The sequence below is a fragment of the Streptomyces sp. NPDC058326 genome, from assembly GCF_042879855.1.
Classification (GTDB): domain Bacteria; phylum Actinomycetota; class Actinomycetes; order Streptomycetales; family Streptomycetaceae; genus Streptomyces.
The window spans coordinates 56640-114310 of sequence record NZ_JBHVZO010000001.1; the positions used below are offsets into that span (position 1 = coordinate 56640).

Here is a 57671-nt window from a genome sequence, read left to right on the forward strand (position 1 = left end):
AGAATGCTCCCCGGCAACCCTCGACCCCGACCCCGAGGAGTACGACCGGTGAGTGCGCTCTTCCCGGCCCTTGCGACCCCTTCCGCCCGGCCCGCGCTGCGTTTCGGCGCGGACACCCTGACGTACGAGGAACTGGCGCGGGCCGCCGGCGCCCTGGCGGCCCGGATCCGGGGCGCGGGGCGGGTCGCCGTCTGGGCGACGCCGAGCGCGCACACCGCCGTCGCGGTGGTCGGTGCCCTGCTCGCGGGCGTGCCCGCCGTACCGCTCAACCCGCGGACGGGCGAGCGGGAGCTGGCGCACATCGTCGGTGACAGCGCGCCCGGGGCGGTCCTCGCGGGACCGGAGGACGAACTGCCCGCCGGGCTCGCGGGCCTCCCCCGGATCGACGTACCGCTCACGGGGCCCGCCGGGTCCCTTCCCCCGGGCCCCGAGGACGCCGAGTCCCCCGGCCTCATCGTCTACACCTCCGGCACCACAGGACCGCCCAAGGGCGTCGTCCTCTCCCGGCGGGCGATCGCCGCGTCCCTCGACGCGCTCGCCGACGCCTGGTCGTGGACGGCGGACGACGTTCTCGTGCACGCGCTGCCGCTGTTCCACGTCCACGGTCTGATCCTCGGGGTCCTGGGGCCGCTGCGGCGGGGCGGCGGGGTCCGGCATCTGGGCGCGTTCTCGGTGGAGGGCGTGGCGCGGGAGCTGGGCGCCGGGGGCGGCACCATGCTGTTCGGCGTACCGACCATGTACCACCGGCTCGCGGACGCGCTCGCCCACGATCCGGCGCTCGTCGCGGCGATGGCGGGGGCGCGGCTCCTCGTCTCGGGTTCGGCGGCGCTGCCGGTCCACGACCACGAGCGGATCACGGCGGCGACGGGCCGTGCGGTGGTGGAGCGGTACGGGATGACCGAGACCCTCATGAACACCAGCGTGCGGCCGGGCGCCGGGGCGCGCCCCGGGACCGTCGGGACGCCGCTCGCGGGCGTCCGTCTGCGGCTGGTGGACGAGGACGGTGCCGTCCTGAAGGAGCTCGACGGGGAGACCGTCGGTGAGGTGCAGGTCCATGGGCCGAACCTGTTCTCCGGCTACCTCGGCCGGCCCGAGGCTACGGCGGAGGCCTTCGACGGCGACTGGTTCCGCACCGGGGACGTGGCGGTCCGCGAGGCCGACGGAACGATCCGCCTGGTGGGCCGCAAGGCCACCGACCTCATCAAGAGCGGCGGCTACAAGATCGGGGCGGGCGAGATAGAGAACGTCCTCCTCGACCACCCCGGGGTGCGCGAGGCGGCCGTCACCGGCGAGCCCGACCCGGACCTGGGCGAGCGGATCGTGGCCTGGGTGGTGCCGGCGGACGCGTCGGCGCCCCCGGCGGCGGCGGAGCTCGCCGATCACGTGGCGCGCCTCCTCGCCCCGCACAAGCGGCCCCGGGCGGTGCGCTACCTGGACGCGCTGCCCCGCAACGACATGGGCAAGGTCCTGAAGAAGGCGCTCCCTGGAGCGAGTTGACGGCGGAAGGGCTGGACCCCCTCCTCGGGGGAAGGGGTCCGGCCCTGAGCGGGTCGGGCGTTACTTCACGCCGACCGCGCGGATCAGCTCCTGCTCGACCGAGCCACCCCGGTCGTCGCTCGCGCCGGCGCGCAGCGAGACGGAGTCCGCGCCGGACGGGATCCGCAGCGCGCCGTTCCAGGCGGCGCCGTGCCGCGCCTTCGTGAGGGCGACCTTCGTCCAGGTGGCGCCCTCGTCGTACGAGACCTCCAGGGTGCCGGTCCTGATGGTGCCGGTGCCGGTCGCGCCTTCGACGTACTCGGCGAAGATGCCGACGGGCAGCCTGCTTCCGGCCCGGACGTCACCGTTCAGATCGGTGTCCACGTCGAAGCCGAGGTTGAGCATCGGCAGGTAGGTGGTCCGGTCGGACGGGGTCTCGGCGGAGCGGAAGGTCCACTCGCTGCGGCCCTTGCTCCCCAGCCGCCAGCGGTCCGCGTCAAGCGCGGTCTCGGTGACGACCTTGTACGTGGCCTCCTCCGCCGGGGCGTCCCAGGCGTAGGCGCCGGAGCTCATCTTCCGGTCGACGCGGACCCCGTCGACGTACACCTCGGTGTACTGGGTCATCGAGTCGTCGCCCCAGACGTTGCCGAAGCCGGTGTGGTCGGTGCCGGAGTCGCCCCAGCCCGGGGTGTTGAACCGAAGGTCGTTGCCGGTGCGCTGCTGGCCCCAGCCGAGGCCGGTGCCCAGCCAGGGGTGCCAGACGGGACCGAACCAGTCGAGGTCGGCCCGGCTGCCGCCCCGGTACGAGGGTGTGCCGGACCGCTGCTCCAGGGAGTCGCCGAGGTCGACGGACTCGTGCCAGCGCTGGCCGGTGCCGGTGGAGACGTACTCCGTGCGCTCGGTCGGGAAGGCGATCCACTCCTTGAAGCCGAAGCCGACCGGGAAGGTGTCGGTGATCGAGTAGCGGAACTCGCCGCCCAGTTCCTTCCGCTTGGTCGGCATGCGGAACGTCGAGCTGATCGTGGCCAGTTCCGCTCTGCCGGGGCGGAAGACCAGGTCGGTGCCGATGGCGCCGGGGTGCCCCTCGGAGAGGTCGTACGTGAACGGGGTGAAGCGGGTGCCGGTCAGGTCGACGCGCGCGCCGCGCGCCGCGCCGGCCGCCAGCCGGTGCGCGTCGGCGGTGTTGACGGTGGCGACGGGGAGCGGCCGGTCCTCGTAGTCGGCGGTGCCGAACCACTTCATCAGACGGCCGGCCTTGTCGTCGGTGACGAACAGGGCCTTGGCACCGGCGTCCTGGGCGGTCTGGGCGAGCGCGGTCGGGTCGGCACCATCGGTCAGCCGGACGAGGACGGCCTTGCCGGTGACGTTCTCGCCCGTGTACTCGGCGGGGGTGCCGGTGCCCGCGTCGACGAGGCCGAGGCGGTGGCGGCCCTCCAGGAAGCCGGTGCCGGCCTGCGGGGTGGCGCCGGAGAGCAGGGCTCCGTCGACCCGAGCGTCGAGCACGGGCTTGCCGAGACGCCAGACGGTCCGGTACTCGAAGGTGCCGGTGGCGGGCTCGCGGGTGGGCGCCGCGAAGACCGAGTCGTACAGCGGCGGGACCTGCACGGCTCCGCCGTAGGAGGCGCCGTTGGCCTCCCGGTCGAACTCCATGAGGAGCTGCCGGGTCTCGGTGCGCCGCTCGACCTCGGCGCGGATCTCGCGGAGCCGCCGGCCGTCGAGGGTGATCTCGCGGTCGCGGTCGAGGGTGATCTCCGGCTCGGTGAGGAAGCCGAGACCGAGGGAGTCGGCGCCGTGGGAGCCGCGCACGTCGAGGAAGGTGTCGACGGTGTACGTGCCGGGCCTGAGGCGCAGTTCGAGGGTGCCGGACTCGCCGACCGTGGCCGGGAAGGGGTCCTCTCCCCGTGTGAGCTTCTGGACGCCGAGGAAGGCGGGGGTGGGGGCGCCGTCGCGGTCCTTGACGTGGACGGTGAGGGTGTAGCGCTCCTCCTCCTTCACCAGGCCGAGCGCGGTGTGTGCGACGGGTGTGCCGCCGGCGGTCGCGGTGACCCGGCCGGAGGACCGGCCGACGGGGGCCTTGGCGCCGTCGCCGGTGACGGTGGTGCTCGCCGAGCCGTGGGCGGGGACGGTGAGGGTGGTGTCGGCGAGGACGGCGACGCCGGCGGGCATGCCCTCCACGGCGAGGTTCAGCTCGACCGGCGTGCCGGAGGAGTTGGTGTAGGTGACGGTCTTCGTGACCGGCTTGTTCGTCTCGTACGGCCAGGCGGTGAAGCCGAGGTCGGCGGAGCCGGTCGCGGTGACGTTCGCGGAGATCGCGGCGGCCACGTCGACCCGTCCGGAGCCGAGCGCGTACGAGGAGGCGCCGAGCGTCTTCGACGTCGACATCAGCGCGTCCTTGAGCTGGGCGCCGGTCCAGTCGGGGTGCTTCTCGGCGAGCAGGGCGGCGACACCGGCGATGTGCGGGGTCGCCATCGACGTCCCGCTCATGGAGGTGTAGAGACCGCTGCCGGGGGCGAGCTGGGAGCGGGCCGCGAGGATGCCGACGCCGGGGGCCGACAGGTCGGGCTTGAGGGCCTGATCACCGTGTCGGGGACCCTGGCTCGTGAAGTAGGCGGCCTGGTCGGCGGAGTCGACGGCGCCGACGGTGAGCGCGGAGTCGGCGGCGCCGGGCGAGCCGATGGAGCCGGGTGCGCCGGAGTTTCCGGCGGCGATGACGAAGAGGGCGCCGGTCTCGGCGGAGAGGGCGTTGACGGCCTGGGCCATCGGGTCGGTGCCGTCGCTCGGCTCGCGGGAACCGAGGCTCATCGAGACGACCTTCGCGTCGATGTCCTTGGCGGCCCATTCCATGCCGGCGATGATCTGCGACTCCGTACCGGAGCCCTCGTCGCTGAGGACCTTTCCGACGGCGAGGGCCGCCCCGGGGGCGACGCCCTTCTCCTTGCCCTCGGAGCCCGCGCCGCTGCCGCCGACGGTGGAGGCGACGTGCGTGCCGTGGCCGTCGCGGTCGGCGACCTCCTGGCCCTCGATGAACGACTTGGACTCGGTGACCCGGCCCGCGAGGTCGGGGTGGCCGAGGTCGGCGCCGGTGTCGAGGACGGCGACCTTGACGCCCTTGCCGGTGAGCCCGGCCTCCCAGGCCTTCGGGGTGCCGATCTGGGCGTTGGACTCGGCCATGGCGGCCTCGACGCGGCCGTCGAGCCAGACCTTGGCGGGGGCCGCCGTGGCGCGGGCCTTCGGGGCGGCGGTGAATCCGCGCCAGAAGGCGGCGGGATCGGTGGCCGTGACGGCGGCGCCCCCGATGCTCGGCAGCGCGCGGACGGTCTCGGCGCCGCGCGGGGCGGCGGCGGACCTGGCGTTCCTGGCGCCTCCGTACGTGACGATCAGCGGCACCTCGCCGGTGATGCCCTGCTCGACGAGGCCGGTGACGTCGAAGAGGCGCGGGTCGAGCGTGCCGGAGGCGAGGTAGGGGCGGGCCTCGTCGGGGACGACGGTGACCCTGCCGTCGACGATCCGGCTGCGTATCGCGCCGGTGGCGCCCTCGGCCCGGTCGACGGTGACGGTCCGCTGTCCACCGCCGAGCTCGGTGAGGGTCACGCGGTCGCCCGTCACGAGGGTGACCGTGGCACTCGTCGCCGACGGCTTCCTGAAGGTGTCCGGTACGGCGGGGGTGGTGGCCCCGGCGGCGGCGGTCTGCCCGGCCGAGAGCATCACGAGGGAGACGCCCGCGGCGAGCAGCGCGGCTCTCCCTCTGTCGAAGGGTGTGGTCCTCGACGTCATCGTTCGAACTCCTCGCGGACCCGGGGTCGGGGGTGTTCCGGGTGCCGCGAGGAGTCTTGGCCCTGGGGGCCGGAGTTGACTCCGGTTGCTCCTGGCGGTTATGTGCCGTGGCGGCCAACCGCCAGAACAGGACGTGCCGTTCGGGGTGAATTGATCACGGAGTCGGGTCGAGCGCGTCGTACCGGCGGAAACCGCGTGCGTAGAGGGCGAGGGCACCGACCGCGAGGACGCAGGCGATCCCGCCGCCCGTGACGGCGACCGCCGGCGAGGTCAGGCCGGCGACCGAGCCCGCGAGGAAGTCCCCGAGCCGGGGCCCGCCCGCGACGACCACGATGAAAACGCCCTGGAGCCTGCCGCGCATCTCGTCGGGCGCGGCGACCTGCATCATCGTGTTCCGGAAGATCATCGAGACGGTGTCGGAGTACCCGGCGAGGGCCAGCAGGAGCAGCCCGAGCCAGAGGTTCCGGGTGAGTCCGAAGACGGCGATGGCGGTGCCCCAGCAGGCCACGGCCATCAGGATCGCCTGCCCGTGGTGGCGGATACGGCCCTGCCAGCCGGAGAGGACCCCGCCGAGAAGCGCCCCGAAAGCGGGCGCGGCGACGAGGAGTCCGGCGGTCTTCGCGTCACCGCCGTACCAGAGCACGGCGATCGCCGGGAACAGGGCGCGGGGGTGGGCGAGGATCATGGCGCAGAAGTCCGAGAGGAACGTCATGCGCAGGTTGGGGCGGGTGGCGAGGAAACGCAGCCCGTCGAGTACGGAGGCCCTCTTTCCGCCCTCCTTCCGCTCCGGGAGCATCGACGGCAGCCGCCACATGGCGTACAGGCTCGCGGAGAAGGCGAGGGCGTCGATCAGGTACGCGGTCTGGTAGCCGGCGAGTCCGACGATCAGTCCGCCGAGACTGGGTCCGACGAGCGTGCCGAAGGTCATGACCATCGAGTTGAGCGCGTTCGCGGCGCGGAGCTGCTCGGGCGGCAGCAGCCGGGGGATCATCGAGGTACGGGCGGGCGAGTTGAGCGCGGCGCACACGGCCTGGAGGGCGACGATCGCGTACAGGAACCAGACGCGGTGGAAGCCGGCGAACGCGGCGGCGGCGAGCGCGATCGACAGGACGGCGGAGCCGCAGGCGCTGACGAGACCCAGCTTGCGGCGGTCGACGGTGTCGGCGACGGCGCCGCCGTACAGACCGAAGACCACGAGCGGGACGAGCGAGAACAGCCCGACGAGCCCGACGGAGAAGGGCGAGCGGGTGATGTCGTACACCTGGAGGGAGACGGCGAGGGCCGTCATGCCCTGCCCGACCCACGAGACGGTGCTCCCGAACCAGAGACGGCGGTAGTGCGCGGACGTCCGCAGCGGGGTCAGATCCGCGAAGACCCTGCGGCGTTCCCGCTTCTCGCGCTCCTCCTCGGTGGCGGTCACGCGACGTCGTACCGGAGCTCGGGGCGGTCCCAGTGGATGTGCCCGGCGGCCCGGACGGTTCCGGTGCGGACGGCGCCGGTACGCAGGTAGAACTCCTCGGCGGGCGGGTGTGAGACGACCCGCACGGCCCGGAGCCCGGCGGCCCTGGCCTGGCCGGTCATGTGCGCGATGAGCAGCCGGCCGATGCCGAGACCCTGGGCGCTGTCGGCGACGAAGGCGAGATCGAGCTCGGCCTCGTCGACGAGGAGCGCGTAGAACCCGAGCACGCGCTCGCTCTCGTCGACGGCGACGAAGACGCGATGGTGCTCGATGTAGGCGCCGCCGACCTGGTACCCGTCGACCATGGCGGCGTAGTCCCCCTGGTAGGCGCGGGAGTTCCGGACGAGCCGGGTGAGCCGCTTGGAGTCGTCGGCGGTGGCACGCCGGATGGTGATGTCGGGCATGGGGTGAGTATAGGAGTGGGGGCGGATAGTGCTCCTTACGGTTAGGGGCGGGGGTGAGGGAGGACGGGCACGCCGTCAGGCACCCGTCCTCCGCCAGACCCGTCCGCCGTCAGGCACCCGCCGTCAGGCACCCGTCCTCCGCCAGGCACCCACCCGCTGTCAGGCACCCGCCCGGCGGCAGGTGGGCGTTGGACGGTCGGGGCGAAGGGCACACACCCTCACGTCGGGGTGGGCGCCGCCGGGCGGCTCGCGGCCGCCACCGCCGCCTCCGGGGTCAGGGTCGTGCCGTGGGTGAACGCCGTCGTGAAGCCGGTCGCTCCCAGGGCCGTGCGGGCCGTCTCCTCCGCGCGGTCGACGTCCGCGCGTTCCGCCGGCGGCAGCGGCGCGCCCGTCGAGGCGCGCAGCGCGGCCGCCGCGCCCAGGAGGAGCGCGGCGCCCCCGGCACGCCCCGCCGGGGCGTGTGCCGAGGCCAGGCCCTCCAGAGCGAGTGCGACCGCCCGGGGGTCGCCGGAGGCCAGCGCGGTGCCGTACCCCTCCTCCTGGAGCTTCAGCGCTCCCGCCACATCGCCGCGCGCGAGCGCCGAGAAGCCCAGCTCCGCCAGGATCAGCGCGTTGGCGCTGTCGAGACCGACCGCCCGGTGCCAGTCGAGGACCTCCCGCAGGTGCCGTTCGGCCTCCTCGACGAGGCCCTCGCGCCGGGCGCCCAGGCCGAGCCCCAGGACCGCGTTGATCTCGCCCGCGCGGAACCCGACCTCCACGGCCCGGTCCCGTGCCGCCGCGTGGTAGGTCCGCGCCTCGGCGAGGTCGCCCCTGAGCAGGGCCGTACGCCCGATCCCGGCCAGCAGGTCGGGCACCTCGGTCGTCAGGCCGAAGCCCTCGGCCGCCGCGAGGCCCGCCCGCTTGAGCCGGTCGGCCCGTTCGTACGCGCCGTGGATCTCGGCAACCGTCGCCAGCGGGTACACCGACCAGAGCCGGCAGCACGCGTCCCCCAGCTCGGCGAAGAGCGCGTCCGACCGGGCGGCGTCGGCCTCCGCGCCCGTCACGTCGCCGGCGAGCAGCCGCTGCACCGAGCGGTCCGCGAGCGCCGCCGCCTCGCCCCAGCGGTCCCCCTGGGCCCGGAAGCCGTCGAGCGCCTGCCGGGTGAGGTCCCGGCCCTCGCTCTGGCTGCCGGTTCCGCAGAGCGCGTGGGCGAGGAACCAGCGGGGCCAGGGGTGGCCGTCGGGACGGCCGGTCGCGGCTGTCGTCGCCGCGTCGTACGTGGTGAGGGCCTCCGCGATCCGGCGGCGCCGGTCCGTTCCGTCACCACCCATGATCGCGAGGCCCGTGCGCCAGACCTCCACGCGGGCGCGCAGGACGGCGAGTCCGGGCGCCGTGGCCTCGTCCGGGTCCGGCGGCGCCCCCGTCGCCATCACCGTCGCCGCCGCCGTCGCCGAGCGCAGCGCCTCGCCGAGGCGGCCGCGCATGATCCAGTACCAGGCGAGCGCGTCGACGAGGCGGAGTGCCACCTCGGCGTTCCGTCCCGCGGCGGGCGCGGCGAGGGCCCGGTCGAGAGCCGCCCGCAGGTTCGGGGTGTCGGCGTCGAGGCGGGCGAGGGCGCGGCGCTGGTGGGGGCCGCGCAGGGCGGGCCCGGCCTCCTCGGCGAGGCGCAGGTAGTGGGCGAGGTGGCGTTCGCGTACGGTCTCCGTCTCGCCGGCGTCCCGCAGCCGTTCGAGGCAGTACGCGGCCACGGACTCCAGGAGCCGGTAGCGCGGCCCGTCAGGACCGTCGACGGCCACGACGAGCGAACGGTCCACGAGCCGCGCGAGCAGCCCGAACACGTCCCCGGCGACGACACCCCCGTCGGCCCCGTCCCCACCGCCCCCGTTCCCGGCGGCTCCTCCCGCCGCTTCCCGGTCCGCGTCCGCGCAGACCTCCTCCGCCGCCGTGAGCGAGCAGCCCTCCGCGTGGACCGCGAGGCGTCGCAGCACCGTCCGCTCGGGTTCGCCGAGGAGTTCCCAGCTCCAGTCGATGACCGCGCGCAGGGTCTGCTGCCGGGCGGGGGCGCCGCGCAGGCCCGCGTCGAGCAGCCGGAACCGGTCGTCGAGCCGTTCCAGGAGGCCGTGGACGCCGAGGGCGCGGACGCGGGTCGCCGCCAGTTCCAGGGCGAGCGGGATGCCGTCGAGACGGCGGCAGATGGCCCTGATCACCTCCTGGGCGGCGGGGTCGAGGGCGGCGCCCGATCCGAACCCGGGTGCGGACGCCGCCGCCCGTGCCGTGAACAGCTCGACCGCGCCCGCTCCGTCGAGCGGCTCCACCGCCCAGAGCGTCTCACCCGCGAGCGCGAGGGGTTCCTGGCTGGTCGTCAGGACGACGAGCCCGGGTGAGGTGCGCAGCAGCAGTTCGGTGAGGGAGGCCGCTTCGTCGACGACGTGTTCGCAGTTGTCGAGGACGAGCAGGGTGCGCCTGCCGCGCAGGACCTCGGCGAGCCGCTCCCCCGTGCCGAGCGGCCGCTCGCCCTCGGGCCGCAGCCCCCACACGCCGTCGTCGCGGAGTTGGAGCGCGGTGGCGACGACCTCGGCGAGCTCTCCGCGCGCGCCCGCGAACTCGACCAGCCACACTCCGTCCGCGAACTCCTCCCGGAGCCGCCCGGCCGCCTCGACGGCCAGCCGTGTCTTCCCGACGCCGCCGGGCCCGGTGAGGGTGACGAGCCGTCGTTCGGTGAGGAGCTTCCGTACCTCGGCGACGGCCGCGTCCCGGCCGACGATCCCGGTGAACGGCGTGGGCAGATTGCCCCGCACAGGGTCGCCGACCGCCACCGGCCGGGGCTCCGGGACGGTGGGCCGGGGCGCCGAGAGGGCCGGGTCCTGGCGGAGCATCGCGGCGTGCAGCGCGGCCAGTTCGGGGCTGGGGTCGAGCCCCAGTTCGTCGGCGAGGCGGGCGCGCAGCTCCTCGTACCCCGCGAGTGCCTCGCTCTGCCGTCCGGCGCGGTACAGGGCGCGCAGCTGGACGGCCCGCAGGCGTTCACGCAGGGGGTGGAGGATGACCAGCTCCGCCAACTCACCCAGTAGTGCGCCGTGTTCACCGGCTTCGAGCCGCACCTCGGCCAGCGTCTCGCATACGGCGAGCCGCTCCTCCTCCAGGCGCTCCGCCGCGCCCCGTACGAACGGCTCCTCGCCGAAGTCGGCGAAGGCCGGGCCCCGCCACAGTCCGAGCGCCTCGCCGAGCAGTTCGGCCCTGGCCCGCGGGTCGGCCGTGTCCCGGGCCTGTGCGGCGAGGCGCCCGAACAGATGGGCGTCGAGGGCCCCTTCGGGTACGTCGAGGAGGTAGCCGGGTGCCCGGGTGACGACGAGTTCGCGTCCGCCGGGCTCGGCCTCCTCCAGGGCGCGGCGCAGCTGGGAGACCTTGGCCTGGAGGGCGCGGAGCGGGTTGCCGGGCGGTTCGTCGCCCCAGAGGGAGTCGACGAGGCGGTAGGCGGCGACCGGCCGTCCCGCGTCGACGAGGAGCGCGGCGAGCAGGGCCCGCACCTTGAGCTCGGGGACCCGGACGGGCGTGCCGTCCTCGGTCCGTACGGCTGTCTCCCCCAGCACCGCGAATCGCATACGGCCACCGTAACCCGGCTCGAACAGGACCCGGACCGGACCCGAACAGGAGCCGAGCCGGACCCGAACAGCCGCCCGCCAGAGTCGTTCCCGTCAGCAGGAAACAACGCGGCGGACACCCGCCGCGGACACCGAGGAGCAGGAACATGAGCAGCGGCACCCTCACCGGCAAGACCGCCCTCGTCACCGGCGGCAGCCGTGGCATCGGCCGGGCGATCGCCCTCCGTCTGGCGGCGGACGGCGCTCGGGTCGGCGTCCACTACGCGAGCAACGAGTCCGCGGCGAAGGAGACCGTCGCCGCGGTCGAGGCGGCCGGCGGCTCCGCCTTCGCCCTCCGCACCGAGCTGGGCGTCCCCGGCGACGCCGACGCGCTCTGGGCGGCCTTCGACGCGGCGGCCGGGGGTGACCGGGGCGTCGACATCCTGGTCAACAACGCCGGGATCGCCGGGCCCGGCCTGATCCACGAGGTGGAGGAGGCCGATTACGACCGGGTGTTCGCGGTCAACGCCAAGGCGCCGTTCTTCATCATCCAGAAGGGCCTCGACCGGCTGCGCGACGGCGGCAGGATCATCAACGTCTCCTCCGGGGTCACCAAGGTCGCCTTCCCCGGCATGACCTCGTACGCCGCCTCCAAGGGCGCCGTCGAGGTGCTGACCCTCACGCTCGCCCAGACGCTCGGCTCGCGGGGCATCACGGTCAACGCGGTCTCGCCGGGCACCATCGAGACCGACATCCACCCGTGGATGGCCGACCCGGCCGCCAAGGCGCACGCCGCCGGGTTCTCGGTCTTCGACCGGGTCGGACAGCCGGGTGACGTGGCCGATGTCGTCGGCTTCCTCGCCTCCGACGCCGCCCGCTGGGTCACCGGCCAGAACATCGACGCGAGCGGCGGCTCCGGCCTCGGCCTCTGACGGCCCCGGTGCCGGCCACCCATGGGCGGGCCCGCGACCATCCCGGGCCCGCCCCTCCCCCCGAACGCGCCCACGCCCCTCCTCGCCCACGCGAAGGAACTCCCGGTCATGGCAGCTCACACCCTCCTCGTCCTCGCCCACCCCCGTACCGACTCCCTCACCGCCCAGGTCGCCGCCCGGCTGCACGCCCGCCTCAAGGACGAGGGCGGCACCGTCGACGTACTCGACCTGTACGCCGAGGGGTTCGACCCGGCGCTCCGCCCGGAGGACGAGCCGGACTGGGAGAACCGCGAGAAGGTCTACTCCCCCGAGGTCCGCGCCCACATGGACCGCGTCCTGGCCGCCGACGACATCGTGGTCGTCTTCCCCGTGTGGTGGTTCACCCCGCCGGCCATTCTCAAGGGCTGGATCGACCGGGTCTGGAACTACGGCTTCGCCTACGGCCGGAGCCGCCCCCGGCTGGCGGGGAAGCGGCTGCTCTGGCTGGCCCTGATGGGCGGTACGCCCGAGGAGATCGCGCGGCTCGGCATGACCGACGCCCTCGGTCTGATGCTGGTGACCGGCATCTCCGAGTTCTGCGGACTCCCGGACGCCTCCCTCCGCGTCCTGCACGGCACCGAACTCTCGGGAGTGCCCGTCGAGTTGCGCGTCGGCCGGGTCGCCGAACTGCTCGACGAGGCCGAGCGGACCCTGACGGAGGAACTTCTCGGCGCGACCCCCACGACCGCCGCAACGGCAACCACCGAGAACACCGAGAACGAGGAGCCGGCCCGATGACCACGACCCTCGCGGAGAACACCGCGACACCGCCCCGGGCCGGAGCCCGCCAGTGGATCGGTCTCGCCGTGCTCCTGCTCCCCGTCACCCTGATGACCGCCGACCTGGGGGTGCTGTGGCTTGCCACCCCGTACCTCTCGGCCGATCTGCGGCCCAGCGGTGCCCAGTTGCTCTGGATCACCGACATCTACGGCTTTCTCACCGCCGCCACCCTCGTGGTCATGGGCACGCTCGGCGACCGCCTCGGCCGCCGCAGGCTCCTGATGGCCGGCTCGGCCGGCTTCCTGCTCGCCTCGCTCCTCGCCGCGTACGCGGCGAACGCAGGGACGCTGATCGCGGCCCGCGCCCTCCTCGGCATCGCGGGGGCGGCGGTCCTGCCGTCCACGCTCGCCCTGATCAGCCATATGTTCGCGGACGCCCGGCAGCGGGCCACGGCCATCGCGATGTGGGTGACCGCCCTCTCCGTGGGGCTCGCGATCGGACCGGTGATCGGCGGGGTGCTGCTTGCTTCCTGGTGGTGGGGTTCGGTCTTCCTGATGGGCCTGCCGGTCATGCTGATCGCGCTGGTCACTGCGCCGCTGCTGCTCCCCGAGTACCGCGACCCGAGTCCCGGGCGTCTCGACCCGGCGAGTGTGCTGCTCTTCCTCCTGGCGGTCCTGCCGCTGGTGTACGGCGTGAAGTCGCTGGCCGCGCACGGCCCGACGGCCGAGGCGGGGATCGCTTTCGCCCTGGGGCTGACCTTCACGACCCTCTTCGTCCGGCGCCAGAACCGCCTGGAGTCCCCCCTCCTCGACCTGCGGCTCTTCAAGAACCGGGCCTTCACGGGCGCGCTGCTGACCCTGCTCCTGGGGATGACCGCGCTCAACGGCGTCGAGTACCTGGTTCCGCAGTACCTCCAGGCGGTGGCGGGGCTCCCGCCGCTCGATGCGGGGCTCTGGCTGCTGCCGGGGGCGGCCGGTCTGATCGCCGGTTCACAGCTGACGCCGTTCGCGGCACGCCGGGCGCGTCCGGCGCATGTGCTCGCCGGCGGGCTCCTCGTCTCCCTCGCCGGGTACGCGGTGATCGCGCTGGCGGAGGGGGTGACCGCGGCCGCCCTCGGCCTTGCGGTGATCATGTTCGGCGCGGCGCCGATCAGCGTGCTCGGTACGGCCCTCGCGGTCGGCTCGGCCCCGCCGGAGAAGGCGGGCGCGGCGGCGGCGACCGGTCAGACGGCGTACGACCTGGGGCTCGCCCTGGGGATCGCGGTCACCGGAAGCGTGGCGGTCGCCGTCTACCGGGGCGGTGTGCCGGCGGACGCTCCGGCAGCGGCCCACGAGAGCGTGGGGGCGGCGCTCGCCCTGCCGGACGAGGGGCTGCGGGAGCAGGCACGGGAGGCGTTCACGACGGCGCTGCACTCGGCGTCGGCGCTGAGCGCGGTGTTCGCCCTGGTGACGGCGGTCGTGGTCCTCACCCTGCTCCGGAAGGTCCCGCGCGCCTGAGGGACCGCCCTCCCCGAGGGGGATCGGAGGGCGGGGAGGTCGCTGGGGGGTGTCCTGCCGATCAGGCGGGACACCCCCCGGGTGTATTGACCCGCAGCGGGTGTCTTGCCCGATCGGGCAGGACACCCGCTAGAGCGTGTCTCTTTGGTCGTTGCCGGGTCTCCGCACGAGGCAGGACGCGGCTGGGCCTGTGGGCGGCGGTGTCTCACACAAGCAATTCTCTGCTGGGCAGGGGCGGTCCGCGCCCGCCGCACGGAACGAAACCGTCCGTCCCCTCGCTGTTGGACCGTTGGGCTACTCTCCTTCGTCGTGGACCAGTTGACCGCCGAAGACCCGCCGCGCATAGGCCCCTACCGCCTCATCGCCCGCTTAGGTGCCGGCGGCATGGGCCGGGTCTATCTCGCCCGCTCCGAAGGCGGGCGCACTGTCGCGGTCAAGGTCGTGCAGACCGAGTTCGCCCAGCACGCCGAATTCCGCTTGCGGTTCGCCCGCGAGGTCACCGCCGCGAAGCGGGTCGGTGGAGCCTGGACCGCGGCCGTGCTCGACGCGGACACGGACGCGGAGACGCCCTGGGTCGCGACCCAGTACATTCCCGGACCCGATCTGCACGCCGTCGTGGCCGAGCGGCACGGGCCGTTGCCCGAGCAGTCGGTGCGGGTCCTGGCCAACCGGCTCGCGCTCGCCCTGCAGGCCATCCACGGGGCGGGCCTCGTCCACCGCGACCTCAAGCCGTCCAATGTCCTGGTCACCGTGGACGGGCCCCGGGTCATCGATTTCGGTATCGCCCGGGCGCTGGACAGCATCAGCGGGGACAGCCTGCAGACCCGCACGGGCATGGTGATCGGTTCGCCCGGCTTCATGTCCCCGGAGCAGGTACGTGGGCTCCACGTCACCACCGCCTCCGATGTGTTCTGCCTGGGTTCGGTCCTCGCCTACGCCGCCACGGGGCGCCAGCCCTTCGGGGCGACCGGCAACGGGCTGCACGCCCAGCTGTTCCGGGTCGCCGAGGAGGAGCCCGACCTGGACGGGCTGCCGGAGACGCTCCTCGGACTCGTACGGGAATGCCTGCAGAAAGACCCGGCACAACGCCCCACGCCGGAGCAGATCGCCGCCCGCACCGCCACAGAAGGCGTCGACGAATGGCTTCCGGGCGCGCTGCTCGGCCAACTGGGGCGGCACGCGGCACAGTTGCTGGACTTCGATCCGCTGCGGCCGCACACGGCCCTCGTGCCGGGTCAGGCTCCCACTCCGCCGGCGCCCGCCCGGCCCGTACCCACCCCCCGGCCCGTGACCACCCCCCGGCCCGTGACCACCTCCCGGCCCGTGCCCGCTCCCGCCGCACCTCAGCCCGTGCCCCCGCCCGCCGCGGCCCCGTCGGACGCGCTCGCGCAGGCGCCCACGGTGGGACCGGGATACGACGAAACGGCACGCTCGCGTGTGTCGGCGCAGCCCCCGGAACAGCGGCGTCGCCCGGCCGTCGTGGCGGGGACGGCAGCCGTCGTGGTGCTCGTCACCGTCGGTGGCCTGCTCGCGCTCCGCCCGTGGCAGGGCGGGGCGGGGGAACCACCGTCGCTGAGTGCTCCGAAGGCGTTGCAGGGAAGCTGGGAGGCGCGCCTGAGCAAGGGCGACCTGCACAGGGAGGGGGCGCTCGCACGCCTGCTCGTCGATGGGACGGGCACCGCCCAGTACTCCCTGCTCAACGAGGAGCGGCTGTGCGTCTGGGAAAGCACCGTCACCGCCTCCAGGAGTGACGCGATCGCGCTCGGCTCGAGCCGGCTCAAGAGGGTGAGCCCCCGGTCGGAGGCGGAACGTTGCGAAGACACCACCGAGGACTACAGCTCCTCCCGCCCGGACGGTACCGGGGCGTTCGTCGCCTCATGGAACGGTGCGTTCAAGTGGGAGGACGACCCGGGCTTCTACGACCACCACAACGACGGACAGACCTCCTACGCACCTGCCATGTTCGAGAAGGTGCCGCCCGCCACGGGCGCCCTGCCGGAGAAGTTCCGGGGCTCGTGGGGCGGCCGGGCGGCGGACGGCACCTACCGCATCGAAGTCACGATGGGTCAGGGCGCGGCGAAACGCGACATTCGTCTCGTGTCCATCAGCGCGGTGGGCGAGAGGTGCGCGTACAAGGCGGAGGTGTTCTCCCAGGATCCGACCCGGCTCCGCACCGCGCCCGCGGAGCTCGCCGACAACAAGCAGCCGTCGGGCTGCTCCAGAAGCACCGCCTCCCTGACATTCTGGGCGAGCGAGGACAAGGGAAGACGGAAGCTGTCCTCCGGTCCCCTCCTCGGCGTCGACACACCCTCCGCCGAGGCCGGCCACTGGGTAGCGGAGCTGACCCCCGCAGGCACCTAGGGCCTGTCTGACAATTCCCGCCGGGTCCGGCCCGCCCGGCACGCACGCTCGCCGCACGGCCGAAACGCCCAAGTAGCTCCGCTACGAGGGCGTCCCGGCCGCACGCCGATCGCACGCACCGAACGACCCGGCCTGATCCGGCGCGAATTGTCAGACACCCCCTAGGGGCTGTCCTGGACGCAGGAGGCGAGGTCGTCCGGGTCGACGCCGTCGAGCCGGGCGGCCAGCACGGCTAGCCGTTCCCGCAGCTCGCGGAGCTCCTCCAGGTCGAGGCCGGTCGCGGCGGCGATCCGGCGCGGGACGGCGTGGGCCCTGGCCTTCAGCCCTGCCCCCTCGGGGGTGGGCCGCACGGTGACGGACCTCTCGTCCTCGGGGCTGCGCCGCCGCTCGACGTATCCGGCCGCCTCCAGGCGCTTGAGCAGCGGCGAGAGGGTGCCGGAGTCGAGCCGGAGGCGTTCGCCGATGCCCTTCACGGGCAGCTCGCCGTGTTCCCAGAGGACGAGCATGACGAGGTACTGGGGGTAGGTGAGCCCCAGCTCCTTGAGGGCCTCGCGGTAGACGCCGTTGAACGCACGGGTCGCTGCGTGCAGCGAGAAGCAGATCTGGTGGTCGAGCCGGAGGAAGTCCTCGTCCGGGACCGTGTCGAGCGTCTCCATGGCTCCAGGATACGCGAGGACAGCTCACACGCGATTGAGTTGTGCACAACTGAATAGTGCGCTATCAATAAAGGGCCACCGCATCACAGCGCACCCCGAGGACAGGAACGGAAGAGAACATGGACGCGATCTACACCGCCGTCGCCACCGCCAACGGCCGCGAGGGCCGCGCCGTCAGCTCCGACGGCCACATCGACCTCCCCCTCGCCCACCCCCAGGCCCTCGGCGGCAACGGTCGGGGCACCAACCCCGAGCAGCTCTTCGCCGCCGGGTACGCGGCCTGCTTCGCCAGCGCGATGGGTGTGGTCGCCCGCCAGGAGAAGATCGACATCTCCGAGGCCTCGGTCACCGCCGAGGTCTCCATCGGCAAGGACGCCACGGACGGCGGCTTCGGCCTCGCGGTCGTCATGCGCGCCGAGTTCCCCGACCACCTCCAGGGCGACGCGGGCCGCGCCCTCCTGGAGAAGACCCACGCCTTCTGCCCGTACTCGAAGGCGACCCGCGGCAACATCAAGGTCGACCTCGTCGTCGAGTGAACGAGCAGTAGGTCACGTGGTCGAGCAGCCGCTCGACCGACCTCCTCCGTGTGAAAGCCCCGGTGCGCCCGCGCGCACCGGGGCTTTCACACAGCGGCACGAGGGATTCGTCCGCCGTACCGCGGGCAGCCATGGGACGGCCGCCGGGCGGCGATCCGCGGGCGCTCTTCTTGGGGCGCTCGCCGGGGAGCAGCCCGGCCGCAGCACGCGCACCCCCACCCGTGCCCGTACTCACCGGAGGAGAACACCCCCCATGGCCGACCTCGACCGTCGCCGCTTCCTGCAACTGGCGGGCGGCACCGCCGCGTTCGCGATGCTCTCCGAGAGCATCGCGCGTGCCGCCGCCATACCGGCGCAAGGCACCACCGGCACGATCCAGGACATCGAGCACATCGTCGTCCTGATGCAGGAGAATCGTTCCTTCGACCACTACTTCGGGGCGATGAAGGGCGTACGGGGCTTCGGCGACCCGCGCCCCGTCACCCTCCCCAGCGGCAAGTCGGTCTGGAACCAGGCGAACGGCGGGAAGGTCACCCTGCCGTTCCGCCCGCCGAGCGACGACCTCGGCATGGAGTTCCTCCAGGGCCTGAACCACGACTGGGCGGGCGGGCAGAAGGCCTTCAACAAGGGCAGGTACGACCAGTGGATACCCGCGAAGACGCCCGCCACGATGGCGTACCTCACCCGTGAGGACATCCCGTTCCACTACGCGCTCGCCGACGCCTTCACGGTCTGCGACGCGTACCACTGCTCGTTCATCGGCTCGACCGACCCGAACCGCTACTACCTGTGGTCCGGGCACACCGGCAACGACGGCACGGGCGGCGGCCCCGTCCTCAACAACGCCGAGGCGGGATACGGCTGGAAGACGTACCCCGAGCGCCTCGAAGCGGCCGGGATCTCCTGGCGGGTCTACCAGGACGTCGGCGACGGGCTGGACGCGGCGGGCCACTGGGGCTGGATCAACGACGCCTACCGCGGCAACTACGGCGACAACTCCCTCCTCTACTTCAACACCTACCGCAACGCACAACCCGGCGACCCGCTCTTCGACAAGGCCCGGACGGGCACGGACGCGTCGAAGGGCGAAAGCTACCTCGCCGACCTCCGCGCCGACGTCCAGGCCGACAGGCTGCCCCAGATCTCCTGGATCGCGGCCCCGGAGGCATTCACCGAGCACTCCAACTGGCCGTCCAACTACGGCGCCTGGTACCTCTCCCAGGCCCTGGACGCGCTGACGTCGAACCCGGACGTGTGGGCCCGTACGGCCCTGTTCATCACGTACGACGAGAACGACGGCTTCTTCGACCACGTCGTCCCGCCGTACGTCCCGGCCTCGTCGGCGCAGGGCCTCTCCACGACACCGACGGCGCTCGACCACTTCCCGGGGAAGACCGGATACGTGGCCGGCCCGTACGGCCTCGGCCCGCGCGTCCCGATGATCGTCGTCTCGCCCTGGTCCACCGGCGGCTACACCTGCTCCGAGACCTTCGACCATACCTCCGTCATCCGCTTCATGGAACAGCGCTTCGGGGTGCGCGAGCCCCAGATCTCACCCTGGCGGCGAGCCGTCTGCGGCGACCTGACCTCGGCCTTCGACTTCACGAGCACGAACACCCGCCCGGCCCCCCTGCCGCCGACGGACGGCTACTACCCGCCGGACCGCAGCCGCCACCCCGACTTCCTCGCCACCGCCCCGGCGTCCGGCACGATGCCCCGCCAGGAACGGGGCGGCAAGCCCACCCGGCCGCTGAAGTACGCCCCGTACGTGGACGGCGCCGCCGACACGGCGGCGGGCATCTATCGCCTGACCTTCAGCGGCGGCCCCTCGGCGGGCGCCCACTTCTACGTGACGTCGGCGAACCGCACGGACGCCCCGTGGACGTACACGACCGCGGCGAACACATCCCTCTCGGACACCTGGAACACCACGTACTCCAAGGGCCTCACCGACCTCACGGTCCACGGCCCGAACGGCTTCGTCCGTCGCTTCCGCTCCCCCGGCAAGACGGCCGTCCCGGAAGTCAAGGCCCGCCACAACCCCACCACGGCAACCCTGGACCTCACCTTCACCAACGCGGGCCCCACCACCCAGCTCACCCTGCGGAACGCCTACGCGAACACCACGCGGACGGTGACGGTCCCCCAGGGCGCGACGGTCCCCCTCACAGTGGACGTCTCCGCGGCCCACCACTGGTACGACCTCACGATCACCTCCCCCACGTCCCCCGACTACCTCCGCCACCTCGCGGGCCACATCGAAACAGCCCTCCCGAGCCACTCGGACCCGGCGATCCTGACGTACTGACCCTCCCGCGGAGCACACGGCCGGGGGCGCATGGGCACCAGCCCATGCGCCCCCGGTCCCGTCGAACGGCGGTCAGGACCCGCCGTGAGGTCGGCGACCGCGCCCGTCAGCCGACGCATCCCGGGCAGGCACAGGGGGATGGTGGACCGAATGACCCGCTTCGGGCTTCGCGTGCCCGAGGGCCTCTTGGCGGGAGCGAGCGCGTCGGACCGCCATCAGGAGAGGCTGCCCTGGCCGGCCTCTCCTGCGAAGACCAGCTGGGTGAGTGCGGGGCTGTAGTCGGCGGTGACCGTCACCCGGTACAGGCCGCCGGCCGGGACTCTGAGTGCGGCGCGGAGCCTGTTGCCACTGTCGGCCTCCAGCGATGCCCTGGTGAGGTGGTCGGTGTCGACGGACGAGACGGTGCAGCGGACTCCGGCGGGGTCGTCGGTGCCCGTCACGTACAGGTGCCACGGCTCGCCGGGGGTGACGTAGTCGGGGACGCTCAGGCCCAGGCCGCCGTCCGCCTGGTCGGGGCCGAGGTGGTCGTCCTCGAGCAGGAAGTCGGCGACGGTGCGGAGTGCTTCCTTGCCGCTCGCGAGAGCTCCGTGCTGCGCGTGGAGGGGGACGACTCGGCGGATCAGTGACGCGGATCCCCGGTGGACGGTGCCGTCGCCCCAGCCGGGGAAGCGCGTGGGGCGGCCGTGCTCGTCCCGTTTGAGTTCGCCGTCGGTGTCGGCGCGGAATCCGTATTCGGAGCCGCGGACGACGCCGGCGTCCAGCCGCAGGGATTGAACGGTGGCCTGGCGGATGCCGACGACGGGCCTGAGGTGGGATGGCGGCCGGCGGTCGTAGAGGGTGTCGAAGAAGGCCTGGGAGGCCTGGAAGAGTTCCTTGTCGCCGCCGAGGTCGCCGACGTCCACGGGTGAGAGCCGGCGGACGTCGGCGCCGTCCTCGAGGCACAGGAAGCGGGGCAACAGGTCGTGGACGCCCGGCATCGTGGCGGCGGCCCGGGACAGGCGGGTGTGCGGCAGCGGGAGGGGCCCGCCCTGCCGGGCGTTGAGGATGGCCGTGGCGACGACCGATCCCTGGAAAGGCGTGCCCAGGGTCATCACACCGCGGGTGTCGTCCGTCAGGTCGCTGTCGCCGCCGAGGGTGAGGGCCGCGTAGGTGACGAGGCCGCCCATGGAGTGGGCGATGAAGACGAGCCGGGCTTCTCGCTGGTCGACGGCGTTGCGCCGGGCCGCGGCGTGAGCCGGGTGGGCCCGCCATCGGGTGAGGTGCTCGCGAGCGGCGGTGGCGAGTTCCCCGGCGTGCGCGGCGACGGCCAGGCGCCAGTCGTACGGGAAGGTCATGATGGCGTCGCGGTGGGCGACGTGGTCCTCGATGGTCCGTACGAGCTGGTGGTAGGGCTCGATGCCCCGCAGGAAGGGGCTCCAGGCAGGCACCCGCAGCAGGCTGCGGGCCTTGACGCGACCCCGTTCCCCTTCCCGCTCCTGCGCCGTGAGCCCGAGCGACGTCAGTCCCGTGGGCGTGAGCCAGGCCCTGGTGAGCCAACCGGCGTTGGCCAACCCCCAGATGACCTCGTCCTGTGCGGTGTCGTAGAGCTCGCTGCCCATGATGCCGGGCACGACAACGACGGCGTCGTGAGTGACGGCAGGTGCCACCGGCGGCTCGCCGCGAGATGACAGAGAAGGGGTGTACCCCTGCGTCGGCTGGTTCATGCCTGCGACACTAGTGAGATGAATCATGCGGGGGGACCTGTTGCGGGAAAGTCCGCGTCAGCCGGGGCCGACAGCGCCGCCGATCCATCGGAATTACGGACTCTCCTCACGCTCGCCGTTCGCGATTACGAGGACGATGACGAGGGCGGTCTGGACGAGGAGTTCGCGGAGGGCATCGACGAACAGCTGAGCGTCGTGGCCCGGTGGTGGGGACTGGACGGGGCACGCCCGGGCTTCCGTCAGGTACCGGCCCCGGAGCTGCGCTCGCGGGACGACGTCGAGGCCTTCCTGCGGACCGAGGAAGTGCGGGAGAAACAGGGCCTGGCGCTCGTCATGTTCATCACCGGCCATGGCATCAGCGGCTCGTCCGACGTTCACTTCCTCAAGCTCCCGCGGTCGGACGACAAGCGGCCGCTGGCAACCGCCGTAAGGACGAGCGACATCGTCGGTGCGGTGCTCGACTCCCACGTGAAGAACGTGCTGGTGATCGTCAACACCTGCTACGCGGGCGGCCTGCGCTCGGAGCTCGACGCCCTGTACAAGAACATCCGCCGTGACCGCCGCGAAGGCTGCCGTCTGGACGTGATCGCGACGTGCGGCCACGACCAGACCGTACAGGTGCGCAGGTTCCCGACCTTGTTGAGCGACCTGCACCGGCGGCTCCGGACGAATGCCGGCATCACCACGCCCCACCTCGCGGTGGCCGACTTCATCGCCGAGTACGAGAAGGGACTGCGGAACGAGGAGGACCGGCAGCGGTTCCGGTTGCACCATCTCATCGACGGCAGCGGGCCCACTTTCCAGAGCCCGTGCCTTCCCAACCCGGGGTACGTCGATCCTCACGCCGCCGGTTCGACGCTGAAGGAACTGGTCGCGGCCGAGCACTGGCTCGACCGGGCCACGGGACGTGCCCAGGAGGCCGACACCGGCTGGTACTTCCGCGGAAGGGAGACGCTCAACCGTCGGGTCGCGGCCTTCCTCGGACCGACACGGGACCGCGGCGTCCTTCTCGTCACCGGGGCTGTGGGCAGCGGCAAGTCGGCGGTCGTGGCACGGGCCGTCGTGCTCAGCGATGCCTCGTTCCGCCAGGATCCGCTCTACAAGGAAGCGTTCGAACTCGCCGCCGTGGACACGGTTCCTCCCGAAGGATCCGTCACCGCCGCCGTTCTGGCGCACCGTCGAACCGCCGCCCAGGTCGCCGCCGACATCCTGCGGGCTCTCGGCACCGAACCGGAGCCGACGACGCGGCCGGCGGACGACGCCTCGGTCCGCTGGTCACAGCAGCTCGTCGAGGTCGTACGTACCTCCGGCAAGCCCGTCACCATCGTCATCGACGGCCTCGACGAGTCCGTCGAATGCGCCCGAGTCCTCCACGACGTTCTCCAGCCCCTCGCCGCGTTCTGCTCTCCTCGTCTCCCTGGGCAGCGCCAGGCGGAGGAACCGTCGCGTGACCATCCTGATCCGGCCGTACGTCTCGTCCTGGGAGTACGTTCCAGCCGGCCGCTGCCCGGCGCCGCCGGTGACGTCACCGAGGACGAGGAGTACGGGCTGCTGAAGGCTCTCAGAGGCCTTTTCCCGGGAGCCGAGGTGGAGCGGACGGACGGTGACGACACCCGGAGCGACATCGAGGAGTACCTGACCGCACTGATCGGCGCGGGCGGCCGGGACGACGTGGCGCGCGAGGTCGCCGCCCGGATCGCGCCGATGATCACTCCTTCGTTCATCGACGCACGCCTCGCCGGTGAACAACTGCGGGCGTCGCCCGACCCCGCGGCCATGGCAAGCGACACCGCGTGGCAGGGCCGGCTGAAGCAGGGCATCCGTGGCCTGCTGCAGAGAGACCTGGAGATGGTCGAGGAGGAGGGACTTCCTGCCGAGGTGGCCCTGGCCCTGCTGCGGGCGGCAGCCTTCGCTCAGGGCGCCGGGGTCCCCTGGTCCAACATCTGGCCCAACATCGCGGGGGTGTTCCTCCGGCGAAGCCTTCCTCCCCAGGAATGGGACCTCATGATCGAGAAGCTGCTGACCGGCCGGCTCAGCGGCTACCTGGCCCATGACCACGAGGACGACCGCCGCGTGTACCGGCCCGCGCACGAAGCTGTGGCGTCGTTGCTGCGGGACACAGAAACTGACCTGCTCGCCGACGGGGGTGCCCGATGAAGGACCACCAGGAAGGCGGGCAGCCGCACGCCGACGTCCACCGTCGGATCGCGGCGGCGCTCGCCGATCTCGTACCCGCTGATCCGGGAGTGCCGCCCCACCCCTACCTGCGACGCCACCTGGCTGAGCACGCGGCACGAGGCCGGGTACTCGACGACGCGCACGTACCGCCGGCACTCCTCCCCTGGGAAAGCAGCCGGGAGGTCCGCCGGCTCCTCGCGACCGATGACGGCAACCCCGAAGCCAGCCGATGGCTCCGCACGTGGGCCGGACTTGAGCCCTTCGCACGGGCGGTGGACCCCGTGTCCCTGATGACCAGCCTGCAGCTGGCCCACAGCATCGCCGGGTACTCCGACGCCCCGTCCTCACCGCCGGCCGCGTTCGTCGACCCGCCGGTCACCCTGGAGTGGAGCGACAAGCCGACACTGCCCCGCCCCTGGGGCATCACCCGGCACACCGTCACGGCCATGGCGGCCGTGGAAGACTTCCGGGGGCGTACCGCTCTGATCGCCGCCGGCGACGACCGCGGCGACCTGCATGTCCTGCACCGCGACGGAAGCAACGCCTACGCACCCCTGTCCGTGCACGACGGCGTCATCGAGCACCTGCTCGCCCTGCCGGGAGGCATCGTCGTCAGCGGCGGCACCGATGGATCGGTGCACGTCATCGACACACGCCACGGCCGCCACCTCGCGGAGGCGATTCCTCGCCGCCCCGGCACATGGGTGTCCTCGCTGACCCTCTACCGGCCCCCGAACCACCCCCGGCTCATGCTGGCCGCCTTCAGCGACGGACACCTCGTGGCCTTGAACATAGGGACCTTCCACTCCACAGAGATCGCCCTGCCGGAGAACCTCTCCTACCCGCCGGTGCTCACCGGCCTGCCCACCCCCGAAGGGTGGGACAGGCTTCTGTACACCCAGCACGACGAGGTGCTGTCGTTCGACGGCACACGGTCGACCCATCAGTTACGGACTCCGGCCAGGATCCGCGCCCTGGTCGCGCTCCCCGCGTCCGCGTCCTTCGCCGTGGGCGACGAGGCGGGCAACCTCCTTCTCGGGACGACCGGGACGGCCGGGACGGCCGGGGCCGCCCAAAGTACCGGGACTACCGGGACCACCGGGACGACCGAGACCGCCGGGACGACCGAGACCGCCGGGACGACCGGGACCGCCGGGACGACCGGGACCGCCGGGACGACCGGGACCGCCGGAACGACCGGGACCGCCGGCGCCGCAGCGACGGTGGTCACCGCGAGCACCGGCCACCGGACGGTCCCCCCCTCCCACAGGGCCGCCGTCACCGCGCTGATGGCCACGCGTGTGGACCAGCACCTGGCGCTGGCCGCCTCCGACGCTCAGGGCACAGTCCGGCTCTGGGAGCTGCCGGGCCTCCGGCCGATCGGCAACCCCCTCCTCGCCCACACCGAGCCCATCACCGCCCTCTCCTCTCTCACCGTGGGGACCAGGGAACTGCTCCTCACGGCAGGAGCCGACTGCACCCTGCGGAGCCTGCCCCTGGCCGAAGAGGCCTTCGCCGCGGCGCCGCCCGTGCGGGAACGCGTCACCGCGAGTTCGTTGTCTCCGACCGTTCCGCACCTGCTCGCCACGGCCCGCGCCGGCCGCGTCGCCGTCCGCGACATCGCGACGCGGCGGCCGGTGAGGACCGTCCTCGACAACGCGGACGTGACAGCCCTCGCCTGGCCCGGCATCAGAGGCACGCAGCATCTGGCCGTCGCCCTCGAAGACCATCGCATCCTGGTGATCGACCCGGCGGACCCGCGGGGCGAGCCGCGTCACGAGCTCTCCGGCCACCATCTCCCCGCCCGGACGCTCGTCCCTCTGTCGGACGTTCACGCAGACCTTCTGGCGAGTGCCGGCCCGGACGGGCGGATCTGTCTGTGGAACCTGCGCACAGGCAGACTCCTGGCCGATTTCCCTGACCACGATCTCAGCGTCCAGTGCCTGGCCACGAGCCGCACACCTCACGGTCTGCTGCTGGCCTCGGGCGGCAAGGACGGCAACGTCCGGGTCTGGGACACGTCCACCTTGGAACAGCGCGGCCCCACCATCAGGTGCGATCAGTTCATCGTCAACGATCTGGCATTCGTCCCGGGGCCGGATGGCACGCACACACTCGCGAGCGCGGGGCAGGACGGCTCCCTCAAGTTGTGGAACACGGCGAGCGGCAGCCAAGTCGGTCGCTTCGACGCGGAGGACGGCGAACTCAGCGCGGTGACCGCGCTGACGCTCACGGCGCGACGACAGGTGCTCGTCGCCGCGGGACGGAGCAGTATCCACGTCTGGGAGACGGCCCGGGGGCCCGGAAAGCTCCTTCAGATCGTCACGGGCAGACCCGTCAGAGCGCTGAGGACCGTGATCGACGGCAGAAGGGACCGATCCGCCCTGGTGCTGGCAACAGGCGACGACGGGACCACCGTGTTCCGGCTGCACCTCGACCGGATCTGACCGGCGATGCGCCCTCTGTGTACCTCCGTGCTCCGGCCGAACACGTCAGCGCACCGCAAAGGCCGCCGTCACTCGCCGGAGAGCGCGGCGACAATGATCCACCCCGCGTGTCGCCGGCCGCGGTGTCCCCGGACTCCCTGAGAAGAATCGAGGAACGATGATCACAGCCTTAACCCGACCTGCCGGCCGTCCCGACCGGGGTTCCGACCGGGGTTCCGACCGGGGTTCCGCCCGGGGTTCCGCCCGGGGTTCCGCCGCACACCGGACGGCCGACACGACGGGAGGGCTCTCGTGACCACCCGGAACGTCACCCTCATCCCCGCCCCCGAGGAGGGCGTCTGGCGCCTGGGCCGGGCGAACGCCCCGCTTCAGTACAACCGAGTCGAGCCGGAGACCGCCGGCGGCTCGAATGCCGGCCGCTTCAGCCTCTACTCCTACGGAATGCTGTACTGCGCGAGCGCGATCACCGGCTGCTTCGCGGAAGCCCTCGCGACGTTTCGGGTGCCTCCCGAGATCCGCGACCTGATGAGCGACGCCGACCTCTCCCACACCGACCTCATGAAAGTCGGTCACATTCCCTCCAGCTGGCGGGAAGACCGCATCCTCGTCCGCCTCAAGCCGTCCGTCGAGGCCCGTTTCCTCGATGTGGACTCGGAGGAGACACGCGAGGTCCTCACCCGGGAGCTCAGCACCACACTCCAGGAGTGGAACATCACGGGGCCGCTGACCGACGAGCACATCCACGGTCGCGATCGCCGCGTCGCCCGACAGATCGCGGCGTGGGCCGTGAGCAGGCGCAACGAAGCCGGTCACCAGCTCGTCGAGGGCATCGCCTACCGATCCGGCTACGGCGGGAGAAGGTGCTGGGCGATACTCCGCGACACCGAACTGAACGAGGTGGAGCGGAGAGCCATCCACGTGGAGTCGGCGGAACTCAAGGAAGTGGCACTCGAATACGGGCTCACCGTGCGATGACACCGTTACGTCGTTCGGCCGTACGCGCTGTCACCCGATCCGGTCGACACTGTACGGCCGACGAACCGGCCCGATCCGTCGACGATCCGCACGAACGCGCAGGCCGTACGCACCCATCGACTCCTCCGAGCGGGGATTCAGGTGTGTTTTCGCGTGGGGAAAACCATGGAGTAAGGGTGTGCTAAGCGGGTACGCTTCAGTCAACACGACGAGGGAGACGCCATGTTGAAGATACGCAGAGATCAATTACCCGGGCTCAGCCACGAGCACGTCCCACTCAGCACGTCCCCACTCCTCCTCAAGGCCGAGACGGTGCGCTGCCCCCGGCAGCAAGCAGGACGCGAGCGGAAGCGGCTCTCCTAGCCCTCTCCCACCAGCGTCCGTACCCCATCGCCACGCCACATCTGTGGCACGCCTCTTGCTGACGCGCCCTCACCGGCGGTCGGCGAGGAACGAGGAGACATGCAGACACAGCAGACCGAGCGAGCACGCACGGCCGAAGCCGAAGCACGCGCCCACCAGGCATCCATGGACGTCCCGATCTCAGAGATCGCGCAGTTCCTCCAGGACACCTTCAGCCAGCGCACGGTGGCCTTCCTCGCCGGCATCAAGGACCCCAAGCAGGTCGGCAGGTGGTGCAAGGAGCAGAACGCACCGCGCTACGACTCCGAAGTCCGGCTGCGCACGGCCTTCCAGGTGTTCCGGTACGTGGAGGAGCGCGAGAACCGGCACATCGCCCGCGCCTGGATGATGGGCATGAACCCGCAGCTGGAGGACGACGCCCCGCTGCAGGCGATCGCCGGTGATCGCTTCAAGGACGTCATGGCCGCCGCACGCTCATACCGGCAGGGCGACCTCTGACGAAGCCGGTTCGGCAGCTGGAGGGCCCGCACGAGCACCGTCGCGGCCGGCCGGCGGACGACACAGCACCTCCGCCGAGCCGCGCCGGCCGGGGCGACCCGGTCGACGGCCCCGTCCTCACGGCCGTGCACCGCGCCTGTCGTCGTTCGGGCGGGACGCCGCATCGGAGTCGCGTTCGGTCGGTTCGTCAGGGCTGCCGGTGGGCGACGCCGAGGACCGCCTTGCCCACGATGCGGCGCTCCAGGAGCGCCTCGGCCGCCGCGCCCGCCTCCGCGCGGAGGGCAGCGTCGACGACGTACGGCCCGGAAAGCACCTGTCCTACCGGCTCTCCCCGCTGCTGCCCGACGGTCGCGTCGCCTTCACCGCCCACGAGATCGGTTTCGGCCAGAGCCTCGACAAGCTCGCGGCGAACATCGCTGCGGACACCCGTTCCGCAGACGCACACGACACCGACGGCGCGGCCTCACAGCCTCACCGGCAGGACCCACAGCCATGACCGACCCCACCGCACGCAAAGTGACCGCGAACATCGCCATCACCCTCGACGGGCGCTACAACGGCCCGGGCGGGCCCGGCGACATGGGCTCGATCGTCCGCTACGCGACCCCGACGTCGCGCTCGACCACATGACCCGCATCTGGTCGAGCGCGACGACCGCCCTGCTCGGCCGGGTCAACGCCGAGGGACCTTGGGCTACTGGCCGACCGTCGCGGCGGACGAGAACGCCGACCCGCGCGACCGCGGCTACGCGAAGTGGCTCGTGGACACGGAGAAGGTCGTCCTGTCCACCACCCTGACCGAGGTCCCGTGGGAACGCACCCGCCTCATGGCCGGCCCCGTCGCCGACGTCGTCGCCGAGCTCAGGTCCACCGGCGAGGGCGACATCCTCGCCAACACCAGCCCGAACGTCATCAGGCAACTCCTCGCCGGCGACCTGGTCGACCGGCTGTACCTGCTGGTCTGCCCGGAGATCGCCGGCGGCGGGCAACGGCTCTTCGACGACGGTCTGCCCGGCTCGCCGTGGAAGCTCACCCGCCACGAGTCCGGCGAACTGGGCGAGATCGCGATGATCTACGACCGCCTCCGCTGACCACCCCGCCCGGCGCCGGGAGCTGCGGTCGTCGTTGCCCCGCGGCGCCCGTCGCCTTTACCCCTGGGGGTGTTCTGTGCGGGGGGACCGCCTCGCCCCCCGCGTGACCTGGTAAGCGATCTCCATCGCGAGCCCGCCGACGGTGCCGAGCAGCCCGGCCAGCGCTGTCAGTACCAGCAGGAGCAGTCCTGTGTGGCTGTCCAGGGCCCTGGCCTGGACCGTGGTGGCCGCGACGCTGCCCGACCGTGCGCTGAGCGAGAAGCGGGAGTCGTTGGAGTTCGCGCGGTGGTCACCGAGCAGGAACAGCCTCCCCTCGGGCACCACCACGTCGTACGCGGGCGCCGCGCCGGACGGATCGCCGTCCTTCACGTACGGCTCCGTCAGCGGCCTGTCGTTCACCGTCACCGGCCCGCCGGGGCTCTGACGGACGTGGTCGCCGCCCATGCCGATCACACGACGCAGCACGGACCTGTCCTCGTGGCGGTCACCACTCCGGTGGAGCACCACATCGCCCCGCCTGACCTCGTCCGCGTCGATTCGTTCGAAGAACACGCGGTCGCCGCGTGCGTATGTCGGGTCCATGGCATCGCCGTTGACGGTGGCTGTCGTATACCCGGTGGCGAGAAGCGCTGTCGCGCCCACGGCCGCGGCCAGCCCCGCTGCGCCCAGTACCCGTCCGGTGAGCCGCGGTCGGCGCCGGCTCGTCATGACACCGGGCCGATCGGGTGGAAGCCCGGCTCCGGCATCAGACGCGCGATGGAGAAGGGTTCGGAATCCGGGTCCGTCAGGACGCGGTGGACGAACTCGGAAGTGGACATGCTCACCTCGTGCCAGGAGTACGGGTTGCCCTGCGTGACGATCGGCCAGGTCGACGGGTCCTCCTCCGAGGACGCCGGCCGGAAGTAGTCGCACTCCATCTCCGCGAAGGCCCACGGAATCAGGCCTCGACGGCCGGGCCGGTACACCTGGTACGGCTCGGGGACGGGATCGACCCCTTCCTCAGGGCTGGTGTCGAGGTATCTGTGCCAGATATGGGCCAGGTCGAACTGACGCCTGGCGTCGACGCTCAGGATCCTCATGAACTCCGAGGATTCTCCCGTTCCGAAGGTCTCGGCGAGTTTCTTGTGGTCCGCGGGCAACGCCGTGCCGAATTCTTCCTCGATGCTGTTCCAAGGGAATTCCAGCCGAAGCGGCTCCCAGTTCGTGGTCTCGGCGATGCGCTCGACCCACATTCCTTCCACACTCCGATCGAAGGAACCCTCTGCTCGTACGTGGTGGCGGTGGCCGGCCATCCGTAGAGGCGTGCGTGGCCGCCGACTCGATGCCGTGCCCGGCCGGCGTCGCGCTCTACCGGACGGGCCCGGGACGCGTCGCGCGCCCGGGCCCGTCCCGTATCGGTGCAGGTCAGCGGACCTGGACGGATGCGACCAGAGTGTTCAGGTCCGGCCAGAGCTTCTTGTTCGTCTCCGGCAGTACGACCCACAGCACCGAGGGGCGAACCCGCCCGGTGTCGACCACGAGGACCGCGTTCAGGTCCATCGTGGACGGCACCCCGCGTTTGTGGAAGTGGATCTCGCTGACCAGCAGCCAGGCGTCATGTCCGTCGACCTTCAGCGGCTGCGAGGCGACGTCGACCAGGATCGCCTGGTCGCGGGGGTACTCGTAGCGCCGCCGCTCGTCCATCACCGCGCCCGCCACGCCCCGCAGCTCCCCGGTGCCGCCGGCCGCGGCCATGATGTCCTCGTCGACCTGCGTGGACTTCACAAGTGCGCGCTGGCGCCCCTCCTGCTTGCGGGTGAAGCCGTCGAAGACCGGATCCAGCGTCTTGCTCCGGTCCCACGTGCCGCCCAGCTCCGCGTACTCCAGGGAGGAGTCCGTGACGGTGCCGATGACCGGCGAGCCCTCGCCCGGGTAGTCCGGCACCTTGACGGTCCCGGTGAGCCGGCGCTCCTCGGGCAGCGGGGAGGCGCCGGGGGTGAGAGTGGGCACGGGGATGCCCCGCTGCGGGGCGTCCGCGGTGCTGCCCGCGCAGGTGGCGGACGAGGAGTCCGGTGTGCTGTGTGCCTGCTGGACCACCTTGCCGCCGACCAGCACGGTGCACGTGAGAGTGCCCCCTTCCTGGTCCTCGCGGCTTCTGACGTCCAGATAGAAGTCGGCGCCCGCCGCCAGCTCGACGGTCTTGCGGTACGGCAGGATGACGATCCCGTGGGGCTCGTGGTTGCCGTTCGCCTCCCCGACGGTGAGGTTCACCGAGGGGTGGTCGCCCGTCGCGATGTAGGTGACCTCGACCCGCCGGGGTTCCTTTTCCGGGGATGCCCCGTCGTCGCTCGGGTCGCCGATGGCCAGGGCCAGGCCCACCGCGCCGAGCGTGACCACCTCGAAGAGGATCACCAGGGCGCCGACCAGGTAGAACCCGCCCGGGATCCGGTCGAAGATCTTCTTGCCGCGGCCGGAGTGGAACTCGCGTCTCGGCTGGGATGTCTGCGTCATGTCGTCCTCCCCCTCACGCCCGGCCGCTGTCGCCGGACCGGCGGTCGGCCGGCTCGTCGGCGAACCGCGTGGCCAGCAGCCCCGCCTCCCGCGCCTCGTCCAGTATCCGGTGCAGGTCCTGGAGCCGTGACCGGTCGGCGAGCCCCTCGATCTCGGCGACGGCCAGCTCGTCCCGCACCGTGTTCACCACCAGCTCGTGCATGTCCTCGCCGAGTTGCTCCAGCTCTCGTACGGCCTCCCACTCGCGGTACGCCGCGTCCGCCGCGCGGGTGTTCTCGGCGTACCGCTCCAGCGCCTCCACCCGCTCCTCCAGCGCGCTCGACGACAGCCGCAGCGCCTGCCGCTGAGTCCGCAGCACCTCCTCCACCCGCGAGCCGGAGGCGTCCCCGGCAGCGGTGCGCACCTTCCGCGCCAGCCGGGTCAGCTCGGCCAGGCGCTGGGCGATCTCGTACTGTTGGGCCGGCAGCGTCACGTCGTTGGCGATGTCGTCCAGCAGCCCTTCCCGGTCGACCTGTGACTGGAGTACCGCCGTCACGGCGGCCTGGGCGCGCTCCATCCGGCGCAGCGGCGAGTGGCCCAGCAGCTCGCGCAGGGAGTCGTCGCCGAAGTCCTCGGCCAGGTAGTAGCGGCCGTGGCGCAGCCGGGCCACCCGCTGCCGCTCGTCGGTCCCGCAGCCGAGGACGACGATCAGCAGCCAGGCCAGCAGGTGCACGCCCACAACGGTCAGGACGAACGCCTCGAACCCGAACTGGACCCCGACCCAGATCAGCCCCGCCTGCGCCGCGAGCCCGACGGCCAGGCCGGACCACACGCCGATCAGCGCCCACAGGATCGTCACCGGCAGTAGCGCGCACACCGCGGAGACCCCCAGGGCCGTCCAGATGTCCGCCTTGGTACGGCCGCCCAGCCCCGGCTCCTCGGGCAGCGGCAGCGTGGCGGGGAAGAGTCCGTCGGCGGACTTCTCCAGCAGCGCGCGCTCCGCGTCCTCGAGGGCCGGATCCACCACCGGCCGCAGCGCAATGTCCTGCGCCATTCAGCAACACCCCCACAGGTTGGGGGAGATCGTGACACACGCCGGAGGGGCTGCCCACGCCACCCCTGTTCCCGGCCGCTGACCGAGACGGCGCGAACCCGAAGACCAACTGTCTGCCGCCCTTGGCCTGATGCCGCTGAGGCCGACAGGGTGCGGCTCGCAGCCAGGGGCGCGAGAGGCGCCCCTGTCCGGTAGCCGGCGCCCCCGGTCCTGCGCCCGGGGACCCTGTCCGGGCGATGCCGAGCATGGCATGGTGGACGCCGTCGCCTTCGAGGCGGCAGTCGCGGAGGATCTTCCAGGTCTTCATACGGGCGAAGATGTGCTCGACGCGGGCTCGGACTTGCTTGTGGGACTTGTTGTGTTCCTCTAATTCGTTAGCAATTAGAGGTTCTGGATCTCTGACGGGCCCGGGGCGGCGTTGTCCAGCCCAGGGCAGGACGTGTGTGGTCCGGTCGGTGCCGTGGTGACCCCTACGACACCTCCGACCGATCAGGTCTGTGGAAAGACCGGTGGCGCTGTGGTGCCGGCCGGTCCTCGCACGTTCTGCCCCCACAGGCCCGTCGGGTTCGGGATCCTCGATGGATGAGCTGCCGCACGGTGACGCGTTACTCCTCACGAGCCTCGAGCTCTGGACACGGCGTGCGCCCGTGCGGTCCGGCGGTGCCGCGCACGGCTGATGAGGTGGCGGACCTTAGAGTCCTGGAATTAGTGCGCCGTGCGGCCCGTGTGCTCGCCTTCAAGAACAGCACCGGCGAAGGGGCGGGGAATGGACGTGTTCTGCGGGATCGACTGGGCGGAGGGACACCACGACGTTGCGATCATCGACAACAGCGGCAAACTGCTGGCCAAGTGCCGCATCGACGACGACCTGGACGGCTACCAGTTCCTACTCGACCTCCTGGCCGAGCACGGTGACAGCGCCGATACGCCGATCCCGATCGCGATCGAGACCAGCCGCGGCCTGCTGGTCGCCACCCTGCGGACCGGCACCCGGCAGGTGTTCGCGGTCAACCCGATGGCCGCATCCCGATACCGCGACCGGCACGGTGTGAGCCGCAAGAAGTCCGACCCCGGCGACGCCCTGGTCCTGGCCAACATCATCCGCACCGACATGCACATGCACCGGCCCCTGCCCGCGGACAGCGACCTGGCCCAGGCCATCGCCGTCCTCGCCCGCGCCCACCAGGACGCAGTCTGGAACCGGCAGCAGATCGCCAACCAGCTCCGCTCGCTGCTGCGCGAGTACTACCCCGCCGCGATCGAAGCCTGGCGGGACAAGGCCGGGGCACTGACCCGGCCGGATGCCAGGAAGGTCCTCGGGGCGGCTCCCACCCCGACTCTCGCCGCCCAGCTGCCCACGTGGAAGCTCCGGCTGATGCTGACCAACGCGGGCCGCAAGCGCGGCATCACCGAAGACGCCGAACGGCTGCACACGCTCTTCCGGCAGCCCGCCGCCCGCCAGCTGGCCGCGGTCGAAGAGGCCATGGGCATCCAGGCCAAGGCCCTGCTCACTCAGCTCAATGCCGCCTGCAAGGCCGTCGACGAGCTCGCGAAGGCGGTCGAGCGGACCTTCCGCACCCATCCCGACGCGCCGATCATGCTCAGCTTCCCCGGCGTCGGGCCTGGAGTCGGTGCGCGCCTCCTGGCCGAGATCGGTGACGACCGGACCCGGTTCGCCACCGCCGGCGGCCTGAAGGCATACGCGGGCTAGGCCCCGATCACCCGGGCCTCCGGCAAACGCAAGTACGTCGGCCGCCGGTTCGTGAAGAACAACCGACGCAACCACGCCGGATATCTGTGGGCCTTCGCCACCCTCAGCCACTCACCCGGAGCCAACGCCCACCACCGGCGCCGCCGCGAGGCCGGAGACTGGCATGCCCAAGCCCTGCGGCACCTGTTCAACCGCATGCTCGGACAGCTCCACCATTGCCTCCAGAACCGGGTGACTTTCGACGCCTCCATCGCCTTCCCCGCAGGGCACGAAGCCGCTGCGGCGTGACCAGGGGGCTACGCCTCTGACTGAGCCATGGCGAGACCGGAGCTGACGGGACGGTCGTCGTTGACGAGGATGAGCCGGTTTCCGGCCCAGGTATCGAGCCGGTCGCACGCCCAGGCGGGGTCATACGCTGCCGTGGGGAGCTGGGGTATGCGCTTTCGGCCGGTGTCGTCGAGCCGGTAGGGGACCTCGAAGGCCGTGTTCCAGCCGTCCAGGTTCGAAGCAAAGCGCTCTTCCGCTTCTGCTGGACCGATGCCCAGGTACTGGGCGATATCCGTCCAGGAGCTGCCTCGCTCGCGTTCGTAGATCACGGCCGAGACCAGGGCGCGCTCTGCGAGTTCGATGAGTTGGAATGCCTGGCTGACCCGGCCCCCGGGGCCGGTGTCGGGGTCGTTCTCGGTGGCGACCAGGCCGGCGGCGCCATCGGCGACGTCCGCGGCGTGATCGCAGAGGACCAGGCGTGCCAGAGCCTGGCGGGTGAATCGGGCACGGTCGGCGTCGTAAGGGGTCGTCTCAGTCACCCGCACAGCCTCTCAGGATGCGTCCGCACCGAGTACGCGATTTCTGCCTTGGACAGCTCTCCGCTTGACGGCTTAGCAGCATGAGGTGTCTTTCCAGTCCGGGAGTTCGGCCTGGCCGCGCTGCCGGCGGGGCCGCTCAAGAAGCGGACGGTCGGTTGCAGCCGCCGCCGACACCGGCGTATGGACGAAGGGCCAGGCCGCCACGCTGAACACCGTCTCCGGACACCGCGACGGCTACACCACGCTCTGCCCCGGAGCGACCCTCTACTCCGCGCTCCCCGGAGTCCGTACGGCCGCGGGCGGTCCCCGTACGCCACCGGAAACTGACGAGCACGACCATCGCCCGCGGCACCGACACACAGCCGGCCGTCGCACCGCTGCCATGGACGGGCAGGAAGATCCCGGCCCGCGGCCGGGAACGGCGGGCCACCGGTTGAAGTCGATGACGAGCGCCTTGGCGTACCGCGTCGGATGGTTGATCAGATGCTCGCTGCCGCGCTCGCCGGACTCGGTGAGCGGGAAGTCCGCGCCCTCAGTGGTGTGCATCCGGTTGTAGAACTTCGACTCCGGGTCCCGCACCCACCAGTGACGGTCGTCGACCCTCGTGTACGGCATCGCGGTTCCACCGGACTCGCCCCCGAGACCCTCGGTGATCGTGTACGTGCCCGACGGCGTGGTGTACGTGTTCTGCCGGCGGGTCGCGCCGTCCACGACACCATGGGAGCCCACGCGCCCGGCGCTCGCGGAGTCGTGAGGTCGGGATCCGACGCGTACAGATCCACGGCATCCGCCTTGAACTCCGAGGAGTAAACGTTCATTACCCTCAGCGACATCGCTCTCTCCGGCCCCTCAGGGCCCGGCGTCCAGATGTCTGTCCAACAGGAGGAATCACCCCCGTCCTCCGCACATCCGGGCAGTGGGCCGGGCAGCCGTACCTCCCCGGCGCCGGGGGAAGGTCAGTGTGTCCTCCGCCCGGGACGCCCGGTGCCCGGCCTCGCCCGGCGGATAGAGTCATGGCAATCGCAGGAGGGAACGCGCATGACACGAGAGGATTCTGACCCGCCCGAGGGCACGGCCGCTTCCGGGGAGGACGCGTCCTCCCCGGAAGCGGAGCTGCTCGGCCGACGGATCGAGTACCTCTTCACCTACGTACAGCCACTGGGTCGGCGATTCACGCTCCAGGAGGTCGTCGACGGGATCAAGGAAGCCGCGGGCCCCAACGACGTGAAGCTGTCCGTCGGTCGGCTGTGGGCCCTGGCCAAGGGCAAGGCACCCAACCCGACGGTGGGAACGCTGCGGGTCCTGGGCGACTTCTTCGGCGTCCCGCTCGCCTACTTCATCGACGACGAGGTCGAGGCCCGGGTGTCGGCGCAGCTCGCGCTGATCGCCGCGATGCGCGCCAACGACGTGCGTTCGGTGGCGCTGCGGGCGGCCGCGGTGGCGACGATGTCCACGCAGGGCATCGAGGCGGTGCGCTCCGTCATCGAACGGGCACGGAACGCTCCGGCCGCGCCACCGACCGACTGACCTGCGCACTGCCCGTGCGCTGCCTGTGTAAAGTCTGGCGCCGGAGATCGTTGGCGGCCGTGCGGGGCCCCGCGATCGGATGAACAGCGAGAGGGAACTCGGGGCGCATGGACCGCCGTGACTGGCGTGAGCTGAGAACGCGGTACGAGACCCTGATCGGACGTTTCACCCTCTCTCACCCCTTCCAGGTCGACGAGCTCTGCGCGGCCATCGCCGCGGAGCGCGGCCGGCCGCTGCACCTGCTCCCGATGCCCGCGGTCATGCCCGTCGGCGCCGGAGTGTGCGGCATGTGGGTGTCGTTCGGCACCTCCGACCACGTCTACTACAACGTGGTGACGAGCCGTCCGCACCAGACGCACATCGTGCTGCACGAACTGGCCCACATCCTGCTCGACCACCGCGAACCCACCGCCCCCGAGCCCGGGATGCTCGCACAGCTCTTCCCCGACCTGGACCCGGCCATGGCCGCCCGGTTGCTGGGACGCACCCGGACGAAAGCCACGACGCGGCAGGAACAGGAGGCCGAGTTGCTCGCCTCCGTGATGTGGCAGCACTTCAACGTCGCACCGGCAGCCGCCGCATCGGCTCCCCCCGAAACGGCCGATACCCTCAACCGGGTGATCGGCGCCTTGTCCCGACGCACCACCCTGAGGCCCCGTTGAGGATTTTCGATCTCGTCGTCGTCCCGCCTCTGTGGCTGTTCGTGTGCTGGAAGGCGCCGGGGCTGCGCTCGGCGCCGCGACAGGACCGCCTCATGTGGCTGATGTGGGCCATCTGGGCCGTCGCGTTCACCCTCGGCGTGCCCGCGGTCCGCCGGGTCGTCGACGCGGCCGTGGAGGTTCCGAGCTTCACGAACCTGCCGGTCCACATGCTGTCGCTGTGCGCGATGGGGGCGCTGTTCGAGTTCATCCGCGAGGCGACCGGGGCCCGGGTCCACCGGTTCTCCGGGCTGCGCTGGATCCTGCTGGGACTGGCGGAGGCCGGGCTGATCGCCACCTTCGCCGCGAGCCCGCTCCCGGACGGGGAGACCGACCTGGTGACCGTGACCCGGTCACCGATGATCACCGCGTACTGGATCATCTTCCTCGGCTACATCCTGTACGGGGTGCTCAGCGCGATCCGCCTGTGCTGGCGGTACGGGCGGCACGCCGCGCCCGGCCCGACCCGGACGGCGATGCAACTGCTGGGACTGGCCAGCTCCTTCGGGCTGCTGTACGTCGTCCACCGGCTCGCCCACCTGGTGGCCGCGCTCACCGGCCGGAGCCTGACCGGCGCACCCGGGGTGGTCGTCACCACGCAGGTCCTCCTGGCGTGCACCCTGCTGCTACTCGTGGCCAGTGTGAGCTGGCCGTTCCTCGCCGGGTGCGCGACGCGGGCCCGGCTGCACCGGCAGGTGAAGGCCATCCGTCCGCTGTGGCGGCTCCTGACGGAGTCGACGCCGGAGGTGGTCCTTCCCCTGCCCGCGGGCCTGCACAAGGACATCGACATGGTCCGCTACCGCTGCCTCATCGAGATCCGCGACAGCGCCCTCGCCCTCTCCGGTCACGTCTCGCAGGAGCAACTCGAAGCCGTACGAGACGCCCTGGCGGAATCGGGGCTCCGCGGTGTCGAGCGGGACGCGACGGCCGAGGCGGCCGTCCTGCTGTACGCGGTGCGGGCCGAACGCGCCGGTGAGCCGTCCCGGTTCCCCGAACGGGCCTTGGTGCGGGACGGCGGCGACCTGGACACCGACGCCGCGTGGCTGCGGAAGGTCGCGGCAGCCGTCCGCTCGTCCGCGGCGGAAGAGGCCGTTGTTCTGCTCCGCGAGCACGTGGACACGGCGGTCCTCGCCTCCGAATGACGGCGGCGCCGGTCTCCAGGACTGAAGTCGTGGAGACCGGCGCCGTGTTCACGTTCCGGCTGGTGTGGGCCGGTGTGTGTGGGGGGGGGTGGGTCAGCCGTTCCAGGTGCCCGTGATGGCGTGGGCGCCGGGGGCGGCGGGCAGGCCCTGAAGGGGGACGGTGCCGGTGGTGGCCCAGGTGCGGTCGGCGTGCCGGACGGTGTGCAGGAGCTTGCCATCGGCGGTGGTGACGGTCACGACGACCTCGCCGGCGACGGTGGCGGTGGCGACGGACTTAGCGGTGACCGTGCCGAGGATGCTCTTGATCTCGGTCAGCGGAGCCCAGGTGCCGTCGAAGTTACGGACCGCGTGGTACTGGCGGGTGCCGTTGTCGGTGGCGACGACGATGTGCGTCTCGTCTCCGGAGCCGGTCGTGCTGACGGAGGTGATCGGACCGGTGGCGCCGGCGGCGCCGGCGACGTCGCCCCAGGCGAGCCAGTTGCCGTTGCCCTGGCGGATGGTGTGGAAGGCCTTGCCGCCGCTGATCGTGGTGACCTGGAGTTCGCCGCGGACCACGGCGGCGGCCGCGGCCGTCACGTTGGCGACCTTGCCGGAGGTGACGTCCTTGAACGGCGTCCAGTGACCGGTCGCGTTGCGGACAGTGTGGAACGCCTTGCCGTCGGCGACCGCGACGACGTGCAGGTCCTCGCCGATGTTCGAGGCGGTGACGCTGGTCAGGTTGCCCAGGGCGTTGGCCGCGCCGAAGACGTCGCCGAAGGTGCCCCAGGTGCCGTCCTGCTTGCGGATGGTGTGGAAGAGCCCGCCGGCGTTGGTGACGGCCAGGACGTGGCTGTCACCGTTCATCCCGACGACCGCCGAGCTGCGGATCGCGCCGATGCTGCCGGCACCCTGCGTCTGGACGTCGTTGAAACCGGTCCAGGAACCGTCCGCCAGACGGATGCCCTGGTAGAGGCTGCTGCCCGACTGGACCAGAGCCTGCGTACGCCAGCCCGGAGACAGCGCACGGACCCGCTGGATCCAGTCGCCCTGGTCGTCGACACGGGTGCTGAACGCGCCGGTGCGCAGCTCAGCGTTCGAGGTGCCGAGGCAGCTGCCCTGCCAGGCACGGCTGACCACGCCGACGAGGGTCGGCTTGTCGGTCATCATGCGCAGCGTCGACGCACCCGCGTCGCCCTTGCAGACGGTCGCGTCGGCCGGGGTCTTCGCGGCCAGGTCGAAGCCGGTGGCGGCAGTGGTGCCCACGCTGAAGGCCGCGCTGTGACGGGCGACGGAGCCCCAGCCCTCCTTGGTACGGCCGTACCCGACGACGTCGAACTGCTCACCGGTCGTGGGGGCGGCCGAGGAGACGAAGACGGGCGTGATGCCGGTGGCCGGGTTCGCGAGGCGGACCATGACCAGGTCGCGGTCCGGGTGCGGCACCAGTTCGGTGGCGTCGGTGGTGAAGCCGGAGCTCGACATGATCCAGGCCTTGCCGACCGAAACCTTGGTCTTGTCCTTCGGCGCCCCCGCCGCGACGGTGTTGCTCTCGGCGGGCTTGTCGGCGAAGCAGCTCTTGGCGGTGAGCACCCAGTACGGGTCCACGAGCGCGCCGGAGCAGCTCTTGGTGTCGCCGATCTCCAGCTTCGCGTTGAACTTGAGCGCCTCGTCGTTGATGGGCTGACCCGCCATCCGCGGGGCGGAGGAGCCGGTGATGCGCATCTCCAGCAGGACGGCCTGCTGGGGGTCCGTGGCCGAGCCCTCGCCGATCGCCTTGACCGTGTCCTCGGGAACGTCCACGGTCTGCGTGGTGCTGTTGATCGAGATGGCGGCCTGGACGTCCCGGTCGATGGTCTCGATGCGGTAGGCGCGCGGGATGTTGACGGCGAGGTAGCCGGTGTTGTTGGCCTTGAAGCAGATCGTGGAGTCGTTCGTCTTCAGGTACCGCGCCCACACCATGATCTGGTACGGGCCGTCGCAGCTCGTGAACTTGATGCCGCCGTCACCGGCGATCAGGTCGGCGCCGGTGGCGCTCAGGATGCCGTCCCTGTTGGGGTAGGCCCCGTCCTCGAAGGCGAAGGGCGCGGCTGCGTTCACCGGCACTTCCTCGACCGCGGATGCGGTCTGCGTCGGAACCCCCAGTACGACGGCCGTGGTTGCGGTGGCAGCAGCCAACCATCTACGAGTATGCAAGGCGATGACTTCACTTTCCTGAAACCAGTCTCGGCTACGCGTCCGTGTAGGCGAGAGGAGCCCGACGCTTCCGGGTGACGACAAGTTGCAGTCCGCTCCGTTGCGGACTGACAGAACCGGCCTGGGGAGCCGCGCCGCAGCATAGCCAGGAATTTCATTGAAGTGAATCTCAAGCCGACTTGGAACAATTGGAAGCTGTCATTCCGAATGCTCCCGGTCTTGGGGTGGGGCCAAGGAAGGTAACTCACCGGCGGTGTGCGACCCTGGGCCTCGCTCGGTGCTGCTGGTGCGTCACCGGGCCCTGGGGAGCCGGAGTTTCCGGATCCTTGCCTGCCGCCGCTCCGCCTGGGGAGCGTCATCGAGCGGCCCGCAGGCCTCCGTGGTGCCGTGCACGGGCACCGACGTCACGGTTGCCGCCGCGCGCGGCTCCGGGCCGTCCGTGTGCCCGCGCGACCCACGGCTTTCACAGAATTGAGGGGAAGATTTCGTGCGCCACAAAACAGAGCGCCCTGCGAGGAGTTGGGGGAGGGTGGCGTGGGCCGGCCCTAGCGTGCTCGGCCGCGTCCTGCTGCCCGTCGCCTTGGTCGCCGGCCTTGTCTCCGCGGCGCCCGCCGCCGCCGAGGGGCCGGCCCTGCCGACCCTGACCGAGCGCGAGCAGGTCCTCCAGCACTGGAAGGCGGGCGGCGCGGCCGTCAGGTCCGCCGCCGGGGCCGCCCTGGCCGGCGGCGACGCGCAGGTCCGCGCGTACCTCGAGAACGGCCAGAAGGTCGCCGAGGACCTCGACCTGCGTGAGGCCGCGCTCAAGCTCGTCACCGACGCGGGCCCAGGTCTGAGCGAGGCCGCCGCGAAGGCCCTGGCCGGCACGTCGGACGACGTTGCCGCGTTCATGAAGGACGGCTGGAAGCAGCCGCTCGCCGACGACCAGCGGGTCCTTGCGACCCAGGCCATCGACGCCGGCGGCCCCGGTGTCCGCGAGGCCGGCAACGTCGCGATGCGCGGTTCGATCGACGACATCCGCGCCTTCCTGCAGGAGGGCCAGTACAAGCAGCGCGACGACGACGCCCGCGTCCGCGTCACGCAGATCGAATCCACCGGCGGTCCCGCCACCAAGCGCGCCGCCTCCGACGCCCTCAAGTCCGGCATCGAGGAGGTCCGCGACTTCCTCACCTTCGGCCAGCACATCGCACGCGCCCAGGACCAGGAACACGCGACGATCGCCGACCTGGCCAAGCAGACCGAGGACGCAGGCGGCGCGGCCGACAAGGCCAAGAAGAGCGCCCTGGCCGAGGCCGAGAAGGCCAAGAACGCCGCCAACCTGGCCAAGCTGGAGACCGCGAAGGCCGCGCAGGAGACCAACCTCGCCAAGGGCGACGCCATCAAGGCAGCGGACGCCGCCCGGCGCGCCGCCGCGTCCGCCCGGCGCGCCGCCGCCGCGGCCCAGACGGCCATCGCCGCGGCCCGCGCCGCGAACGCCGCCGCCCAGGCCGCCGCGATCGCCGCCCACAACGCCTCCACCGCGGCCCTGTTCGCCTCCCGGGCCGCGACCGCGGCATGGGACGTGGCGGCGCACGGCAAGGCCAACGCGAAGGTCGCGCAGGACGCCGACGACGCCGCCGCGAAGGCGGAGCAGATCGCCGACCTCGCCGATGCGACGGCCAGGACCCTCGAGCAGGTCGACGAGGCCATGCTGGCCGCGAAGAAGGCCACCGAGGACATGTTCGCAAGCGCCGATCACGCCGTGGTCTCCGGGAATTGGGCCAAGGAGTCCGGCCTCAGCGACGAAGAGGCCCAGGCCGCCGCGGCGTCCGCGCGCCGTCATGCCGCGGAGGCCAAGCGCGCGTCCGGCGTCGCCCAGGGCCACGCCGCCGACGCGGTGCTCGCCGCCCGCCAGGCGCGCGACGCCGCCCGCTCCGCCGCGGGGCACGCCCGTAAAGCGGCCGAGGCGGCCCGCCGGGCAGCCGAGCACGCCGGCGACGCCCAGGCCGCCGCCAACGCTGCCAAGATCAACGCCGAACAGGCTCTCGCCTCTGCCGACCTCGCAGCGGACCTGCTGACGAAGGCCGACTCCGTCCACGCAGCGGCACGCAAGACCGAGGCCGAGGAAGTCGCCGCGCGCACCATCTCCATGGTCAACCAGGCCCGGGACGCGAAGGCGGCCGCCGGCCTCCTCAAGACCGAAATGGTCCGTCTGCAGCAGGAGGCGGTCAAGCACGAGGCCGACTTCACCGCGCTCGCGCAGCAGGCTGCCCAGCCCGGCGCCGACGCGCAGCAGATCGCGGCCACCGGCCGTGCGATGGCCGTGACCGCTCTGCAGTCCCGTGGCGCGTGGAGCCGCACGGCGGCCGAGGCGGCTCTCACCGGCGACGACGCCATCGTCGTGGAGTACGCCCGCACCGGCTGGAAGCACGCCCGGGAGCAGGACGAGCGCGAAGAAGTCAACGAGCTCTCCCTGCATTCGCCCTACGCAGACGTCCGCACCGCGGCGGCGACCGCCCTGAAGGGCACCGCCGCTCAGGTCCACGCCTTCCTCACCCTCGGCCAGTACCAGGCAGCCGCCCCCGACCAGCGCATCGAGGTCACCCGCATCGGCGACGCGGCCGTCGGCGGGCCCGCCGACGGCGACGGCATCAGGGAGGCCGTCAAGGCGGCGCTCGCCGATCCTGATCCCCGGGCCCTCAGCGACTTCCTCACCGCCAAGCAGCACCAGGCGCGCATCGAGGACTACCGCGTCGAGGCGACCCGCCTGTCCGACGGCGGCGGCCCCGAGCTGAAGGCTGCCGCCGAGGCCGCGCTGGCCAGCCCCGACACGCACCTGACGACCTTCATCGAGTCCGGCCAGTACCGCGCTCTGCGCCGGGACCAGCTGACCGCGACGCACGTCGCCGAGATCAAGGCGGTTCTCGCCAAGTCCAGCGGTATCGTCGCGCAGGCCTACCAGGACGCCTACGAGGCCGCCGAGGCGGCGGCCGACGCCCAGGGCTACGCGGACCAGGCCGACGCCCACGCCCTGACCGCGGCCGGCTACGCCAGCAAGGCCGCCGGGTACGCCGCCCAGGCCAAGCAGTCGGCCGACAACGCCGACCGGTCCGCCAGCGCGGCCGTCGCGTCCGCCGCCACCGCACGCAGGGCCGAGAACGAGGCCGCCTACAGCGCGCGCAAGGCCGACGACTCCGCCGCCTCCGCCCACGCGAGCCACATCGCCGCCGTCGGATACGCGGAGAGCGCCTACAAGGCGGCCGAAGTCGCCAAGAACGCGGCTCTCGACGCCGGCATGAGCGCCGAAGCCGCCGCGGACAAGTACCGCACCACCCTGGACCGTTACCGAGTCGACGAGTTCCTTCAGTCCGTCCAGGAAGTGCTCCGCTTCAGCGCGAACGACACCGTCGACGACCCCTTCGACCGCCTCCCCTCGTGGCTGAAGACCGTCTTTGCCATCCAGGGCATCGGCTCGGTCGAGGACATGTGGTTCTACATCGACTCCAGGCATGCCGCGCTGGACATCGTCGGGACGATCCCCGGTTTCGAACTCGCGGACGGGGCCAACTGCGCCATGTACGCGATCGAAGGAACCATCGACCACTTCTGGGACACGGGCCGCGACGGGTTCTGGGAGGACGCCGCACTCTCCTGCGCCTCCATGATCCCGTTCGCCGGATGGGGCGCGACCCCGGCGAAGTGGGCGAAGTACGCGGACAAGTTCGGCCCCAAGGCCAAGGAAGTGTACGAAGACCTCGGCAAGCTGTGGAAGAAGGTCGACTGCGCGATCGACGGGAACAGCTTCCCGGCCGGCACCCGCGTGCTCATGGGCGACGGCTCGGCCAAGCCCATCGAGCAGGTCCGTGTGGGCGACATGGTCCACGCGGCCGACCCCCGCACCGATATCGCCGGACCGCACCGGGTCGACGCCACCATCTACACCCCGGACGACCGGAACTTCACCGACATCACCCTCGACAGCGCGGACGGCGGCGGCACCGTCACCGCCACCGGCAACCACCCGTTCTGGTCGGAGTCGACCCGTACGTGGACCGATGCCTCCGCGCTCAAGGCCGGCGAGAAGCTCCGCATTTCGGACGACACCACGGCACGCATCGCCGGAGTGCGTCACTGGAAGACCCTGCAAGGGGCCTACAACCTCACGGTCAATTCCGTCCATACGTACAATGTTCTGGCCGGATCCGTCCCGGTGCTGGTGCACAACGCCAGCAAGCCCCGCGACATGCCGAACTATGTCAAGAAGGCGGCCCGGGAAGTGCTGGCGGGCATCCGCCCCCAGCGAAAGACCAAGAATGGCGATCTCGATTTCTACAACGGAAACGAGCTCAACGGGGACGCGAAGAAATTCTGGGGGACGACTTCCGAGAAGGACCGGGAGACGCTTCCTCCGAGCGAGTGGGTGACCACGAGGATCTACGAGGTCAAGCCAGATGACGACGGGTACCGCATCATCGTCCGCTCCAAGCCCGGCCAACCGGACAAGTGGGCGTGGATCCCGCCTGGCAAGAACGGACTCCACAACTACGGGAGCCTCCAGAAGTTCGAACCCGGCTGCCTCTGAGAATCAAGGAACCCATGGACACGCACGCCTTGTCGGCCGCCCTCACCTCCTTCGGCATTTCCCTCCTGGGAATCGAGGAAACGGTGAAGACCTGCCCTCCGGAAGTCGCCGGCCTGGCGACCTCGTGCGGGCCGGAGGACGGCCGGGTGGATGAAGTCATCCACTACGACAGCCCCACCCAGTTCCGGGATGTCAACGATGCATGGATGCGCCTGGCAACACGGTTTGGATTGCTCGGAAAGGAAAGGGAATTTCTTCTCTGCGTGCGGGCCGACGACGCATCGGACGCGGTCTGGGCGCGGGTCCGGCTCGGCGATGACTGGAACATCGCCGGACGCGTCCCGAACGCCATCCGGGGCCCCTGGACCGGGCGACTGCTCACCATGTCCCTGTCGGGGAGCGTCGTCGTCCTCGGCACGAACTACCAGGAATACATGTCCGTGCTGGCCCTGCCCGACCCGCACCGGGTCCCGGTCCTCCGCCGGTACGCCCAGTACATGATCGAGCAGGGGGACCTGTCCGAGCCGGAGCGCGAGAACGTCGCCGCCTGGCTTGACCAGGACTGACGGCAGCGCGCCCCGCGCGGCCGCGAACTGCGTGAACCGAACACACTGATGCCCGCTGAAGATCTCTTCGGCGGGCATCAGTGCCTCGGGGACGCGCGCTGCGTTTGTCGTCGCTCTCGACGACGTACCAGGGGTCGTCCGCCGTGTCCGTGTGCACGAACATCTCGCCCTTGGCCCTGGAGTACGCCTCCCAGCGCGTGAGGGACTCCAGGCCTATGGGGGAGAGCTTCCAACGGCGCAGCGGGTCCCCGGCCCGGCGCCGGAACCTTTCCTCCTGGACCGTGTCACTGACGGAGAACCAGTACGTGCGCAGCAGGATCCCCTCCTCCACCGGCATCCGCTCGAAGACCGGGCACTGGCGCAGTGAGCGCTGGTGCCCGGCGGGCGTACAGAAACCCATGACGGGTTCCACGCCTGCCCGGTTGTACCGGCTGCGGTCGAAGAGGACGATCTCGCCGGCGGCCGGCAGGTGCTCGACGTAACGCTGGAAGTACCACTGGGTGCGCTCGCGCTCGGTCGGTTTGGGCAGGGCGGCGATGCGCGCGACACGGGGGTCGAGGTGCTCGGAGACCCATGTGATCGTGCCGCCCTTGCCTGCGGCGTCGCGGCCCTCGACGGCGACGAGGCGGGCGCCCTCCGCCCGCGTCCATTGGCCACGGCGCCGTCGCGGATCTTCACGTGGATGGCGTCGATGAAGACCACCGGACAGACGGCGTCCAGTGGCCGGTTCTGCCATTCGGCCATCCCGTCCATGGCCTTGTCCGTGATCGTCGAGGTCGTCCGACGGGAGACCTCGGCGCCATAGACCTCCCAGAGGTGGGCCTGGACCTCACCGGTCGCCAGCCCCTTCGCGGACAGCAAGATGACCATCTCGTCCACCCCGGACAGGCACTTCTGCCGCATCTTGACGATCTTCGGCTCGAACGAGCCTCCACGGTCGCGGGGCATGGTTGTCTCCACCGGTCCGACATCGGTCAGGACGGTCTTCACGCGGGTGCCGTTGCGACTGTTGCCGCCGTTCTTCCCAGCCGGATCGTGCTTGCCATAGCCGAGGTGATCGGTGATCTCACCCTCCAAGGCGGACTCCAGCAGCCGCTTCGTCAGCTGCTGGAAGAGCCCTCCCACCGGTCAGCCACAGGCCCTCGGCCTGAGCCCGGCCCACCGACTCATCGATGTCGACACACCTCCGACCACCCGACCGATGGAATGCCGATGAAGGCGCGGATATTCGGCGCGGTGTGCGGCGTGTCACACGCCGGAGCCGTGGGATCGCCGTGGGATCATCGTCGTGGCCCCACACCCACGCTCCGCCTGAAACCCCAGGTCAAATAGGTCGGGGCCCGGTGAGGCGGATCAGCGCCGCCCGTTTCGCCGCACCGACGCGAGGCGATCGCCACGCGCGAAGCCACCCCTCCCGGGGTGTTTTCACAGGTCAGATCGTTTTTCTACGGTGGGGCGGGGGGACTCGAACCCATTTCAGTGACGCGTCTCACCTGCGACGATGCCGAAGGACCGGACATATCTATCCGATTCCATCCGGCTGCATGCCCCTTCCGTCCCGCTCGATCGGGGGCCGTTAGGCGTTCGCCACACCACTTCCTCTGCGCCTCGCACTCCGGCAGCATCCGCGGAACTCAGGAAGGCCCTGCCCCTCCAGCGTTCCAGAGTCACTGCGTAGATTGCCATGGACTTCACCACCAGCCGACCCATTCGCGCCCTGCACGCAGTCACGCTGCGTAGTCTCAAAGCACTCCCACGGCTGCGGTTGGTGGTCGCCGAGGACCGGCACGCCGAGATGTGGCTGGACGATGCCGAGAACATCGCCCTGCACTTAAAGCTCTGGCGCACACTGCACGAGTCGGCGGTTACGGGGCCGACACCCACGGCGTCATCAGCGCAGCTCGGCGGTCACTGGGTGTCGGCCCGGCGCGGTGAGAGCTAACGGTCTTCGGTCGCGGCCGATCTAATAGTTCTCCCGGGCGTACGCGTACGTCTTGTCGAACAGGTCGCCTTTGACCGGCAGACCGTACTCCTTCAACGCGGTTCGGAGCTCGCGGCGGACGCGCTTGTCGCCGGCATCGCTTTCTACCCACCCGGTGTAGGCGACCTCCGCGACGATCGAGTCAATCCTGTCGACGATGTCAGGGACGATCTTGTGCAGTCCTGGCGGTGTGTTCTGCTCGACGATCTGTGTCAGCGCACCGCGCTTCGGGTCTGCCAGTCTTTTCAGCGTCTCTTCGTCGCCTGCCTCCGCGGCCCGGTCGGCGGCGACCACGTCCTGAGCGATCTTCAGCGCCTGCTCCAGGAACGCCAGCGAGTCCTCGACGTTCTCGATCGCCTTGGTGCGCAGCTTTTCGATCCGATCCGCCAATGACCGGTACGCCGGGATGTCCGTCTCAGCGAGTCGGCGCTTCAGGCGCGCCTCGATCGAATCGAGCACCTCTTGGTAGACGTCGCCAGGCTCGTTCTCCGGCGACTCGGTCTTCGGAAGATTCAGTTGCTCGGCGATCCTTTTGACCAGTTCCAGGCCAGCGGCGTCAAGGGTGACGGTCTTCGACGGCATCGACCGCACGCGCACGTCGGTCATGTGCCCATGGATCAGCGCGGTCGTCTTCGCACCGAGACGGTCCCACAGAAACGCCTTCGACACGTCCTTGGGCCGGATCGACTCATACACCTTCGCCAGCCAGTAGTACTGCTGCCGGAACGGTGCGAGCATCGGGTGAGGGTCGAGGAACTCCCACACCGTTTGAAGAGCCACGTATGTCTCGATGAACTGGGTCCGCTGCGGGCTGCCCTCGACGATCCGCTCGTGTGCCTCGGCGAGCCCCTCGAACGACGAGTCGGCTGTGCTGATGCCATCGAACAGCGCCAAGAGGCGTGTCAGGTCAGAGACAAACTTCCCGGCCAGCTGGGAGGAATCTGTGACGTTGAGCTCCGGCTCCTCCTCCGCCTTGGCCTTCGGGCCGGCTATCGCCGCGCCGATGGCCTTCGCGAGGCCGATGTAGTCGACGACGCGTCCGTAATCCTTGCGCTGCCCCGTGATGGGGTTCTTCCACGGCCGGTTCGGGCGGGTGATCGTCTGGAACAGGTTCGCCCCTTTGGCTGGCTTGTCGAGGTACAGAACACCCTCGATGGGCGCGTTGAAGCCGGTCATCCATTTCGCTGTCACTACGACGAACGACATGGGGTCGTCGACCTTCTTGAACCGCCGCTTCAGGGCCTCTTCCTGCTCCGGAGTGAGCAGGTACTTCTTGTGCTCCTTCGGAGTGTCCTTGGAGTCGGCGACGTGCATGACGACGCCCACTTCGCGCGCCCGGCCGTCCGGCATCGCCGCACCCCGGCGCGCCAATTCGGCCCGGATCGCATGCGCATAAGCGATGACGAGATTCTGGTTGAACGCCACGACTTGGGCCTTCTGCCCCAGCGGTGTGACGAACGTCAGGAAGTGATCGACGATGTCCGCGCACACCGCGGCGACCCGCTCAGGGTTGGAGAGGATGGTCTCGATGTGCGAGGCCTTCCCGGAGAGGTAGACCTTCTCGTCCTCGCCGAGGTCCTCCTCGGCAGCGAACTGGTCGAACGCCTCGTCAAGCTCGCCCTTGTCGAGATCGAACCCGACGGAACGGCCTTCCACGATCACCGGCTTGGTGAACCCATCAGCGATCGACTGCTCGGGCGTGTACCGGGACATCACGAAGTCGGGATCGTCAGGATCCCCGAACAGCCGGAACGTGGACCGGTCCTTATCCTCGATCGCCGTGCCCGTCGCGCCGAAGAACTTCGCGTTCGGGACCGCTGTGCGCCAGGCCTTCCCGAACTTGCCCTCCTGAGATCGGTGGGCCTCGTCCACCAAGACGATGATGTTCGATCGGTCGTTGAGATGGCCGGCCTCGGCGAACTTGTGCACGGTAGTGATAACCACGCCCGGCTCACCGCTGCGCAGCAACGCGAAGAGCTCGCGCCGGTTCTTCGGCACGCTCATGCGCGGCATGCCAGCGGTCTCAAACATCTCCGCGGTCTGTCTCACCAAATCTTTCCGGTCGGCGATCACGATCACGGTCGGTGCGCCGCCGTACATGTCGATCACCGCGGCGTCGCGCAGCAACCGGGCGGCGGCGAAGGCCATCAGCTCAGTCTTGCCCGACCCCTGGTGATGCCAGATCAGTCCACCGGGACCGTCCGCAAGGACCTTCGCGTGGATCGCGAGCGCCGCCTCGAACTGCGGGTAGCGCGGCAGGAACTTCACGTCGACCTCGGAGGCGTCCCGGGCGTGCCGGTACATCACCAGGTCCTTCAGGATCGGCAGCACGGTCTCCGGTCGCAGCAACAGCCTTGCGGCGCGCTGAACACGCGCAGGACCGGTCACCTTCTTCGGGTCGTCCTCCGTGGATCCCCAGGGTGCCCAGATCTCTGAGTCGGGATCCGGCACTGCCCGGATCGGGGCCATCCGGAACTCGAGGCCCTCGGTCGCAACGTTGAAGACGTTGGTAGCGAAGAAGTTCGGGTACTCCTCCTCGTAGGTCCCATAGATGTCCTTCGCTGCGTTCACCCACGACACCTGGTGCTTCACAGGGGTTTTCGTCTCGGCGACGACGAGTGGGAATCCATTGACGTAGTAGACGACGTCGAACCTGCGAGGCTTCACGGCGCCGCTGACCGTGACCTCATCGGCGACGGTGAACCGGTTGTTGTCGAGGTGCGCGAAATCGACGAGACGACGCGGCACATGCTTGCCACCGATCGTCGGGAACGAGTGGTCACCGCGCAGCATCACAGTCAGCAGCTCATTGGCAGCCACCAGCCCGTTGTGGGCGTCCAAGATGGCCTGGTTGATCTCGTGCAGAATCAGTTCGGCTGATTCTGGGTCGTCGACGAGCTCCGGATTCAGCGCTAACAGCGCCTCCCTCGCCCAAGCCTCGATGATGACATCGTGATTGTCGCGTGGCAGCTCGTCGCCTGGGATGTGCTCCCACCCGGCTTCCTCGGCCCACTCAAGCAAGGAGCGCTGTATGGTGCTCGCTTCGGTGAAGCTCACTTCACGACACCCCTTCCAGGAGAGCGTTGTAGGACTCGGGGACCTCGATCTCTTGGTTCAGCAGAGAGGTCAGGAGCGCGTAGCGAAAGGTGCGGAGGTGGGCAAGCTCCAACTCCATGGATCCGGCATGCTCGTCAAGCGAATCGAGTTGCGAAACGACGTTTCGCCGCACATCACCGGCAGGAAAGCCTAGGGGGATAGCGGCAAGAATCTTCTGGTTCAGGCCCTTCATGATCGTCCCTGTAGCATGATCGCTCAGCCACGTTAGGATCAAGTCCGTCTGCAGTAGATATGCGATGAAACGCGCCTCATCGACATCGGTGCCAGTCCGAACCCGAAGGCCGTCAGAACCGAGAAAGTAGCCGGCCTCGGCTGATTTCACCCACGCGGACCGGTCAACAGCGCCTTTTCGGGCAAATACGATGTCGCCGTGGGCCAGCGTGTATTGCGGCAGCCTAGCCAAGGTTGTCGCACCAACTCGGGGCGTTTTTTCGTTGACGCGTATAAAGCCGTGACGCACCTCGCCTGTGGAAATCACCGGCACGCCGTCGGGCGAATATTCGGCAGCCTTTAGCGCCGTGCCAAATGGCCCAGTTTTGATCGAACCGCCCCGACTTTCAATGAAGTCCCCGAGAGTGGTTTGGGGAGACGTCGCGGCGATCGTCTGGAGATCTCCGAGAATCGCCTTTCGAAGTCCGCCTAGCGCCTTCCGCTCTGCGGAAAAAGCTTCGATCTCGGCGTCCACTGCTGCCATGACATCCACGATGCGGTTCTGCTCGGACACCGACGGGAGGGGAATTCGAATCGTCAGGAAGTCAGCAGGCTTGACCCTTTCACGCCGACCGCCCATCCCTGTCGACAGGTTCTGCAGGTCGTCCCATAGGCCCTTCGTCGTTGTAAGAAGCCTGAAGTAGCTCGGCAAGAGCCGCTGTCCGCATGTAAAGGTTGGGAACTCCTGGGATGCATAAACCTGAGGAAGGTCGCTGGGTGCAACGGTGATGGCACCTTCGAAGGCCTTCAGGCGGCTGTACACGATCTGATCCGGCCTGATCAGATTAAGGGTCTTGTATGACGTCTCTGAACCCGGCAGTGGGTCCCGGTACAGAAGGCCCCGACCGCGGTTCAAGACACCGGCGATGTCGTAGGAGGCTGTCGTCTCGACCGGGACCGCTTCGACGTCCAGCGCGACGACCTCGTCGAGCCGGACCCGCTCCCACTCACTCACTGGACACCCCGAACACACTCAGCTCGACGCCTGCCGCTGCGAGCCGTTCAAACATGGCGGTCTCAGTGTCGATGCGGTGCTGCCGGGCGTCGGCATACGCCACCAGCGCAGTGCCCAGATCGGCGGTTTCTTCTGCAGCGACCTTGATGTAGCGGCCGATGTTGAGGTCGAAGCCGTTCTCTTTGATCTCGTCGAGCGGCACCAAGCGGACGTTCGCGCCGTCTTCCCCGTCAGGGTCCTCACCAGTCCGGTATGCATCGATGAGCGCGTCGACGTCGCGCCTCGACATCCGGTTCTGATTCTTGTCCTTCTCAAACCGGGCGGACCCGTCGATGAAGAGAACGTGGTCCTTCCTTACGGCTGGCTTTTGGTCGCGGAAGATCAGCAGGCAGGCAGGGATAGTGGTGGAGTAGAAGAGGTTCGGCGGCAGACCGACGACGGCTTCGAGGAGGTCCTTCTCGACGAGGCGCTGCCGGATCTTCGCCTCGGCCCCACTGCGGAACAGCACACCGTGCGGCATGACAACTCCCACGCGGCCGGTGCCGGCGTTCATCGACGAGACCATGTGCTGCACGAACGCGAAGTCGCCGTTCTTCGCTGGCGGAACCCCGTAGATCGCCCGCGGGTCGGACGTCCAGCGGTCGGCTCCCCAGTTCGTCAGAGAGAACGGCGGGTTGGCGATGACCGCATCGAAGGTGCGGACCGCACCGGAAGGGTCCTTGAACGCCGGCGCTCGAAGGGTGTCGCCGCGCTTGATGTCGAAGTCCTCGATCTCGTGGAGGAACAGGTTCATCCGGGCGATCGAAGCGGTGGTCAGGTTAATCTCCTGGCCGTACACCCGCAGCGTGCGGTGGTCCTTACCCGACTCCCGCAGCTGGTTGATCGTCGCGACCAGCATCCCGCCCGAACCGCAGGTCGGATCATAGACGGACTCACCAGGTTCCGGATGGAGGATCCCGACGAGCAGGTTCACGACCTCACGGGGCGTGAAGAACTCTCCCGCCTTCTTCCCCGACTCGTCGGCGAAGTTCTTCAGCAGGTACTCATAGCCCGCACCGAGCAGGTCGTGGGAGACCGTCGACGGGTCGAGCCGGATCTGATTGAACGCCTGGATGAGACCCAGCAGCGCCGACTCAGGGATGCGCTCCTTGTTGCCCCAGGAAGCGTCGCCGAACACACCGGCCAGGGACTTCGGGTTCGCCATCTCGATCCGCTGGAACGTCATAGCGATCTCGGCCCCGAGGTTGACGATCTTCCCGGTGACCTCGCTCCACAGCGTGCCCTCGGGCATCTCGAACCGGTGGAACTCGGCCTCGATCTCGTCATCGAGGTCATCGCCGTACTCATCGAGTGCCGCGTCGTGCTCGAAGACCCAGGTGTCCGAGATCCACTTCCAGAACAGCATCGGGAAGACGTACGTCTTGAAGTCGGCCGGGTCGACGGGGCCGCGGAGCGCATTCGCAGCGGCCCACAGCCGGGATTCGAGCTCTTGCTGGGTGATCGTCACAGGTGTGCGCTTCCTTCCATCGGGTGGTCTCATTCATATCCGAGCCCGCTGACATTCTCGCAGCGCGGCAACCCCCCTCGGAGACGAACGGCACCAGCACAGTGCGGACGCACAGGGTTGCTCGTCGTCAGCCGGAGCCGGGCAGGGCTTCGGCATAGTCGCGTGATGCTTGGTTCGTGATCAGTTGAGGCCGAGGAGTGCGGGGGGACAACGGGGGATCGCGGGCGTTGTGGCGCGTGACCCTCTCACCGAGTCCGGACAGCCACATTCCCGAGGGGGGAAACCGGGGCCCGATCACCACGTACATGACGATCGAGGAGACCTACTGGAGCTTGCACGCCACGCTCCGCGCGAAGGGGAGCACCTCGCGGTCGAGCAACGCCATCATCAAGGCTCCCGAGAACTCCGGATCCGCCGAGATCAGGTTCCTCTACAACAACACGCCCCGCGTGGAGCACCAGAACCGCAGCCCACGACACGAGGGGGCCTGCCGCATAGCGGTGACCGGCCTCAAGCCCAAGGCCGCTACCGGGCACTACCACACCAGCCGATTCACCACCGGCGACATGGAACTTCACCCTGCTCAACCCCTCCGCCGATTACGGCACCTTCGCCGAGGCGCAGGCCGCCGACCCTGAGCGCTCAGGCAACTGAGTGGCGTGCCGGTTGGTGCGGCCGACGTTGTCGATGTCGGAGGTGCGGGCGCACTTCTGGATGCTGGTCGCGCGGGAGAACGGCGGGGTGCTCTCGCCGAGGAAGTACGGCTTGAACTGGTTCATCCCGGCGTTGGCGAGCAACAGGGTCGGGTCGTCCGGAACCAGCGGGCTGGAGGAGACCTCGTGGTGGCCCCGAGAGGTGAAGAAGTCGGTGAACGTCCTGCGGATCTGCGTCGAGCGCATGGCGGTATGGCCCTTACGGAAGAGTCACGGAAGGTGGAAGGGGAGAGCACACGCCGAGCCGGGCCGAGAACGAGGACTGAGAGGGTTCTCAGTTCTCCAGCTCGGCGCAGATAGCTCGCGCCCCCATGGGTCGCACCTTGACTCCAGATCCGTCGATCACGTCGGTGGTGCAGCAGCCCGCCATGACACGAAACAGGATTGCCGCACCACCGACTGTAGCGGTTCTGGCGTCAAGATCGCTTAGATCTGGCAGTGGGCCGAAACGGAATCGATCAGGTCGAGCAAGCCGGGCCCGATCTCGGCCGGGGTCGAGAGCAACGCACGCGTACCGGCTGCGGCCAGCGCATCCGGTCCCGCGAATCCCCAGCCCGCTCCGCAGAAGGGGACTCCGGCCGCACAAGCTGCGGACCAATCACTGACGGTGTCCCCCACGAACAACGTGTGGTGCGGCGAGACGGCGACGCCGGCGAGAGCCTTGAGGATGCCCTCAGGGGAGGGCTTCGGCTTGGCGTCCTCCCAGCAGACAGTCACGTCCATCAGATCCAGGACCGCCGGGGGCAGCAGCCACGAAAGCCGGGCCCGGGATTGCAGTGTGACCAGGCCCGTTGCCACCTCGGCGTCCTTCAACGCGGCCAGCCCCTCCAGCACACCGGGGAAGACCCGCGGACGCGGGGCGGACGCCACGGCGACGTCCCACCACAGACCGAGGATGTCATCCGGATGAGGGACGCCGAGAGCGGTGAGGACATCGGCGCGCGGGAGGCTGACCGCGTCCGGCAGGAGGTCAGCGATCGCGACTCGGCGCCCGAGTGCGGCGGTCGAGATGCCTGCGAGGGCGCCGAGCGTGGTGCTGCGGCTGTCCAGGAGGACTCCGTCGACGTCGAACAGGACCGCCCGCCTCACGACGCACCTCCCCGTACGTCGGGTAGGTCCGTCTCGTGCAGCAGGGAGCCGAGGGCGATGCCGTGCTCTTCGAGCAGCTGTCGGCCACCGAGCGGTCGCTCCAGGACGCACAGCGCGTGAGCGGCCTCGGCTCCGGCGCCCCGGAGCAAGCCCGCCATGGCCAGGGTCTGGGTGCCGGAGCGGACCACGTCATCGACGAGCATCACGCGCCTGCTGGTGACATCGACTCCTTCTATCTGCCGACACGAGCCGTAGTCCTTCGGCTGGCGACGCAGAAAGCAGGCAGGCAGCCCGGTGGCCGCCGACAGGGCGACAGCGAGAGGTTTCCCGCTCTCGGCGACGAAAATGTCCGGGCCCGTCCCGACGGAGCATCCCGAGCAGCTCGCCCTGATCGGTGACCCGTCACCGGTCCGCATCCCCGCGGTGGAGTGGACGGTCTGGCTCAACGACTCCTCCGTCCGCGCCCGGTACTGGTCGAAGGTCTACAGGACCTCGTCGGGCACGAGCTGCTGGTTCTGGACCGGCGGGGTCAGCAGCACCGGCCACGCGACTTTCCGGGCGACCTCGCTCCCCGGCCCGACTCGCCGGGGCACCGTCCCCGGGCACCTGTACGGCTATCAGCTGGCCCACGGCGTGATCCCGCGCCTCGGCTGGGGCAACGACCATCCCACGGGCTGCCACACCTGCGACAACCACTCCTGCCAGCAACCCAACCACCTCCGCTTGGGTACGCCGGCGGAGAACCGCGCCGAGTGGCTCGACCGCCGCCGCGACCCCGGCAGCCCCCTGGCCGACCTCCGCGGCCCCGCCCACCGCGCCCGCGCGATCGGCGCCGCGATCCGTCTCGGCCGCGCTCGCTGCGAAACCGAGGCAGAAATATCTTCCCGGATCGACACCGCGGTCGCTGCTGGGAGGCCCTTGAGCCTGTGGTGAGCCGCTCTCTGCCTCGATGCGATCTCTTCTGGCAACTTCTGGACAACATCGGTACGTTCATCGTGCATGGCACCTGCTGCACCCGAACCGGCATCTGACTCCCCGCCCCCGTGGCCTCACTGCGGCCATGGCTCGACGTCGGCCGACCCTGTCGGCTGCCGCGGCATCCGCGTCAGCGTCCACACCGCCTGCCTGGCCCATTTAAGCGGGGTCGACCGCGCGGCCTACCTCGCAACGTTGTCGCCCGGCACCGCCATCGACCACCGCGGCACCCCCTTCACCCCTGAACTGCTGGACCAGCTACTCTCCGCCCTTCGTGATGCCAGCACCGGCCAGCCTCACGTAGGCGACGCCCAGTTCGACACGGCATCCTTCTCCGGCGACGCCCAGTTCGGCATGGTCTCCTTCTCCGGCACTGCTGTGTTCAACAAAGCGTCCTTCTCCGGCGATGCCAAGTTCAACGACGCGGTCTTCGCAGAGGACGCCCGCTTCTACAGGGCATCGTTCTCGGGAAACGCCTGGTTCGACGGGGCCTCGTTCTCCAACTACGCCTTGTTCAACGAGGCGTCGTTCTCCGAGGGTGCCAGTTTCGACGGGGCGTCCTTCGCCAGCCTGGCTCTGTTCATCAAGGCGTCCTTCGCCAGCGATGCCCGGTTCGACGACGTGCCTTTCTCCGACACCGCCCGGTTCAACAGGGCATCCTTCTCCAGCTACGCCATGTTTGTCGGAGCCTCCTTCGCCGAGGAGGCCCTGTTCAACGAAGTGTCCTTCGCCGGAGAAGCTCGATTCACCGATGCGTCTTTCGCTCGCGATGCTCGGTTCGACGAGGCGTCCTTCTCCGGCACCGGCCTGTTCGATGCAGTCTCATTCGCAGGCGACGCCAGGTTCGGTGGAGCACGCTTCTCCGGCAACGCCCTGTTTAATCGGGTGCGGTTTGAAGTGGCTTCACGCCTAGGGCCGATGGTATGCGCCAAGCAGGTGGTGTTGGACGCTGCGGTGTTCCAGCAGCCAGTGACGTTGGAGATCGCCGCCCGACAAGTGAGCTGTGTGCGCACCCGGTGGACATCGACGGCCACGCTGCATCTTCGCTACGCCGAGTTGGACTTGAGAGACGCGGTCTTTGAGTACCCGGTGCCGGTCACCGCTCGTGCTACCCCCTTCCCCCTCTCCAGCTCGGCTGACTCGATATCGGAGACAGTGCTGTCCGGCCGAGCGCCGGGTGTGCGTCTGATGTCGGTAGACGGGGTGGATGCCGCGCACCTGGCGCTCAACGACATTGACCTGAGCAGATGCCGGTTCGCCGGCACCGTTCACCTGGACCAGCTGAGGGTCGACGGCTGGTGCACCTTTGCCACCACCCCCACCGGCTGGAGCCGCCGCTTCCCCTGGCGATGGAACCAACGCAACACGTTGGCCGAGGAGCACCACTGGCGAGTGCGCACCGCCCGCCGCCCCGACCTGGCCACCGCTTTGGGCTGGGCCAGCCCGCCGCCG

General features: G+C 70.3%; 40 protein-coding genes and 6 pseudogenes (1 of these 46 only partly in view). 24 read left to right on the plus strand and 22 right to left on the minus strand.

Annotated elements, in window-relative coordinates; genetic code table 11:
- Nucleotides 1-48: 48 nt before the first annotated feature.
- Nucleotides 49-1497, plus strand: a complete 1449-nt coding sequence (locus ACFVYX_RS00265; protein ID WP_389679017.1) for an acyl-CoA synthetase — start codon at nucleotides 49-51, stop codon at nucleotides 1495-1497.
- Nucleotides 1498-1557: 60 nt separating this feature from the next.
- On the opposite strand, the gene ACFVYX_RS00270 is transcribed toward ACFVYX_RS00265, so the two are convergent.
- From ACFVYX_RS00270 to ACFVYX_RS00285, 4 genes are all read right to left on the minus strand, one after another.
- Nucleotides 1558-5250 carry a S8 family serine peptidase gene (locus ACFVYX_RS00270; protein ID WP_389679018.1) on the minus strand — a complete coding sequence of 1231 codons (3693 nt, stop codon included), beginning with the start codon at nucleotides 5248-5250 and terminating at the stop codon, nucleotides 1558-1560.
- 154 nt (nucleotides 5251-5404) lie between these two features.
- Complete coding sequence (locus ACFVYX_RS00275; protein ID WP_389679019.1) at nucleotides 5405-6670, minus strand: MFS transporter; 1266 nt, start codon at nucleotides 6668-6670, stop codon at nucleotides 5405-5407.
- Nucleotides 6667-7113: a GNAT family N-acetyltransferase gene (locus tag ACFVYX_RS00280; RefSeq protein WP_389679020.1), complete on the minus strand. Its 447-nt coding sequence runs from the start codon at nucleotides 7111-7113 to the stop codon at nucleotides 6667-6669. Before ACFVYX_RS00280 ends, ACFVYX_RS00275 begins: the two co-directional genes overlap by 4 nt.
- 218 nt (nucleotides 7114-7331) lie before the next feature.
- Nucleotides 7332-10691 carry a BTAD domain-containing putative transcriptional regulator gene (locus tag ACFVYX_RS00285; protein WP_389679021.1) on the minus strand — a complete coding sequence of 1120 codons (3360 nt, stop codon included), beginning with the start codon at nucleotides 10689-10691 and terminating at the stop codon, nucleotides 7332-7334.
- Nucleotides 10692-10837: 146 nt separating this feature from the next.
- Here ACFVYX_RS00285 and ACFVYX_RS00290 point away from each other — a divergent pair, with 146 nt between their 5' ends.
- The 4 genes from ACFVYX_RS00290 (at nucleotide 10838) to ACFVYX_RS00305 (ending at nucleotide 16218) form a co-directional block, all read left to right on the plus strand.
- Nucleotides 10838-11602: an SDR family oxidoreductase gene (locus ACFVYX_RS00290; protein WP_389679022.1), complete on the plus strand. Its 765-nt coding sequence runs from the start codon at nucleotides 10838-10840 to the stop codon at nucleotides 11600-11602.
- Nucleotides 11603-11710: 108 nt separating this feature from the next.
- A complete protein-coding gene (locus ACFVYX_RS00295) occupies nucleotides 11711-12379 on the plus strand; it encodes an NAD(P)H oxidoreductase (protein ID WP_389679023.1) in 669 nt (222 codons plus the stop codon).
- Nucleotides 12376-13857 (plus strand): MFS transporter, encoded by a 1482-nt coding sequence (locus ACFVYX_RS00300; RefSeq protein ID WP_389679024.1) that lies wholly within the window; start codon nucleotides 12376-12378, stop codon nucleotides 13855-13857. Before ACFVYX_RS00295 ends, ACFVYX_RS00300 begins: the two co-directional genes overlap by 4 nt.
- 309 nt (nucleotides 13858-14166) lie before the next feature.
- The gene (locus ACFVYX_RS00305; RefSeq protein WP_389679025.1) at nucleotides 14167-16218 is read left to right on the plus strand and encodes a serine/threonine-protein kinase; all 2052 of its coding nucleotides are present in this window, start codon (nucleotides 14167-14169) and stop codon (nucleotides 16216-16218) included.
- Nucleotides 16219-16379: 161 nt separating this feature from the next.
- Here ACFVYX_RS00305 and ACFVYX_RS00310 read toward each other — a convergent pair whose 3' ends face one another.
- Nucleotides 16380-16874 (minus strand): MarR family winged helix-turn-helix transcriptional regulator, encoded by a 495-nt coding sequence (locus ACFVYX_RS00310; RefSeq protein WP_389679026.1) that lies wholly within the window; start codon nucleotides 16872-16874, stop codon nucleotides 16380-16382.
- Between the two features lie 119 nt (nucleotides 16875-16993).
- Here ACFVYX_RS00310 and ACFVYX_RS00315 point away from each other — a divergent pair, with 119 nt between their 5' ends.
- Nucleotides 16994-17410, plus strand: coding sequence for an organic hydroperoxide resistance protein (locus ACFVYX_RS00315; protein ID WP_389679027.1), 417 nt, complete (start codon nucleotides 16994-16996; stop codon nucleotides 17408-17410).
- Between the two features lie 253 nt (nucleotides 17411-17663).
- Nucleotides 17664-19718, plus strand: a complete 2055-nt coding sequence (locus ACFVYX_RS00320; protein ID WP_389679028.1) for a phosphocholine-specific phospholipase C — start codon at nucleotides 17664-17666, stop codon at nucleotides 19716-19718.
- Between the two features lie 215 nt (nucleotides 19719-19933).
- Here the strand turns inward: ACFVYX_RS00320 and ACFVYX_RS00325 are convergent, their stop codons facing one another.
- On the minus strand, nucleotides 19934-21421 hold the full coding sequence (locus ACFVYX_RS00325; RefSeq protein WP_389679029.1) for a hypothetical protein: 1488 nt from the start codon (nucleotides 21419-21421) through the stop codon (nucleotides 19934-19936).
- Nucleotides 21422-21439: 18 nt separating this feature from the next.
- On the opposite strand from ACFVYX_RS00325, the gene ACFVYX_RS00330 reads away from it, so the two are divergent.
- The 7 genes from ACFVYX_RS00330 to ACFVYX_RS00360 all read left to right on the plus strand — a co-directional run bounded on the left by ACFVYX_RS00330 (nucleotide 21440) and on the right by ACFVYX_RS00360 (nucleotide 28972).
- Nucleotides 21440-23578, plus strand: coding sequence for an AAA family ATPase (locus ACFVYX_RS00330; protein ID WP_389679030.1), 2139 nt, complete (start codon nucleotides 21440-21442; stop codon nucleotides 23576-23578).
- Entirely contained in the window at nucleotides 23575-26046 is a 2472-nt protein-coding gene (locus ACFVYX_RS00335; RefSeq protein ID WP_389679031.1) for a WD40 repeat domain-containing protein, read from the plus strand. Before ACFVYX_RS00330 ends, ACFVYX_RS00335 begins: the two co-directional genes overlap by 4 nt.
- A 291-nt stretch (nucleotides 26047-26337) precedes the next feature.
- Entirely contained in the window at nucleotides 26338-27021 is a 684-nt protein-coding gene (locus ACFVYX_RS00340) for an RES domain-containing protein (protein ID WP_389679032.1), read from the plus strand.
- Nucleotides 27022-27483: 462 nt separating this feature from the next.
- Nucleotides 27484-27882: an XRE family transcriptional regulator gene (locus ACFVYX_RS00345; RefSeq protein WP_389679033.1), complete on the plus strand. Its 399-nt coding sequence runs from the start codon at nucleotides 27484-27486 to the stop codon at nucleotides 27880-27882.
- A gap of 199 nt (nucleotides 27883-28081) precedes the next feature.
- Nucleotides 28082-28378, plus strand: coding sequence for a hypothetical protein (locus ACFVYX_RS00350; protein ID WP_389679034.1), 297 nt, complete (start codon nucleotides 28082-28084; stop codon nucleotides 28376-28378).
- Nucleotides 28375-28512: a hypothetical protein gene (locus ACFVYX_RS00355; protein ID WP_389679035.1), complete on the plus strand. Its 138-nt coding sequence runs from the start codon at nucleotides 28375-28377 to the stop codon at nucleotides 28510-28512. The genes ACFVYX_RS00350 and ACFVYX_RS00355 overlap by 4 nt, the downstream gene beginning before the upstream one ends.
- 58 nt (nucleotides 28513-28570) lie before the next feature.
- Entirely contained in the window at nucleotides 28571-28972 is a 402-nt protein-coding gene (locus ACFVYX_RS00360) for a dihydrofolate reductase family protein (RefSeq protein WP_389679036.1), read from the plus strand.
- A gap of 57 nt (nucleotides 28973-29029) precedes the next feature.
- On the opposite strand, the gene lepB is transcribed toward ACFVYX_RS00360, so the two are convergent.
- The 5 genes and pseudogenes from lepB to ACFVYX_RS00385 all read right to left on the minus strand — a co-directional run.
- Entirely contained in the window at nucleotides 29030-29680 is a 651-nt protein-coding gene (gene lepB / locus ACFVYX_RS00365; RefSeq protein WP_389679037.1) for a signal peptidase I, read from the minus strand.
- Nucleotides 29677-30213, minus strand: a complete 537-nt coding sequence (locus ACFVYX_RS00370) for a hypothetical protein (RefSeq protein ID WP_389679038.1) — start codon at nucleotides 30211-30213, stop codon at nucleotides 29677-29679. Before ACFVYX_RS00370 ends, lepB begins: the two co-directional genes overlap by 4 nt.
- A 163-nt stretch (nucleotides 30214-30376) precedes the next feature.
- On the minus strand, nucleotides 30377-31462 hold the full coding sequence (locus ACFVYX_RS00375) for a hypothetical protein (protein ID WP_389679039.1): 1086 nt from the start codon (nucleotides 31460-31462) through the stop codon (nucleotides 30377-30379).
- 13 nt (nucleotides 31463-31475) lie between these two features.
- The gene (locus ACFVYX_RS00380; RefSeq protein ID WP_389679040.1) at nucleotides 31476-32495 is read right to left on the minus strand and encodes a hypothetical protein; all 1020 of its coding nucleotides are present in this window, start codon (nucleotides 32493-32495) and stop codon (nucleotides 31476-31478) included.
- Nucleotides 32496-32724: 229 nt separating this feature from the next.
- A pseudogene (locus tag ACFVYX_RS00385) lies at nucleotides 32725-32862 on the minus strand (transposase); the annotation flags it as partial.
- 399 nt (nucleotides 32863-33261) lie between these two features.
- Here ACFVYX_RS00385 and ACFVYX_RS00390 point away from each other — a divergent pair.
- Nucleotides 33262-34494: pseudogene (locus ACFVYX_RS00390) on the plus strand (IS110 family transposase).
- A gap of 8 nt (nucleotides 34495-34502) precedes the next feature.
- On the opposite strand, the gene ACFVYX_RS00395 reads toward ACFVYX_RS00390, so the two are convergent.
- Together ACFVYX_RS00395 and ACFVYX_RS00400 are read right to left on the minus strand one after the other, a co-directional pair.
- Nucleotides 34503-35012 carry a hypothetical protein gene (locus ACFVYX_RS00395; RefSeq protein ID WP_389679041.1) on the minus strand — a complete coding sequence of 170 codons (510 nt, stop codon included), beginning with the start codon at nucleotides 35010-35012 and terminating at the stop codon, nucleotides 34503-34505.
- A 264-nt stretch (nucleotides 35013-35276) separates the two neighbouring features.
- Nucleotides 35277-35723 carry a hypothetical protein gene (locus tag ACFVYX_RS00400; RefSeq protein ID WP_389679042.1) on the minus strand — a complete coding sequence of 149 codons (447 nt, stop codon included), beginning with the start codon at nucleotides 35721-35723 and terminating at the stop codon, nucleotides 35277-35279.
- Between the two features lie 327 nt (nucleotides 35724-36050).
- On the opposite strand from ACFVYX_RS00400, the gene ACFVYX_RS00405 reads away from it, so the two are divergent.
- From ACFVYX_RS00405 to ACFVYX_RS00415, 3 genes are all read left to right on the plus strand, one after another.
- The gene (locus tag ACFVYX_RS00405; protein ID WP_389679043.1) at nucleotides 36051-36539 is read left to right on the plus strand and encodes a hypothetical protein; all 489 of its coding nucleotides are present in this window, start codon (nucleotides 36051-36053) and stop codon (nucleotides 36537-36539) included.
- 107 nt (nucleotides 36540-36646) lie between these two features.
- Entirely contained in the window at nucleotides 36647-37201 is a 555-nt protein-coding gene (locus ACFVYX_RS00410; protein ID WP_389679044.1) for a hypothetical protein, read from the plus strand.
- Nucleotides 37198-38379 (plus strand): MAB_1171c family putative transporter, encoded by a 1182-nt coding sequence (locus ACFVYX_RS00415; RefSeq protein ID WP_389679045.1) that lies wholly within the window; start codon nucleotides 37198-37200, stop codon nucleotides 38377-38379. Before ACFVYX_RS00410 ends, ACFVYX_RS00415 begins: the two co-directional genes overlap by 4 nt.
- Nucleotides 38380-38472: 93 nt before the next feature.
- Here the strand turns inward: ACFVYX_RS00415 and ACFVYX_RS00420 are convergent, their stop codons facing one another.
- The gene (locus ACFVYX_RS00420; RefSeq protein ID WP_389679046.1) at nucleotides 38473-40452 is read right to left on the minus strand and encodes a trypsin-like serine protease; all 1980 of its coding nucleotides are present in this window, start codon (nucleotides 40450-40452) and stop codon (nucleotides 38473-38475) included.
- Nucleotides 40453-41077: 625 nt separating this feature from the next.
- On the opposite strand from ACFVYX_RS00420, the gene ACFVYX_RS00425 reads away from it, so the two are divergent.
- Nucleotides 41078-45106: a polymorphic toxin-type HINT domain-containing protein gene (locus ACFVYX_RS00425; RefSeq protein WP_389679047.1), complete on the plus strand. Its 4029-nt coding sequence runs from the start codon at nucleotides 41078-41080 to the stop codon at nucleotides 45104-45106.
- 14 nt (nucleotides 45107-45120) lie between these two features.
- Nucleotides 45121-45672 (plus strand): hypothetical protein, encoded by a 552-nt coding sequence (locus tag ACFVYX_RS00430; RefSeq protein WP_389679048.1) that lies wholly within the window; start codon nucleotides 45121-45123, stop codon nucleotides 45670-45672.
- Between the two features lie 91 nt (nucleotides 45673-45763).
- On the opposite strand, the pseudogene ACFVYX_RS00435 reads toward ACFVYX_RS00430, so the two are convergent.
- Nucleotides 45764-46408 (minus strand): annotated as a pseudogene (locus ACFVYX_RS00435) (hypothetical protein); the annotation flags it as partial.
- A pseudogene (locus tag ACFVYX_RS00440) lies at nucleotides 46321-46900 on the minus strand (transposase); the annotation flags it as partial. The pseudogenes ACFVYX_RS00440 and ACFVYX_RS00435, both read right to left, overlap by 88 nt.
- A 534-nt stretch (nucleotides 46901-47434) precedes the next feature.
- On the opposite strand from ACFVYX_RS00440, the pseudogene ACFVYX_RS00445 reads away from it, so the two are divergent.
- Nucleotides 47435-47607, plus strand: a pseudogene (locus ACFVYX_RS00445) (transcriptional regulator); the annotation flags it as partial.
- 28 nt (nucleotides 47608-47635) lie between these two features.
- On the opposite strand, the gene ACFVYX_RS00450 reads toward ACFVYX_RS00445, so the two are convergent.
- From ACFVYX_RS00450 to ACFVYX_RS00460, 3 genes are read right to left on the minus strand one after another with little or no spacing between them, the layout of a single operon-like run.
- Nucleotides 47636-50710, minus strand: coding sequence for a type I restriction endonuclease subunit R (locus ACFVYX_RS00450; protein WP_389679049.1), 3075 nt, complete (start codon nucleotides 50708-50710; stop codon nucleotides 47636-47638).
- A 1-nt stretch (nucleotide 50711) separates the two neighbouring features.
- The gene (locus ACFVYX_RS00455) at nucleotides 50712-51935 is read right to left on the minus strand and encodes a restriction endonuclease subunit S (RefSeq protein ID WP_389679050.1); all 1224 of its coding nucleotides are present in this window, start codon (nucleotides 51933-51935) and stop codon (nucleotides 50712-50714) included.
- Complete coding sequence (locus ACFVYX_RS00460) at nucleotides 51928-53442, minus strand: N-6 DNA methylase (protein WP_389679051.1); 1515 nt, start codon at nucleotides 53440-53442, stop codon at nucleotides 51928-51930. Before ACFVYX_RS00460 ends, ACFVYX_RS00455 begins: the two co-directional genes overlap by 8 nt.
- Nucleotides 53443-53678: 236 nt before the next feature.
- On the opposite strand from ACFVYX_RS00460, the gene ACFVYX_RS00465 reads away from it, so the two are divergent.
- A complete protein-coding gene (locus tag ACFVYX_RS00465; RefSeq protein WP_389679052.1) occupies nucleotides 53679-54080 on the plus strand; it encodes a hypothetical protein in 402 nt (133 codons plus the stop codon).
- Between the two features lie 15 nt (nucleotides 54081-54095).
- On the opposite strand, the pseudogene ACFVYX_RS00470 reads toward ACFVYX_RS00465, so the two are convergent.
- The 3 genes and pseudogenes from ACFVYX_RS00470 to ACFVYX_RS00480 form a co-directional block, all read right to left on the minus strand.
- Nucleotides 54096-54341, minus strand: a pseudogene (locus ACFVYX_RS00470) (alanine--tRNA ligase-related protein); the annotation flags it as partial.
- Between the two features lie 240 nt (nucleotides 54342-54581).
- Entirely contained in the window at nucleotides 54582-55244 is a 663-nt protein-coding gene (locus tag ACFVYX_RS00475) for an HAD family hydrolase (protein ID WP_389679053.1), read from the minus strand.
- A complete protein-coding gene (locus tag ACFVYX_RS00480; protein WP_389679054.1) occupies nucleotides 55241-55450 on the minus strand; it encodes a hypothetical protein in 210 nt (69 codons plus the stop codon). Before ACFVYX_RS00480 ends, ACFVYX_RS00475 begins: the two co-directional genes overlap by 4 nt.
- Nucleotides 55451-55589: 139 nt before the next feature.
- On the opposite strand from ACFVYX_RS00480, the gene ACFVYX_RS00485 reads away from it, so the two are divergent.
- The gene (locus ACFVYX_RS00485) at nucleotides 55590-56177 is read left to right on the plus strand and encodes a hypothetical protein (RefSeq protein WP_389679055.1); all 588 of its coding nucleotides are present in this window, start codon (nucleotides 55590-55592) and stop codon (nucleotides 56175-56177) included.
- A 66-nt stretch (nucleotides 56178-56243) separates the two neighbouring features.
- Nucleotides 56244-57671, plus strand: the 5' portion of a protein-coding gene (locus tag ACFVYX_RS00490) for a pentapeptide repeat-containing protein (protein ID WP_389679056.1). It continues 567 nt past the right edge of the window; 1428 of the gene's 1995 nt are visible here — the first part of the coding sequence; its start codon is at nucleotides 56244-56246; its stop codon lies beyond the right edge, outside the window.

Coding starts and splice junctions, on each gene's coding strand:
- ACFVYX_RS00270 (WP_389679018.1), bottom strand. CDS start 5,250: ATGACGTCGAGGACCACACCCTTCGACAGAGGGAGAGCCGCGCTGCTC.
- ACFVYX_RS00280 (WP_389679020.1), bottom strand. CDS start 7,113: ATGCCCGACATCACCATCCGGCGTGCCACCGCCGACGACTCCAAGCGG.
- ACFVYX_RS00285 (WP_389679021.1), bottom strand. CDS start 10,691: ATGCGATTCGCGGTGCTGGGGGAGACAGCCGTACGGACCGAGGACGGC.
- ACFVYX_RS00290 (WP_389679022.1), top strand. CDS start 10,838: ATGAGCAGCGGCACCCTCACCGGCAAGACCGCCCTCGTCACCGGCGGC.
- ACFVYX_RS00295 (WP_389679023.1), top strand. CDS start 11,711: ATGGCAGCTCACACCCTCCTCGTCCTCGCCCACCCCCGTACCGACTCC.
- ACFVYX_RS00300 (WP_389679024.1), top strand. CDS start 12,376: ATGACCACGACCCTCGCGGAGAACACCGCGACACCGCCCCGGGCCGGA.
- ACFVYX_RS00310 (WP_389679026.1), bottom strand. CDS start 16,874: ATGGAGACGCTCGACACGGTCCCGGACGAGGACTTCCTCCGGCTCGAC.
- ACFVYX_RS00315 (WP_389679027.1), top strand. CDS start 16,994: ATGGACGCGATCTACACCGCCGTCGCCACCGCCAACGGCCGCGAGGGC.
- ACFVYX_RS00320 (WP_389679028.1), top strand. CDS start 17,664: ATGGCCGACCTCGACCGTCGCCGCTTCCTGCAACTGGCGGGCGGCACC.
- ACFVYX_RS00325 (WP_389679029.1), bottom strand. CDS start 21,421: ATGAACCAGCCGACGCAGGGGTACACCCCTTCTCTGTCATCTCGCGGC.
- ACFVYX_RS00330 (WP_389679030.1), top strand. CDS start 21,440: ATGAATCATGCGGGGGGACCTGTTGCGGGAAAGTCCGCGTCAGCCGGG.
- ACFVYX_RS00335 (WP_389679031.1), top strand. CDS start 23,575: ATGAAGGACCACCAGGAAGGCGGGCAGCCGCACGCCGACGTCCACCGT.
- ACFVYX_RS00345 (WP_389679033.1), top strand. CDS start 27,484: ATGCAGACACAGCAGACCGAGCGAGCACGCACGGCCGAAGCCGAAGCA.
- ACFVYX_RS00355 (WP_389679035.1), top strand. CDS start 28,375: ATGACCGACCCCACCGCACGCAAAGTGACCGCGAACATCGCCATCACC.
- lepB (WP_389679037.1), bottom strand. CDS start 29,680: ATGACGAGCCGGCGCCGACCGCGGCTCACCGGACGGGTACTGGGCGCA.
- ACFVYX_RS00375 (WP_389679039.1), bottom strand. CDS start 31,462: ATGACGCAGACATCCCAGCCGAGACGCGAGTTCCACTCCGGCCGCGGC.
- ACFVYX_RS00380 (WP_389679040.1), bottom strand. CDS start 32,495: ATGGCGCAGGACATTGCGCTGCGGCCGGTGGTGGATCCGGCCCTCGAG.
- ACFVYX_RS00405 (WP_389679043.1), top strand. CDS start 36,051: ATGACACGAGAGGATTCTGACCCGCCCGAGGGCACGGCCGCTTCCGGG.
- ACFVYX_RS00410 (WP_389679044.1), top strand. CDS start 36,647: ATGGACCGCCGTGACTGGCGTGAGCTGAGAACGCGGTACGAGACCCTG.
- ACFVYX_RS00430 (WP_389679048.1), top strand. CDS start 45,121: ATGGACACGCACGCCTTGTCGGCCGCCCTCACCTCCTTCGGCATTTCC.
- ACFVYX_RS00485 (WP_389679055.1), top strand. CDS start 55,590: ATGTCCGGGCCCGTCCCGACGGAGCATCCCGAGCAGCTCGCCCTGATC.